The following is a 56,112-nucleotide window of genomic DNA, read 5'->3' as shown; positions in this document are numbered from 1 at the left end:
TTCAGTTTTCAAAGACCATCGGTTGTTCCTGCGGCATCTCTGCCGCGGAACTTTATCTTACCACACTTGACCCTCTCAAGTCAACTGGTAACCTCTGCTGTTTTTTCGAAGCTCTACGCGGCTCTCTCAAGCCCGGATTTACATCTTACCATGTCCACCCTCTCGAGTCAACTGGTAATCTCTGCTGTTTTTTCGAAGCTCTCCGTTGCTCTCTCAAGCCCGGATTTACATCTTACCATGTTCAACCCTCTCAGGTCAACTGGTAATCTCTGCAACTGTTAAAAAGCGCTCTGCGCGCTTTTGGAATTTCATTGTACCACAGACAAATAGAGTTTGTCAAGCCTGGCACAGCCGACGACGGTGTCAACTTTTTGCAGGACATTTCTATCAATAGACTTCTTAAAAACACCAAAAGGCGCATCCACAATATAATAGCCTTTATAACTGTTGGCTATTAATTTCTCAGTGCTCACATGCCGGCTGCTGCGACGTTTGACAAAGACTATTGCGGCTAACTTGTGAAAAACAAAAGACCCCTCCCTATCTACAATAGTAGGGACGGCCTTTTTGTGTGTTTTCATAATCAAGTAGTATATACAAGTATTATATACAAGTATTATATAATAAGAAGATTTAATCCCGTCGTTTCATCTGGGGGAACAACAGAACATCCCTGATTGATAAGGAATTTGTAAGCAGCATGATTAGCCGGTCTATCCCTATACCAAGGCCGCCGGCCGGGGGCATTCCATACTCCAAGGCGTTAATATAATCCTCATCCATGCGGTGTGCCTCATCATTACCCGATGCCCTCTGCTCAACCTGCTGCCTGAAACGCTGCTCCTGGTCAATAGGGTCATTTAGCTCCGAAAATGCATTTGCCATCTCACGGGCATAGATAAATAATTCAAACCGATCTGTATATCTGGGATCTTCTTTTTTCCTTTTTGCCAGAGGGGATATCTCAATTGGATAGTCTGTTATAAATGTAGGCTGAATTAACTTGGGTTCTACAAAAGCTTCAAAAACTTCATTAATAATGGTCCCTCTGCTTACGCCCTCTTCTATTTCCAGGCCCAGCTCCCGGGCAGCCTTAGCAGCCCTGGCATCATCCGGTGCCTGAAGAAAATCAAGACCTGTGTATTGTTTTATTGCATCAAGCATGGGAATCCTAGACCACGGTGGAGTCAAATCTATTTGCCGCCCCTCATATTCCACCATTGAGGTCCCCAAAACTTCTTTGGCTGCCGTGGCAATCAATTCTTCTGTCAGGTCCATCATATCATTATAGTCAGCATAGGCCTGATATAATTCGAGCATTGTAAACTCCGGGTTATGCTTTGTAGAAATACCCTCATTCCTAAAGTTACGGTTAATTTCATAAACACGCTCCAAACCGCCAACCAGCAGCCTCTTCAAATAAAGCTCCGGAGCAATTCTTAAGTACAGGTCCATATCAAGGGTATTGTGATGCGTAATAAAAGGTCTTGCAGCCGCCCCTCCGGGAATAGGGTGCATCATCGGAGTCTCAACTTCCAGAAACCCTTTGTTATCCAAATAATTTCTGATGGCCTTGATAATCCGGCTGCGCGTAATAAACACATCTTTGACCTCTGGATTTACGATTAAGTCAACATACCTCTGCCGGTATCTCAATTCAACATCTTTTAGGCCATGCCATTTTTCCGGCAGCGGGCGCAATGATTTTGAAAGCAGTGTTATTCGATCGGCCCATACGGATATTTCACCCTTCCGCGTTTTAAACACCTTTCCGGAGACACCGACGATATCACCAATATCAAAATGAGTAAACAGGTCATAAGTTTCCTCACCAACCTCATTTACCCGGACATATATCTGAATCTGTCCGGAAACATCCTGAATATGGGCAAATGTCGCCTTACCCATATTTCTTTTCGCCATTATCCGGCCTGCTACGACAACAGGAGTATCCTCCAGTACGTCAAAATGCTCCATGACCTCCGCAGCTTTGTGACTGGCTAAAAACTTTGCCCCAAAGGGATCTATTCCCTTTTCCCTGAGCTCGTCCAACTTTTTACGGCGAACCAGCAACATTTCATTTAAATCCAGTTCCTGAGTCATCTTTCTAACCTCCAAAAAAGCCCGGAATCCAACAATGGGTTCCGGACTTGACTTTTGTTACTTTTACTTTTGTTACTTTTTGATATTCATAATTTGATACTGAAGTTTCCCGGCCGGAACTGAAACCTCAACAATACTGCCATTTTTTTTGCCAAGTATGGCTTTCCCAACAGGTGATTCGTTGGAAATCTTGTTGTTTGCCGGATCGGCTTCAGCCGACCCAACAATAGTATAATCTATCTCGTCTCCAACTTCAAGGTCCTTGATAACCACGGTGGAACCAACTGAAACTACGTCTGTATGAATGTCCCCCTCATCAATTACCTTTGCATTACGGAGCATCTTTTCCAATGTCAGAATTCTGCCCTCGATCATGGCCTGTTCGTTTTTTGCATCTTCATACTCAGAGTTTTCACTTATATCGCCAAACCCGATGGCTTCTTTAATCCTCTCGGCAACCACTCTTCTCTTCACAGATTTATGATGTTCCAATTCTTCTTCCAGTTTTTTGAGGCCTTCAAGAGTAAGTATTACTTCTTTTTCACTCATTATCTCGCTCCCCTTTAAAATTTAGGCCGGGATCCCGGCCTTTCCCGGTAATGCAGTACACTGTCGATTTTGCGCCTAAAAGCACTAAAAGAGTGCCAAGTAACCACTTGACACTAACAGCATTACTGCAGAAAACTGATGTCTACAGCAAGCATTTCTCTTGGGAAATATTATAAAGAGATTACTCATCGTTGTCAAGGAAATCACACCAAAACTATCAGCAAAGTAAATAATCCGGTATACCTTCTATATGCAGCTATTCCCTAACCTAAACAACGGCGGCAGTTTCGCAGCAGTTATCCCGCGACTTCCGAGTAACCGGCCACCCTAAAACCATAACTTCTGGCCTTCACTTTCAAAGCATCAATTTTTCCCATAGTGGTTGAATCATCAACTGCCGTGCGGCTACGGTTTTTCTCCAGGGTCAGGATTAACGTTTCCGCCATCCATGGATATACCATTCCGGAAGGCAGTTGCTGTTCTGAGGCAAACCCGGGAACTCCGGGCACTTCCACAAGTCCCCCATCAATAATCTTGAGGTCATTTCCACACATAGCAATATCCTGCAGCGACCTTAGTATAATCAAATCCCGAATAGATATTCCTGCACCTTTAACAAAACACACAACCGCACCTTTTTTAAAGTCTTCTGACCTGATTTCGCTTCCTGACGAAGAAACATCTACAAAAACAATGTCAGCTAAATTCAAAGCCCGCTTAGCACTGGTGACTGTTTTAACAGGTAAGCCGGTATCGTAAAGAATATTATTGGTCATCTGATGAAGCTTTACTTTATTATCGCCTGTTAATATCAGATTTTTTACTTCCCGGGCCAGAATGGCTGCACAAACACTCCCGGTACGGCCAGTGGCTCCCAACACCGCAGCGGTCACCTGATCCATATCGTAACCCCTGGTAATAGCTGCCAGCTTCACCCCTTCAACTGCAGCCAAAATACTGTAGTTATGCCCGAACGTCAATTTGATTTCAGGGCGCTCTGCCATAATTATTTCTTTAGACCCCAGCGCAGCAGGAATACACCCTCCTAGCCCGATTACTTCAGCTCCCAGCTTTTGAGCTGCCCTTAAAGCTTTAAAAATTCTTTTTTGCACCAGTTTATCAGACGAACCTAGGATTTGCGTCTCTGTTAAGGGACATGTAACGCTCCAGCCCTTACAGTCAATCTCATCCAACCTAAGGGTAAGTTCCGGCGACTTAAATGGAGGGCTGCACTTGAGTATCTGTTTTAACAGAAAATCAGGGAAACACCTGGCAGCCGGGTAATTCATCTTCAACTCATTTGTATTAATAGGATGGTTAATAAAGGCAAACCTTTTCACCAAGGTATTCCCCCTAACCGGCCATCTCTTCTCTAAAATTAAGTACTCTGGGTCTGAACCCAACAGCTTCAAGCAGGCAGGAATAATCTTCAGGCACCATTATGTCAGGGTTTTTACCTGATAATGCAACCAGCACTCCTTCCATAACGTTTGTGCCAAAAGATCTTCCATTGAATTCCGGAGTTGTTGTGATCAATTGCCCGATTTCCCTATCTCTCAACAATTGTATGTCTCTTTGGGTTACAGTATTCGTAATAATACACTTGCCGGACAAATTTTCAGGCATATACCTTTTGATAAAATGAAAATCCCCGGCTATGATATCAGCCCGTTCATAGTAACTGCCATATTTGGGAGTCTGGTGCTCTTGTTTGCCACCCGTCGGATAAAGTAGTTTAAAAGGAAGTTTTACAATAATCGGTGCAACTATTTTTGCCACCATCTGCAGTGAAGTAATTGATGAAATACTAACAGGAAGCCCCAAAGCAAATATCAGGTCACCAAAAGTCATATCCGCCCCGGCTGCAGCAAGGCTTTCTGCCATGCCAAAGCGGTCAACTGCACATACCATTAACACCTTTTTGTTTGCGAATACCATTCCCAATTCGTTTTGTAAGTACGCTATTACCTTCCGCTCGAGGGTGTTTTTCAAACCACTGCCATCAACTATCGGCGACTTTCTTGCAGCAAGGGCAATCCTTTTAGCATCTCTGAATGTGTACCGTTTATCTCCGGCATAAATATACAGGTCAATTCCGCCAAGTCCGAAGGCATCAACCTGCCCATCATATTTTCGGATAAGTTCAATGGCTTTTTCAATATCACCATTTGTCCCTATCCGTTCTATAAGAAGCCTCTGCCCCATAATCTCGGTTTCTACTGCATGGTCCCGAACTGAAGACCCCAAACTGACACTCATAACCCGTTTCAAAACAAATAGCCTCCTTTTTTGCTGACACTCAGAGTTTTTTCTTCACAGCCTGCAATATTTTCAACAATTCTTCCGGGGCAACATATTTATCCTCTTTTATGGGTGACTCTCCAATTTCCAGACTCACTACTTCCTGATCGAAAATCGCCTCAATTGTCTCAATGCGCCGATTTGAACCAATTACTATAACCACATCAAACGACCGCGCTTCAGCAATCAAATCAAGGATTTTATTCAGAAGGTCTATCCCATCATCCTTTTTAACAAACTCCCATCGTTCATGTTCAGTCATGATTAAAGTAAATTCTATACCTTCCCTGTGCAACAGGTTTAAAATTTCATCTTTATTTTTAATGGGAAACCCAATAACCGCTATTCTGTTCCCTTTACGCACCTCACCAAGGGTCTCCAGTCTGGATATAAAGGTGCGGTCAATTCCCAATTGATCAGCAACTTTCTGCTGGGCAACTCCCGACCCTCGCAGCTCCAGGATTAGGTCAATTGCTTTGGATATCTTCCTGCGGCTTAAAATCTTGCCGCCAATTCTTAGTAGGTCCATACCTCTACTCCTTGTTGATACTATTTTAACCATTTTTCGGAAAATTTATGTGCACAAAACTGTGTACATGACGAAACCATTCTAACAAAATAATCCACCATATACAAGTAGGCTGAACTTATTCAAATAATAAGGCACCCCATAAGTTAATGGTAGATTCTTTTTTAGCATGAAAATCATAGGAGTGGCAGATATATTCCTCTATGACGGACCCCCGACAACTCAGCTTGTTACCGGCTCCCGCATGCGCGGATCGCCGACAAGCTGCTGTCAGACTCGTCGTTCCGGAACATATCTGCCACTCCCTTGATTGATGGTCAAAATAAAGAAACTGCCATTAACTTATGAAAAGCTGCTATCTCTATACTCCTGCAAAACCTCAATAAGCCCCTGAAGGGTCTCAGTGTCATTAACTGCCTGCCGGATTCTTGAAGAATCCTTCAGGCCCTTCAGATACCAGGCAATATGTTTTCTCATCTCACGCACAGCCGTGTACTCGCCCTTAAGCTCGACAACCATTCCCAGGTGCTTCAGGGCCATGTTTATCCTCTCCTCAAAATTGGGCTCAGGAAGGTCCTGCCCGGTCTCAAGGAAATGAACAGTACGGCGGAACAACCACGGATTGCCCATAGACCCTCTGCCAATCATGATGGCATCACACCCCGTTTGCCGCATCATCTCCGCGGCATCGCCCGGTCGGAAAACGTCGCCATTGCCCACCACTGGAATACTCACCGCCTGTTTTACCCTTTTGATAATATTCCAGTCGGCCTTTCCCGAATAAAACTGACCCCGGGTACGCCCATGTACGGTTACCGCAGAGGCCCCAACTGCCTCTGCCGCTTTTGCCAGCTCAACAGCATTCACCGATTCCTCATCCCAGCCCTTCCGCATCTTCACAGATACCGGAATATCCACAGCGTTGACAACTGCCCCGATAATCTTTTCCGCCAGAGGGAGATTATTCATTAAAGCACAGCCCTCATTGTTTCTGACAACCTTTGGGGCTGGACACCCCATATTTATATCAATAATACCTGCTCCGGCATCCTGTACAGCTTCCGCGGCAGCGACCATTCTTTCCGGGTCATTGCCAAATATCTGTACACTTGTTGGTCCCCGTTCACCCGTCAGGTCAAACATGGTTTTTGTTCTTTCACTGTCATATGCAAGTGCATTAACACTTATCATCTCAGTACAAATAAGTCCACAGCCGGCTTCTCCGGCAAGCAGCCGAAAAGCTTTATCAGAAATCCCTGACATGGGTGCAGATACTACCCGATTTGCAAGTTGCACTTTTCCCACCCTGATGTCTGTTCCCACAACTCCACATCCTAATCCCCTTTATTACGTTCATAAATAATCCTTAGCCCCTCCAGAGTCAAGTTGGAATTTATGGTATCAATCAAGCCTGATTCATTACTGATAAGTTCTGCAAGTCCTCCGGTAGCAACAACATAAGCTTTTCCGCCCATCTCTTTTTTCATGCGGCTGACAATTCCATCTGCCTGCCCTACAAAACCGTATATTATCCCGGACTGCATACTGCTTACGGTATTTTTCCCGATAACTGCTTTTGGCTTTAATAATTCAATTCTGGGCAGTTTGGCCGCTTTTGTATAAAGCGCTTCTGTAGAAATACTAATACCCGGAGCTATTGCACCACCAAGATAGGCGCCTTCGGCGGATATCGCATCAAAAGTGGTTGCAGTGCCAAAGTCAACCACAATCAAGGGCCCCCCATATAGTTCATAAGCTGCAATAGCATTAACTATCCGGTCAGCGCCCACCTCTTTAGGATTGTCATATCTTATGGGCATTGCAGTTTTGACACCAGGTCCCACTACCAAAGGCTTAATTCCAAAGTAATTTGCAGACATACTTTCAAGGGCTGACATAACCGTGGGCACTACGGAAGAAATAATCACTGCTTCCATGTCACTGCATTTAATACCTGAATACTCGAAAAACATCCTTATTTGTAACCCATATTCATCAGCGGTTTTGTCTTTGTTTGTCGAAATCCGCCAGTTTCTTACCAGTCTTTTTCCTTCAAACACACCCAACACAATATTAGTATTCCCAACATCAAGAACCATCAGCATGTGATGACACCTTCTTCCCTTTGTCAGTATTATTTGCACCCTGCCAAACATAATTATACTACAATCAAGAAAACTCCCGGAGGAGTTTTGGGAAGTAACTTTTTTATCTTTTCATCTTATGTCAAATGTTACCCCTTTAAAAATTAGTTCTTCCTGTTATTCTCCCTGAGAGCAATACCTACTTCAATTCCACCGAACTCTGTAATTAGTGGAATCTGAATCCTCTTTATGTTTATTGTTGAGATGATTACTCCACGGCCAGAGATAACTGTCGGAGGCGCCAGGGTAGACGAATATCCGGCTTTCTCCAGTTCGGAACTGGCAATACCGGTAATCACATTGCCCATCTCGGCAACAGCGCTTTCAACCATTTCGTTAAAGACAACTACCCGCTCATTTAACAAGGCAGACACAATATTCTTTGCTGTTCTTTCGGACATGCCATACATCACAATTCCCTGAACAGCTCCAATCACTCCAATCAAAACAGTTACATCCTGGCAAGTATGGGAAGAAGCCTCGATAGTCAGTTGCCCTTTCTCAACCGGAACCGAACGTCCGGTTTCTGTTTCTAACACTTTGATGGTGGCAGTAACGAAAGGGCTGACAAACTCTACCTTCAAACTCCTTCACTCCTCTCCATTAGGTGAAAGTTTCGACAAAATTACTGTTTTCCCTTCTTTGAGATTCAAAGTTATGCCAATTTTTTTCAATGCTGTAGCAATTAATTAACACCGTGAATTGTGAATCCCGCAAACTGTTAAAACCCCCACTACAACCATTCGGGGTTTCCGTTTTTAACCTGTCCCGGCGTTTCAAATTCACTATTTCCCATAAAGGTCACAAAAAATGCACTTCAGACGTTTAACAGTTGCAATCTGACTACTTTATTGAGTATAATTAGAGATATATCATTAATTAATAAACATTCCTGCAAATTAAGCCGTCTTTCCTTGTTTAGCCGAGTCTTATATGACTCAGAGGATATTTTTCCAAAAATCATTATAGCTGTTTTTACGCAAACTATTTACAGGCAGGGGGGAAAGAATATGAAATCTTATGCTGAGTTAGCGCGGCATGACGGTAATGAAACCTTATTTGAGGTTGTTGAGATGGGAATTATTTCAATGCTCTGGAATATCCCGCTTCATATTCATGCTGAGGGTTTAAGGGGTACCGGAAAAACAACAATCATGAGAGCTGCACACCAGATTATGCCTCCTATCGTCCGTGTCAAGGACTGCCTGTACAATTGTGATCCCGAAGCTCCACACTGTCCCAACCACAGGCATCTGTCAGCGGAAGAAATTGCATCACTGGGGACCGAAACCGTACCGCGGCCGTTTCTGGAGATATCTCATTCAGCCAAAATTGGCACAATCGCAGGGAGTATTGACCTGCAAAAAATAACCAACTCTTCAAACCCCGAAGCAGCGCTGCTGCCGGGAATAATTCCTCAGGCACACAGAGGAGTTATCTTTATAGATGAAATTAACCGTTTGGCTGATACCTCCCCTGAGATCACCGATATCCTGCTTGATGCCATGGGAACCAAACCAGGCCGGGTTCAAATTGAAGAAACAGGGCTGCCGCTTGTTGAACTTCCTGTTCAAGTGTCGGTATGGGCCGCCTCAAACCCTGATGAAGAGCCAGGCCCCCTCCAGGAAATCAGGCGCCAGCTGTCTGACAGGTTTGACCTGGTCATTGAAATGGGCCGCACCACCAGCCCTGATGCCATTGCAGATATCCTGATTCAAAGCGAATTAAGGAGACTGGGTAAAAAAGATCTCCTGCAAAAAGGTATCGATAATTCTTCCCGTCTTCGCAAAGAACTGGAAACCATGGCTAGAAAATTTGAGTCACTGACTATGCCGGACTTTTTACGGAACTATATTGCCCGGCTCTATGTCAAGTATAATCTGGAGAGTTTTCGGGCGATTGAAGCCATCCAGCATGCCGCTCTCCTGCACTGTGCCCTGAGGGGGCGTCAGCAGCCTCTGGTGAGCGATATCCTGAAAGTAATTCCTCTTGCCCTGAAACATCGTGTCGAAACAGAAACCCTGACCAAGATAATGAACTCCTCAGATTCCACCAAGCCCAGCACCAGTGATAATACTCCCTCACCAAGTCTTGGTTCACAGCAAAAAAAAAAGAAACCAGAGACTTTTTCTTCAGAGTATGAACCGGCAGTCAATGACGGCATAATGAGCAGCGACAGTGATCACGACAGCGCCGGCAAAGAAGGAAAATCAATTTTTCAGCCTCTCAAACAATTATTCTCCGGTAAGCAAAGCAAAGCAGATTCCGGGGAATCGGATAATGATCCGATAAAGGCATCTCCGCTAAACAAAGCTAAAAGGCTGCCAGATCTGAACCTTGATGAACTGGTGAAATCAGAGGGTGATTTTAAATAACCAAACCGGGCCGGGATAATCCCGGCCCCTGTTATATCTTTTTTCCCGAAAAGTAAGCTTTGAAAATGACCGTTGGCGAATATGGTGAGCTGTTGTAACGATTTTCCGCACTGCTGCCTATGAGTCTAAGCTGCCACCCCTGGCAACAAGGCAGCGTCCCCGAACTCGATGGCTCAGTGGGTTTTTCTAATAAGATGACCGCCTCTCGTTTTGGCGAGCCAAAACTTCCCGGCGGCCTTCGCCATCTTCGGACATGCGGGGACTTCCCTGCCTTGTTGCCGGTGATTTACAGCAAGACTCATAACGGCGCCAGTGTAAATTCCTTGAGAATAAAGAATTATTCCTGAGACGTTGAAAGGAGGTCAGTCTATGGATACTTCAGAAAGACACCAGAGAATGACTCTGGAAAATTATCTGGGTGCATATTTCCAAAAAAACCAGGGTGTCAGGCTGGGTGAAACAACGGTTATCAGCCACAAAGTTCACGGCAATGACCCCAAGTCTCCCGGTGAAATCCGTATATATACAAATACAGATGCTGGACAGTATTACCTGAAGAACCCTGAAGGTGACATAGTGCTTCACATGGATGTATTCCATGAACCGGCCTGTCTAGACCCGGTTTATGTAGCCCGGCGGGTCTGGCAGGGCATTGATAAATACTTTGTGCAACTCCGCAACGAAAACCGTTCCCTTTTTACGCAGGAGAAAACGAAAGAACTGTCGAAAATGATGGTACAGAACATTGTTATTCGAACCTCCGGCGGCTCAGGAACCGTCTCGGAACTGTCCAACCGTAAACTGGAGCAGCACGATAAGACAGGTAAACCTGAAACCCATGTGCACCTTCTTCTTTCCATTGCTCCCAAGTACTATGACAGCATTGTTTTTATCGCCGATGCCGTAGAACAGGCAATACTTAAGCACGGATTTGAAATCAGGCGTGTCGAAAGGATACTCCATTGTGAAAAAGACTCCGAACCCAGCCCAGGCTTTGGAATAGGATTTGGTCTGCCGGGTTTTAATATACCCGAAGCGCTGAAACACCGCCGCCACCAGAACCGTTTGCAGATTATCATGAACCTGGCGAGCGCTTTCGGGAGTATCGAGGATGCTGCCAGGTTCCTTGAATCCCTTACCACAACAGGTAATATATTTTTGGGCTCATTTGCCAAAAAGCATACTGACGGCGGGTTGAAACAAACCCTTCTAGACCTGTCCAATGTCAACATTGTGCAAAAGAAAAGGTTTGCCTTTGTCCTAACCGAAGAAGGTCAAGAACTGAGGAGTTTTATCAGGGGACATCAGAAGGAACTTGAAGCCCAGGTCAGAAAGTCTATCCGCCGTTACCAGATAGTCCGCCACAATTACCGTACATATCGCAATTCCGAGTTAAAATCACGCAAAAGTCACCTAACCGACCATAAAAAAGTGCTCAATTCTACAGACCATTCGTGGCTGACTGATATAGCTATCGCGGAAACCGTTGTCAGCGCATCTGCGCGGAGCTTTTTGGAAGGCCGGCCGCGAATGACGGTTACGAAAAAGGACTTCAAGATTTTTGGCAAAAAATCCTTTGCCCCTATTGACACTTGTATTTCGATTGACTGCAGTGGAAGCATGGTCGGAGAGAAAATCAAGGCAGTTTCTTACCTGGCCGAACACTTTCTGCTGACTTCCAAAGAAAAGGTCGGCGTGCTTTCTTTTCAGGAAATGAACGCTAAAGTAGTTGTACCTTTTACCAAAAGCTATCAAAAACTTCAGGACGGCCTGCGGTCAATTCAGCCCGAAGGACTGACTCCGCTTGCCAAGGGAATTGTTGAGAGTATTAAGCTGATAAAGATGAAACGGGCTCGCAATCCACTGTTGGTACTTATCACCGATGGCATTCCAAATTTCCCTCTGTGGACCATGGATGCCCAGGATGATGCCTTAAAGGCAGCCAAAATGATTGCCGAGAATAAAATAAGGTTTGTCTGCATTGGGGTTATTCCCAACGAGACTTTTATGAAACAATTGGCTGCAGCAGGCAGAGGAAATCTTTACATTGTTGACGAACTCAATAAAAACAGCCTCTTGGATGTTCTCACCAGGGAATGGGAACAATATAAATATCGAAAATAAATACAATTACCAGTTAGCCGTACTCCCCTGCAAAGGAGGGCATGAACCTTGGAAAGTTCCGAAAGGCACAAGCGACTGACCCTGGAAAACTACCTTACTGCTTATTTCATTGAAAATCAGGGTGTGCGCCTGGGAGAAACAACTGTTCTCAGCCAAAACGTTCACGGTAATGACCCCAAAACACCCGGTAAAATTATGATTTACACAGACCAGGATGCAGGCACCTTCTACCTAAAAAATCAGGAAAGTGACCTCACCCTGCACATGGATGTGTTCCATGAACCCGCCTCTCTGGACCCCATATATGTTGCCCGAAGGATATGGCAGGGTGTTGACACTTATTTCACCCAGTTAAAGGAACACGAAAACAGGCTGGCTTATTCTGATGATAAAATAAAAGATCTGTCAAGAGAGCTTGTAAAAAACATAACTCTAAGAACCTCGGGAGGAAAAGGAACTGTGTTTGCTCTGGCCAAGCGTGAAGTTAAACTGATTCCCGAAAAGGCCAGGAAGCCCGAAACACACGTTCACCTCCTTTTCTCTGTGAATCCGGCACACTATGACAGTGTACTATTTATTGCCGATGCCATAGAACAGGCAATAATGAGCCAGGGCTTTGAAATCAGACGTGTGGAAAAGATAGTGCACTGTGAAAAAGATATAGAGACCAAGCCTGGAATCGGGATAGGTTTCGGCCTTCCCGGGTTCAGATCACCGGAAGCTCAGGAGTACCGGGCTCACCAAAACCGGATGCAGATAATTATGAATCTCGCCAGCGCTTTTGGGAGTATAGAAGACGCCTCCCGCTTCCTGGAGTCACTCACAACAGCAGGGAATGTGTTCCTTGGTTCCTTTGCCAAGAAACATACCGATGGTGACCTGAAACAGACCCTGCTGGACCTTTCCAATGCGAATATCGTGAAGAAGACCCGGTTTGCCTTTGTCCTCACTGAAGAGGGCAAGGGACTGAAGGATTTTATCCAGCAGCACCAGAAAGAACTGGAGGCCCAGGTGCGCAAATCTATCCGCAGGCACCAATTCGTCAAGCATAATTACCGAACCTTCAGGAATACCGATTTGAAGTCCAAAAAAAGCCGGCTTACCGACCATAAGAAAATAGCAGATTGGCGAGGCCAAAGCGATATTGCCATCCCCGAAACGGTAGTTCGAGCTGCCGCCCGCAGCTTTCTGGAAGGTCAGCCCCGGTTATCCATCAAGAAAAAAGATATCAAGGTATTTGGCAAAAAATCCTTTGCGCCCATCGACACCTGCCTGGCGATAGACTGCAGCGGCAGTATGGTTGGTGAGAAAATCAGGGCAGTCTCCTATCTGGCCGAACATTTCCTCCTTACTTCCAAGGAAAAGGTCAGTGTTATTGCCTTCCAGGAAATGAATGCCAGAATTGTGGTTCCTTTTACGAAAAACTATCAGAAACTCCAGGACGGTCTGAGATCTATTCAGCCGGAAGGCCTGACTCCCCTGGCCAAAGGAATCATTGAGAGCATTGATCACATTAAAGCAAAAAGAGCCCGCAACCCTTTACTTATCCTGATAACTGATGGGATTCCCAACTTCCCGTTATGGACCACTGATGCCCAGAAAGATGCCCTGAAGGCTGCTGAAATAATCGCAGAAAACAAAATCAGGTTCGTCTGCATCGGTGTCATCCCAAATGAGGAGTATATGAAAAAACTCGCAGCTAACGGCAGGGGCAACCTATATATTGTTGATGAGCTTAATAAAGACAGCCTTGTAGATGTAGTCACCCAGGAATGGGAACAATATAAATTCAGCAAATAACCTTCTAACAGGCCACTCCGATTATTTTCCGGTGTTCAAAAGGAGGAAGAGCCATGGAACGCACCGAGAGACATCAGCGAATGACCCTGGAACACTACCTGACAGCATATTTCAAGCAGAATCAGGGGGTACGCCTTGGAGAAACTACTGTGATCAGTCATAAAGTGCATGGTAATGACCCCCAAACTCCCGGAGAGATCCATATTTATTCCGACCAGGATGCGGGCAGGCATTATTTAAATAATTCTTCAGATAACCTATTGCTTCATATGGATGTTTTCCATGAACCGGCTGTGCTCAACCCAGTACATATTGCCCGCCGGGTATGGCAGGGACTGGAAACTTACCTTACCAAGCTTTTTGAAGAAGAGTCCGCGGACCTGTCCAGGGATGAAATCACCGAACTGACCAAAAAGTTAACTAAAAGTATTATTTTGAGCACATCCGGAGGTTCCGGAAATATCTTTGAACTTTCCAGCCTTAAAGTAAAACTTATTCCGGAAAAGAAGCAAAAACCCCAGACCCATGTCCATATTTTAATATCAATGGAGTCAGGTCATTATGACTCTATTTTATTTATTGCTGACGGAGTAGAGCAGGCTATACTCAACCAGGGGTTTGAAATCAGGCGTGTGGAAAAGATCGTGCACCGCAAGAAAGATATTGAAATAGAGACTACACCCGGAATTGGCCTGGGCCTTCCGGGCTTCAAATCTGCAGAGGCACAAAAGTACCGGGCACACCAGAACAGGCTGCAAATTATCATGAATCTGGCAAGCGCTTTTGGAAGTATTGAAGATGCCGGAAGGTTTCTGGATACACTTTCGGCTGCCGGGAACATTTTTTTGGGTGCTTTTGCCAAGAAACACGGTGACGGCGACCTTAAACAGACCCTGTTGGACTTAACCAATGCAGGAATGGTGAAAAAAAGCGCCTTTGCTTTCGTCCTTACCGAAGAGGGCAAAGGAATTCGGGATTTTATCAGAGAGCACCAGAAGGAACTTGAAGCCCAGGTCCGCAAATCTATCCGCAGACACCAGATAGTCAGGCATAATTACCGAACTTATAGGCATTCAGAACTTAAATCACGAAAAAGTCACCTGACCGACCACAAAAAGGTATCTTCATGGGCAGGTCACAGTGATATCGCAATTCCGGAAACGGTAGTTGCCGCTTCAGCTCGCAGTTTTTTAGAAGGCCAGCCCCGGATGACAGTTAAAAAAAAGGACCTCCGGGTCTTCGGGAAAAAATCTTTTGCCCCTATTGACACTTGTATTGCCATCGACTGCAGCGGCAGTATGGTCGGCGAGAAGATTATGGCTGTCTCTTACCTGGCAGAACACTTTCTCCTGACCTCAAAAGAAAAAGTAAGTGTGGTCTCTTTTCAGGAAATGAGCGCCAGAATAGTTGTCCCCTTTACCAAGAATCACCAAAAGCTTCAGGATGGGCTTCGTACTTTACAACCGCAGGGGCTGACACCACTGGCGAAAGGTATTGTCACAAGTATTGAACTGATAACGCGAAAAAGGGCCCGCAACCCACTGCTGGTCCTGATAACAGACGGTATCCCCAACTTTCCGCTGTGGACCACTGATGCCCAAAAGGATGCCTTAAGGGCCGCAAAGCTTATCTCAGAAAATAAAATAAGACTGGTTTGCATCGGTGTTATTCCCAATGAGGATTATATGAAGGAGCTGGCTGCCACAGGTCAGGGCAATCTCTACATTGTTGACGAGCTTGACAAAAACAGCCTCGTAGATGTGGTCACCCAGGAATGGGAGCAGTATAAGTACAATTGAAATTATTTTCCCTTTATTGGATTAAAATATATAATATAAGCATATATTTAATAATGCCGTTTTTATTTGGATTCTCTACTGAAGGGACTGGATTACTTTGAGTATGGATTTGCTAAACCCGTCAACAGGCAGGTTGTTAAAAAGCTTTAAGCTGGATATCGAATATGTAAAAGGTCAGGGCCAATACCTTTATGACCGGGAGGACAATTCATATCTGGACTTTATTGCACAGTATGGCGCAGTACCGTTCGGGTACAATCACCCGGAAATAGCGTCTGCAGTGCAGGATTTTTTGGGTTCAGACCTTCCCGCAATGGTCCAGCCGTCTGTGCCTGTTAAGGCCGCAGAACTGGCAGAAAGGCTGATTAAACTTGCTCCGGGTGAAATGGCCCAGGCCACCTTCTGTCAAAGCGGCGCCGAAGCTGTGGAAACTGCTATCAAGCTGGCGCGCTCCACAACGGGGAAAAAAACAATTCTGTCTGCAGATAACAGCTTTCATGGAAAAACTATGGGAGCTCTGTCAGCTACGGGGAGACCCGTATATCAGGAACCCTTCTTTGCACCTGTACCGGGATTTGAAACCATCCCCTTTAACGACACCAAAGCCTTGGAAACAAAGCTGAAAAACCAGGGCAGTGAAATTGCAGCCTTTATTGTCGAACCTATTCAGGGTGAGGGTGGTATTATAATCCCCTCTGAAGGCTACCTCAAATGCGCAGAACATATCTGCCGCGAGTACGGTGTCCTGTTGGTTGTTGATGAGGTCCAGACCGGCTTGGGCAGATCAGGTAGCCTTTTTGCCTGTGAACTGGCTGGAGTCAGCCCTGACATTCTGCTCTTATCCAAGGCTCTTGGCGGCGGTCTGGTTCCCCTGGGTGTCTGCCTCAGTTCAAAACACGCCTGGAACGACGGATTCGGCAAACTGCACAGTTCCACATTTGCCAATAATAATTTCACCTGTTCTGTTGGCATCAAAGTTATTGACCTCCTGACAGCAAATGACCGGTCACTGGTCAAATCTGCTGCCTTGATGGGTTCATATCTTGTGGACGGTCTTAAAAAAATAGACTCCAAGTATCCCGGTGTAATCAAAGAAATTCGGGGGCAGGGCCTCATGGTCGGTGTAGAATTCAACGGCTTTGACGGTTCGGAGTCTTTTAGCATTCGATATTTAGCCCAGCAGAACGGTTTTTCAGCGCTGCTGGCAGGTTACCTGCTGCATGTTCATAAGGTACGGTGTGCCCCGTTTCTGAATAATTCTATGACTCTTAGGCTGCAGCCGGCCCTAACAGTCAGCAGAGAACAAATCGGACAAGCTCTCAGAGCTCTGGAAGACGTAGTTAATGTACTTTATTACCAGGATTACAGTGAACTGTACAGCTACCTCCTGGGCCGGAAAAGTGATGGTACGGTTACCGATTTCAGAAAATACCGGAAGCCGGTCAAAGCTTCAGCCCTGCTGCCGGGAGAAAAGCCCTCTGAAAAATTTGCTTTTCTGATTCATTACCCAGCAGTTGCGGACATGGTTAAAAACAACCCCTCCTTTATGAAGCTGGACGAAACAGAACTGGAAAAACTGCTGGATTGGGAGGCTTCTCTGGAAGCCACTCCGGATGTTATTGTACACCTTCCGGCCTTCAAATCAAAAGCCGGTAAAATTGCTGAAGGCTGGTTAATCGGCGTGCCTTACAGCGGAAAACACCTCCTGGATATGTCCAGAAAAAAAGCCGTATCGACTCTGGTTGAAGCCGTGGATTTGGCCAAGAGCCTGGGAGCAAAAATAGTAGGCCTCGGGGCATATACATCAATTGTCAGCCGGGGCGGCACCGACCTCCAGGGCAGGGGTGTCGCCATTACCTCAGGTAACAGCTTTACCGTGGCCACAGCTTTTGATGCCCTGATTAAGGGCGCTTCCATGATGGACATTAAACCGGAAAAGGCCGCCGGAGCAGTAATCGGGGCCACCGGTTCTATAGGCCGGGTCTGTGCCATTATGCTGGCACGAGAAGCAGGGCAGCTTTACCTGGTGGGTAACCCGGGTAAAGAGAAAACCAGCCTGCGCAGGCTGGAAAAGCTCGCTAATGAAATATATGGATATGTAATCACCGATTTAGTAAAAGACAATACCTCACTTGACCAACAGAAAGGAATTGCCAAATGGCTGAAAGGGTTTATCAGCTGCCTAAACAGTTCAGACCCCCGGCAGGTGGAAAACCTTAGAAACGCCGTCAAAGGGGATTTACCTTTTTCATTTTATGAATTTATAAATAATAACTTAGCCCGGTCCGGCAAATTCAGCAGCCCGCCAATTAAGACTACTGTGAATATCAGGCAGGCGCTGCTGCAATCAGACCTGGTAATTACGGCCTCAAGTTCGACATCTGACCTGATTATGCCGGAATACCTAAAACAGGGTTGTGTCATCTGTGATGTCGCCCGCCCGGCAGATGTGTCCCAGTCTGTGCTCAGCAGCCGCAAGGATGTCCTGGTCATTGAAGGCGGCCTGGTTAAATACCCCGACAAAATCTGCTTTGGGCAGAATATCGGCTATGACCCCGGAATGAATCTGGCCTGCCTGTCAGAAACAATGCTCCTGGCCTTGGAGGGTGACTATCGTGACTTCAGTATCGGTCTAAAGCTGCCGGTCGAAGACATATACTACCTTAAGAGCCTGGCGCGGACACATGGTTTCGAACTGGCCATACCGCAAAATAAAAAGGGTGCGATAACTACGGAAATAGCTGAAGCTGCCAGGAAAAACGCGCGCTGTATAGATGTACGGAGAAAAGCCTAACCCAATGTCCGTATTTTTACCTGCCTGGCAATAGGAACTGCTATTACAGATACAACAACTGCTTTAATCAGGTCTGACAAGATAAAGGGCACAAAAACATACTGGATTACTGTCCATGCAGTCATGGCTTTGCCCAGATAAAAGTTCATCAGTATATAGAAATACGGAATGCCGACCAGATATAGGACTCCTATTCCGGCAAATGATGCTATGATGTAACTCCACATGGTATTTTTGCCTATCCTTTCGCTTACTTTTCCGGTAACATAGGCAGCGCCGACAAAACCAAACAGGAATCCGGCAGTTGGTTTGACCAGGTAAGTCACCCCCCCATAGGGAGCAGTTGCGAAAACCGGTATTCCCAAAAAGCCGATAACCAGATAAACCATCATACTCAAAGCCCCCAGCCTTCCTCCCAGAAGGACTCCTGCCAGCATGGTGACAAAAGGCAGGATGCTGAACGGCACCACAACATCCCCACCAAACCTCAGAATCAGGCCCCCCGCACAGGCCAGGGCTGCAAACATAGACACAAGAGCCATCTCTTTAACAGAAATTTTCATAATTAATGCTCCTTTTGTTAACCTGTTTTTTTTATCGGTTTACAATGCAAGCAAAAAAAAACCTGTGCTTCAAAGTAAACTTATTAATGGGGCTAACGCAGAGTAACATCCCCTGAAAGAACCCTCTTCATGGAACCATCTTTTTTCATCAGCAGAAGCGCCCCTTCTGCATCAATGTCAAAGGCTATTCCTTCATCAACGCCTGCAATAGAAGTTACCCTAACCCAGCGGTTTATGGTAACAGACATTTCCTTCCACAACGATAGAATGCTGCTGAAATGACCATTAATGAACTCTTCATAAAGTACATCAAAACGGTCTAGGATTCCGGATAACAATCTCAGACGTGATACCTGCCCACAACTCTCTTTTTCAATAAAAGTAGCCGTTTCCGACAGCCCTTCAGCCAGCTTTTCACTGTCAAGATTTACATTGACACCGATTCCAACAATCACATAATTAACCCTGTCGATTTCCGCACTCATCTCGGTAAGGATTCCTGCCAGCTTGCGCCCTGAGATCAAAATATCATTAGGCCACTTTATCCCGGCTTCGATACCGTTTAATTCCCTGATTGCCTTAGCCAGCGCAACAGCTGCCACCAGAGTAATTTTTGGAGCCTCACTGGGGCTGATAGGAGGCCTCAGGATTACGGAAAACCATAACCCCTCCCCTTCGGGGGAATGCCATTTTCGGCCCATCCTGCCCTTACCACCGGTCTGCTCCTCAGCAATCACAACAGTTCCGCTCTCCGCGCCTTCCCTGGCCAGCTCTTTTGCCAGGTCGTTGGTAGAATTGACTGTTTCACGATATACTATGTAACTTCCAATCAACTTCCCTGTTAACAACCCTTCAAGCTCATGTGTGAATAAACGGTCAGGAACATGCACCAGCCTGTAACCGATTCTGGAATGCGACTCTATCCGGTAGCCATCTTCCTTCAGCTTCTTGATATGTTTCCAGATTGCAGTCCGGGATACCCCCAGGATCTGGCTTATTTCTTCCCCGGAAACATATTCCGGACATCTTTTTTTCAGCAGGGATACTATCTGACCCTTCATACCACACCTCACTATGAATTCATTATAAAATACAAAACAGTATATTGTCAACTACTTCTTCCCTTGCAGTTAACAAACATACTGTGCACTTAAATAATAAAAGTAGCGTTAATAACACGGCGGCTCACTGACTCCTGACTCCTAACTCCTTACTCCTAACTCCTTATTCCTTATTCCTTACTCCTGACTCCTTATTCCTTACTCCTAACTCCTGACTCCTGCCTCCTGACTCCGGGGTCTAATCTTTATCTCCCGGATATCCAGGCTGATGTCCAGGGATTTCACGGAATGTGTCAGAGCGCCCATAGAAATAATATCAGCTCCGGCGCGGGCATACCCTGCTGCCGTGTCCTCGGTTACTCCACCGGATACTTCTACCTGAGCCCTGTGGTTAATCAGCTTGACTGCTTCGCTGACTGCCTCAAAATCCATATTATCAAGCATAATGATATCAGCGCCTGCTTCCAGGGCCTCACAAACCCCTTTAAGGTCCTCTACTTCAACCTCAACCTTAAGGGTATGGGGCGCTTTCGCCCGAGCCATAGCCACGGCATTTGCAATCCCTCCGGCTACCTTGATGTGATTATCTTTAATTAGGATCCCATCATAAAGGCCAAACCGGTGGTTTCTGCCCCCGCCGACGGTAACGGCGTATTTCTCCAAAGCCCTAAGCCCTGGGGTGGTTTTCCGGGTATCAACTATGATGCAGTTAAACCCTTTCACCATATTCGTAATGGCAGCTGTCCGGGTAGCTATGCCCGAGAGTCTCTGAAGCAGATTTAGGGCTACCCTTTCTCCTGTTAAAATGGGTCCTGCAGGTCCGGAAATAACGGCAATAACATCTCCCGGTTCAACAATGTCACCATCTCTTTTCCTATATGTAAACTGCATTTCATGGCTGAGAAATTGAAATACCCGTTCAGCAGCCCAGGTCCCTGCAATCACACCGGTTTCCTTGGCATAAATATACCCTTCGGTAACAGCGCCTTCAGGCACAGTACTCATTGTGGTCAGGTCCCCTGTCCCAACATCTTCCTTTATCGCCCCGGCGATTATTTCATCAAGTAACTTCACGTTTATATGCACTTATTTCGCCTCCTGAATCCCGGTATATTACCATATGCTTTTTCCAGTTAACATCATCCCTGACCCCATAGTTTACCCTGCAGTGCCCGCCCCTGCTTTCACCTCTGGTAAGCGCAGCATAGGTAATTAGGGTAGCAGCAACAAGAATATTATAAGTTTCCATTTCCTCCATACACCCGGACTCAAATCTAAATATGTTATGCATCTGTTCAAGACAATTAAGAGCATTTCGCAGGACATTTTCATCTCTGATAATGCCAACATTTTCCCACATCAGACGCTGGATAACTTCCCTGACTTCCTTAATTCGAGATACATTGTCTGATTGCGGAGCAAGCAACTCGTTATAACTAAAGTGCCGGCCATGGGGCCCCCGCCATTCTTTGAATTTAGGCTTACTGCTGTCTACTATCCGGTGGCCGAATACCAGGCCATCGAGCAGTGAATTGCTGGCCAGCCGGTTAGCCCCGTGAACCCCCTGGCATGCTGCTTCCCCACAGGCATAAAGCCCGGCAACAGAAGTCTCCCCATCAAGGTTGGTCTGGATGCCGCCCATCATGTAGTGGGCAGCCGGAGCCACAGGTATCATTTCCCTGGCTATATCTATCCCATACTGGAAACACGTCCGGGCAATAGTTGGAAATCTTTTCTTAACTTTTTTGCCCGTAATAGGTGACAGATCAAGAAAAACATGGGTAGTGCCGGTAGCTGCCATTTCCCGGAATATGGATCTGGCTACAATATCCCTTGCCGCAAGCTCCGCTCCCGGGTGATATCGGGGCATAAAACGTTCCCCATGGATATTTCTCAGGAGAGCGCCTTCCCCCCTGACAGCCTCAGAAATTAAAAAACGAGGGGCTCCCGGAAGAGATAACGCGGTGGGATGGAATTGTACAAATTCCATATCCATAACCGCAGCCCCTGCTCTAAAGGCCAGGGCCGTACCATCACCGGTGGCAACCTCGGGGTTAGTGGTGTTCTGGAAAACCTGTCCGGCACCTCCTGTGGCCAGTACAGTGATTTTGGCAAAATAGGCAATGGTCTTCTGGGCCAGGTTGTCCCATACCAGAGCGCCATAGCATTTGTTCCCATCAGTAAGCAGGTCTATCACCATATGGTCTTCCAGAAAATGCACCTTGTTTTCGCTTAGTATCCTTCTGGCAAGGGTGTTTTGGATTTCCTCTCCCGTGAAATCGCCTGCATGCAGGATCCTCCGGCGGCTGTGAGCTGCTTCTCTGGTAAAAGTCAGCTCACCATCCAAACGGTCAAAATTAGCGCCCATCTCGATTAGTTCCCGGACCCGGTCCGGCCCTTCATTTACCAGCACTTCTACGGCTTCCACATCACAGAGTCCGGCCCCAGCCTCCAGGGTATCGGCCCTGTGCAGAGCCGGCGAGTCAGCGCTGTGAATAGCGGCTGCAATTCCGCCCTGAGCCCTTTCCGTATTGGTGTCACCCATCTTCTTCTTGGTGAGCAGGGTAACCTCAGCAAATTCGCTGGCTTTTAAAGCAGCATACAATCCGGCGATGCCACTGCCGATGATGAGATAATCGGTCTCTTTTTGCGGCAGAGACCGGGTATCAAAATTTACAATATGTCTGGGAATCAAAAGAAAACCCTCCCCTATTTAACAGCAATCATACGCTTTACAGCGCCAAGGGCTTTGTCACGTATTTCATCAGGCACCATAATCCGAGGCTGTAACTCCTCAAGTGACAGCTTAACCTTTTCCAGAGTAGTGGCTTTCATATTAGGACAGATCAGTTCATCTGAAGCCATATGAAATTTCTTCCCGGGAGCAGTTTTTCTTATTTTATGAAGAATCCCCGCTTCAGTGCCCAAAATAAATTCCTTATGGTCACTCTCTTTGGCAAACTTTATCATTCCGGATGTGCTGAAAACCCTGTCGGCCAAAGCAATCACCTCCGGCCTGCATTCAGGATGAACCATCACCAGGGCCTCGGGATAAGTCTGTTTAGCCTTTCGCAGTTGTTCAGCAGATAACCTGTCGTGAGTATTGCAAAAACCCTCCCAGTAAATAACCTCCCTGCCTGCCTGTTGACCGACATAGTGTCCCAGATTCTTATCAGGAACAAATAAGATGCGTTTATTGGCAGGAGCCGACCTGACAACCTTGACAGCATTGGCAGAAGTACAGCAGATATCGCTTTCTGCCTTCACATCTGCCGAAGAGTTAACATAACATACCACTACAGCATCAGGGCATTCCTTCTTCTTAGCCCTTAACTGATCAGCGGTGATCATGTCAGCCATCGGACACCCGGCATTTACTTCAGGCAGCAGTACAGTCTTTTGAGGGGAGAGTATAGCTGCGGTTTCAGCCATAAAATGTACCCCGCAGAACACTATGACCTCAGCATCAGTTTTCGCCGCCTCTTCGGAAAGCCCAAGGGAATCACCCGTAAAATCCGCAATATCCTGCACTTCCGGTCTCTGGTACAGGTGTGCCAAGATCACAGCATTGCGCTTCTTTTTAAGCTCGAGAATGTCATTCTGCAGCCCGGAAAATTCAGCTTCCTGTTTTATCAAAGTCTATCAACTCCTAATCAGAGCGTAAATGATATTTTTATTCTATATAAAACTATAAAAACCTGCAACATTTGCCTAATTAGCCGTAATTATTCCATATATTTCTTCGCTTACCGGGACTCTCCTGCAATTTCCCCAGAATTAATCTCAGAAATCCTGTTTTTATCATCTACAAAAATAACGATTGGCTGGAAACCGGCTGCTTCATGGTTATCAACCATAACATAGGAAATAATTATAATTCTGTCTCCCGGCTGTACCAGCCGTGCAGCGGCACCGTTAAGACAGACTGTGCCTGAATCCCTGGTTCCTTTAATAACATACGTTTCAAAACGCGCTCCATTGTTATTGTTCACAATTTGTACTTTCTCATTCTCAAGAATATCAGCTGCTTCCATCAGCGCTTCATCCAATGTTATACTGCCCACGTAGTTTAAGTCAGCCTCGGTTACTGCCGCCCGGTGAATTTTAGACTTTAACATTGTCCTGAACAATTGCTACACCTCCAGTACCATATTATCAATCAGCCGAGTACCACCTATAAATACTGCCAGAGCGATAATCACCTGACCATGCATATTTTCGGTTTCTGAGAACCCGGGAAAGGAAAGGACTTCGACATAGTCAATTCTTGCCCTGGGCTCCCTGTTAATAAAATCGGTTATCTCACTTATTAAGTCCGCTGTGTTTCTTGCTCCGGCCGCAACAAAATTTCGGGCCAGTTCCAGCCCCTGTGACAACACCAGGGCCGCTTTGCGTTCTTCAGGGCTAAGGTATTTATTGCGAGAACTCATGGCCAATCCATCGGTTTCCCTGACAATGGGGACAACCTTGATTTCCAGGTTCATATTGAGATCTGCAGCCATTTTATTAAGGATAGCTGCCTGCTGGGCATCCTTTTGACCGAAAAAGGCAATATCTGGCTCCACAATATTAAAGAGCTTGGTGACAACAGTAGTAACTCCCCGGAAATGTCCGGGCCGTGACCTGCCACACAACTTGTCGGTCAGGCTGCCCACTTCCACAGTCGTTCCATACCCGCTCGGGTACATCTCGGTAACCCCAGGGGTAAACATCAGGTTCACTCCGGCGCTTTCAGCAAGCCGGAGATCCCGCTCCAGGTCTCTGGGGTATTCTTCAAAGTCCTCCCCTGCACCGAACTGAAGCGGATTAACAAAAATACTGGCCACAACAAAATCAGTTTTTTCGGCTGCTTTCCTCATTAGGGTCAGATGTCCCTCATGGAGAAACCCCATTGTCGGGACAAATCCAATAGTTTTACCCTGTCTCTTTACCTTGGTGACAAACTCTTTCATTTCAGCTATCATTTCAATTACTTTAATACCCTCTGCTGTTTTCCCAGCGCCCATTACCTGCCCCCCCAAAAACAATCAGCATTTTTTCAGCAATTACAACCGACGGCCTGCTCCAGATAACTTAGTACAGTTTGCCGATTTCAGTTTCTTCCATATCATAGCTGTGTTCAGACCCGGGAAAAAGACCTTCTTTGACCTCAGATTTATAGCGCCCAACAGCCTCCAGGATGGTGCTGTGAAGATTGGCATACTTCTTGGCAAACTTTGGGGAGACAGTCGAATATAACCCCAGCAGGTCATGGATTACCACGACCTGACCATCACAACCAGCCCCGGCTCCAATCCCGATTGTCGGCACATCGATGCGTTCTGAAACCATTTTGGCAAGAGGTGCCGGAACACACTCCAAAACTATTGAGAAAACACCGGCATCCTGCAGAGCCAGGGCATTATTTAGTATCAGCCGTGCTGTAGCCTCATCCCTGCCCTGTACGCGGTAACCGCCAAGCTTATTAATGGACTGAGGAGTCAGCCCAAGATGTCCCATAACCGGAATACCGGCATCATTAATGGCTTTTATAGTTTGGGAAATCTCCCGTCCGCCTTCAAGCTTAATTGCATTAGCTCCGGCTTCCTGAAGGAAGCGCCCCGCATTTCTGACACTTTCCTCTACCGAAACCTGGTATGACATAAAAGGCATATCTGCAACTACCATAGCATTTTGAGCCCCTCTGGAAACAGCCTTGGTATGAATCAGCATGTCTTCCATGGTCACGGGTATAGTAGAGTCATAACCCAGGAGCACATTTCCCAGCGAATCACCCACCAGCAATATTTCAATACCTGCCTGGTCCAGCATTTTGGCCATGGAATAGTCATAACACGTGAGTACAGTTATCTTCTCACCACGTGCCATCATTTCCCTCAGCTTAAATGTGGTCACCTTGCTGTTATTCATCATTCAGCCCCCTCACAAAATAATTTTAGCAGCCTTTCTCTTTGGGTTTCATCAATACTTCCTTTTTCCAACGCTATCTCAACAGTGTACCGGCCAAGCGTTTTATACAAGTCCATATAGCTGTAGTTCAATTTTGACAGTGCCTTCAGATGTCCCCCGACAGTGCCGGAATCCCCCCTGGCAACAGGTCCGGTAAGGGATTTTACCGGGCCAAGTTCCGCTATATTTGATAAAGTACCCTTGATTAGTGGTAATAATGCCTCTATCGCCTTGCCTTCCGGAATGCCTATCGAGCCAAATATGCCTATGGCATAGTGCATCAGAGCGACCAAATAATTGGAGGCAATAACCGCCCCCAGGTGGTAGAGAGGCTTATCTTCCTCCTTGATGGTAAACGGCTCCCCTTCCAAGTCACTGATTAATCTGTAGGCGGTCTCCATCGCTGCAGCATCACCCTGGACAGTGAAAAATGAACCCGGTAAATTCACCAGAGCCTGCTCAATGCCAGCAAATGACTGCAGCGGATGCAGCGAACTGATGACACCGCCCTTTTCGCTTAGTGGGGCAAGCACTGCAGCGGGCTGAACACCACTCATATGAAAAAACCGGTGCTCTCCCCTAACCATCCCTGAAGCAGCCAATAAAGAAGCAACTTGGTTGAGTTCACGGTCAGGAGTTGTAATAAAAATAACCTCAGCAAAATTCAAAATCTGAACAGGATCGGTAAATGCTCTGCAGCCAAGCCTTTCAGCAAGCCTGACAGCAGAGATTCCGGTCTTTGAATACATCCCGGTAACCTGATGGCCTTTATCTTGGAGCAGAATGGCTACAGCTGAACCAACTACCCCGGTACCAATTACACCAATCCTGTACATGGTTATAAACCCCTTAACAGAATTTTTCGAAAACATTAAAATAAATAAAAAAACCCTCCAGACTAAATCGGAAAGGTTTTTGATACAAATCAATTCTACCTTCCGTCTCGGTCCTCACGGCTCCAAGCGGCTCTTGGCGTTAAAAAACAACAAAAAAAAGCTTCCGGTGAAGTACCGCAACACAGTTACCTCCCGATGCCTATAATTTTATCACAATTTCCGGTGAATGCAAGTGAATTTTTTATTATCATTTATTAGTTCAGTGACCTGTGCCGCAGTCCTTCCGTCAGGGAACTCAGCATCAGGAGCAATTTCGGCCAGAGGAACCATCACGAATGCCCGCTCCGCCATTCTGGGGTGAGGAATTATCAAGCGCTCTGTGTTTATAACCGCACGGTCATATAAAAGGATGTCCAAATCAATAGTCCGGGGCCCCCACCTAATTAACCTAACCCTGCCAAGTTCATTTTCTATCTCCTGAAGTTTACATAAAAGCTCCTCCGGAGAAAATAATGTGTCTATTTCAGCAACACAATTATGAAACCAGGCTTGTTCTTCATAACCAACCGGTTCAGTCTCATAAACTGAGGAGGTTGCTGTAATCCTGATCCCCTCTATCCCGTCAATCCTTTTCAGAGCAGTTTCCAGATTTAGAACCGGGTTACCCATATTGGATCCCAGACCGATATACGCACGAGGCATTATAATTTGATTCCCCTTATGATTTCGCAGCCCATATAATCAAAAATTCCGCTGATGGGAGCATGGGGTTTGCGCACATTCACCCTTACCTGGTCAATCCGGTAATTTGCCAGGATTTCCTGAGCGACGTTCTCAGCAAGAGCTTCGATTAAATTAAAATTCTTCTGGGTAACGATATTTTTTACTGTTGCATATATATCTGCATAATTTATCGTATGATTAACATCATCTGTCGCCCCCGCTTTTCTCAGGTCCAGGGTGAGTTCAACATCAAAAATAAATTTCTGACCCATAGCCTTTTCTTCCGGAAAAACACCATGCCTCCCGTAGAACTGCATCCCCGAGAGCAGGATTTTATCTTTTCCCAAATCTATTACCTCCTCACCATTGCATCTGTCATCCTGACAACCCGGCCCATTTCTTTAATATCGTGAACCCTTACAATATCCACACCTTGCATAATTCCAAGGGTTACTGTGGCTGCGGTGCCCTCAATCCTTTCGGTCACCGGAAGGTTGAGGGTATTGCCAATCATAGACTTTCGTGATGTCCCCAAAAGTACCGGATACCCCAGTGTCTTAAACTCCCACATCCGGTGCATTACCTCCAGGTTCTGGTCAGTATCCTTCCCAAACCCGATACCAGGGTCGATAACAATATTTTCCCGTTTCACACCTGCCCGAAGCGCCATATCCACACTACTCCGCAAAGCGTCAAGGACCTCATCCATCATACTGTTATATTCTGTCCCATTTTGGTTGTGCATCAAAACCAGAGGCACATCTTCATACCTGGCCACAACGTCTGCCATGTCAGGGTCAGCCTGAAGGCCCCAGATATCGTTTATAATATGAGCCCCCTCTTCCAGCGCCTGTCTGGCCACCTCTGCCTTATAGGTATCAACTGAAACAGGTACATTAATCTCTTCGACCAGCCTTTTCAGAACCGGCAGAACGCGGGACAATTCCGCATCCAGAGGTACGGGATCTGCGGTGGGTCTTGTTGATTCACCGCCAATATCAATTATATCCGCTCCCAACTCAACCATTTCCCGGGCATGTTTGATAGCAGTATCTAAATCAAAAAACCTGCCCCCATCAGAAAAGGAGTCAGGGGTAATGTTTAAGATACCCATAATAATAGTTCGTTCACCAAGCGGCAGAAGATGTCCCCTGCAGTTTAAAGCCTGATGGTTGTTCCCTTCCAGATTATTTAGGGTGCGGCAAAGAATATCAGCCAATTTGCTTAACCCAAAGGGCTGTGCCTTCAACTTTTTAATAACTCTGTTAAACTGTTCTACAGTGCCCATTAACAACACATCAGTTGTCTCTACAGAGAAATTTCCTACACCCCGGCTTACAGCAGCCTCTCCACCCTTTGAAAGCATCTCCTGTTTCAGGATAACCGCTGCCTTAACCGGAACACCCACTGCCTTGATAACCCTGTGAACTGCTTTGGGAGACATAATATTAACCCCTGAAGCATCCGCTCCGGTCAGAGAAAGCTCCTTTTTAGCCTCTTCAATATCACCTACTCTGATTGCCCGCACCGTGAACACTTTTTCATTCCCCCAAATCTGCTAATATTGTAGTCACTATACTTTGTCCTTAATAAACAAGTTCAATCCGGCCTGTTTCCATCTGTGTAATTTTGTAACACTCACCGGCAGCCTCACAGCGGGTACACTGCCGGGATAGCCGGTCAGCCTTGTGCAGATACCTGCCCAGTAAAGAATTCTGTTCAGGCAGCCTCCGGTGTTCTCTAATCCCTCTGGTTATTATTTCTGTTTCCGTTTCATTAAATCCCGTTTTAAGCAGCAGCTCTTCTGCCAATACTGCGCCGGCCTTTGCATGATCCTCCCCGGCTGCATATTCCTTCCAGCGACCGATATCGTGCAAGAGAGCAGCTGTATAAATAACTTCCCTTGCCAGGCGCAGGTTAAAGTCGTTTTCCTCCATAAACCTCCGAATGTCTCCGGTCTCCAATAAAAGTATATAAGCAATCCTGGCTACATCAACCATATGCTGAAAAGTGTGCCTGCAAAACTTCCTGTCCATTTCAGCAGCTATATTTTTATCCAGATAACCCCTGTATAACTCGTCCTTTAATAGTCTGTCAAGCCTGTCCACAGGACTACCTCCGTTGCAGCAGGTGGTCCCGCGAACCCCTTACTGTAGTTTGCTTAAAAGCATACCACCATTTAATTAAATCGGGGAGGTTTGCCTAACAAACCTCCCCGAGCATATCAACTTTTCTAGAACAATCCGCTTACTTCACCGGTTTCAGTATTTACATCAACTCTTCTGTAAGCCGGGTCAGATGCGGTACCAGGCATTAAGGAAATGTCCCCGGCGCATGGGCAAAGGAACTTGGCGCCGCTGTAAACTAAGATGTCACGGATCGGCAGAAGCCATCCCTTGGGTACACCCTTCACAGTCGGGTCATGAGACAGACTCAGGTGGGTCTTAACCATCATAGTTTGGAAATCAGCAAACTGCGGATCAGATTCAAACTTCTTGGCTTTAGCTTCAGCCACCGGTGACCACTGCACACCATCAGCGCCGTATACTTCTTTGGCAATCATTTCTACGCGCTGGCGGAGAGGCATTTCCAACGGATAGAGCGGTTTGTAGTTAGATGGCTCGTTGCAGGCATCCATAACAACATCAGCCAACTCAGCTGCGCCTTCGCCACCATACATCCAGTGATCAGACCTGGCAACCCGAACGCCAAACTCATTACACTTTTTCCTGATAAGATCAATTTCAGCATCAGTATCAGTGTAGAAACTGTTGATACATACAACCGGAACGATACCTGATTTCTTAACCACATTTACCATGTGGAACAGGTTCTCGCAGCCCTTGTCGACCAAGTCGAGGTTTTCCTGGGTATATTCAGCCGGCAACGGACGTCCAGGGGCAACAAGCGGGCCGCCACCGTGCATTTTGAGAGCGCGAATTGTAGCAACGATTACGGACACATTAGGAACATTGCCACTTAAGCGGCATTTTACGTTCCAGAACTTCTCGAAACCGATATCTGCAGCAAAACCAGACTCAGTTACCAGGTAGTCAAACAATTTCATCCCTAAGCGGTCTGCGATAACGGAACTCTGTCCAATAGCAATATTAGCAAAGGGTCCGGCATGAACCAGAACAGGCTGGCCTTCCACCGAGTAGCAGAGAGTTGGGTTAATACAGTTTCTCATCCAGGCACACATTGCACCGGCTACATCCAGGTCAGAGGTAGTGACAGGTTTGCCGGTCCGGTCATAAGCAACGGTAATCTTGCCAAGACGATCTCTCAGATCAGCGAGGTCACGGGAAACAGCCAGAATAGCCATTAACTCAGAACCAACAGCGATACCAAACCGTGACGGCATCGGATAACCATCCTTCTTGCCGCCGAGGCCGATGATGATATTCCGCAGAGACTGGGCACAGAAGTCAATAATCCAGCCCATTTCCATGTTTTTCGGGTCTATGTCCAGACGCCTCAGACCGCGCTTGGTGAGTTCTTCATCGGTGTAGTTGCACTCGTGCTGATAACGGGATGTAGCAGCCACCATAGCTAGGTTATGAGCGTTCATGATATCATTGATATCCCCGGTGAGACCGAGGGAAAATTCGGTCATTGGAATAAGCAGGGCATTTCCGCCACCAGCTGCAGTCCCTTTAACGTTCATTGTAGGGCCGCCGGAAGGCTGGCGCAGTGCACCGCCGACATTTTTACCTTTTACGCCAAGTCCCTGGATAAGGCCCATAGCAACAGTTGTTTTACCTTCACCAAATGGAGTTGGGGTGATAGCGGTAACTTCAATAAATTTACCGTCAGGCTTGTCTTTCAAGCGGTTCATAATTTTCAGGAAATCAAGCTTAGGAGTCTTCCCGAAAGGAATCATTTCTTCTTTTTCAAGCCCAAGTTTTTCAATCCACTCTTCCGGAGTCGGCAGGAACTTCTCAGCCTCTTGAGCGATTTGGTAATCTTTAAACTTTGTTGGGTCCATTGATCTCGGATTGTAAGGCATTTAAATAATCCTCTCCCTTCGTTTGCTTATGATTTTGATTTTAAAAGTTTGTGCAGTTCTTTATGTTCGAAACCCCTCTAATCAACCAACCCCCTTTTACTTAATTAGATATCTTGTATCTTACGGCAGCCTGCTTACACATATATAATAATTTTCGACTGCCTGCCATTCAGGGTGACTTAGCCCTGGAAAACAGCTTATGAAAACAATCACAATCCCATTCCCACTCTTATGGAAAATAAAAGAAACTTCAGTTCGGTTTATACATATTCGCGATTTTTACGAAATCTCCTGCCAATAAAGACAAAATATTTAAAAAATTAATACTCTTGCCTGACCGGGAATTATTATCCTCAATATCCACCTTATAGCATATGTATGCCTGTTTCACTACAGAACTATTGCCGTGAAGCCTTTTCTATAATTTTTTTCATAAATTTTTCGGTATTTATAATAAATCTTTCATGGATTCCTTCACCTATCCTGTCAACCTCATCAAAAGCCTCAACTTTAAATATCAGCCTTTTCCCGTCGATTTCTATTAATTCTGATTTGGCCGTTACTGTCATGCCTACCGGTGTCGCTGCACTGTGTGTTGAGCTGATTTTAATGCCTACTGTTGTACTTCCGCCGGATAAATACCGGGCGACAGAAGTCAAAGCCGCATTCTCCATCAGCGCTATCATCGCCGGTGTTGCAAAAACGGGCACACCGCCGCTCCCGTGTTCTATTGCAGTATCTCTTTCGCTTACTACAACGCTGATTTCCCCAAAAAGCCCGGGCTGTAAAGATGCCTCCATACTCGCACCCCCTCCGCTTGAATCTTTGTGGTATAGTAAAGGTAAAATTCGGTGTCTTTGGTAAAATTCCTGCTAAAAGATGATAAATAAGTTGGCCCAAACATTTAATTCCCATACTTAGAAAATTAGTACAACTATATTGTTTAAAGCAGGAATCTCGTTCTACCTGTAGAAATAATATCTCGACCTATCATGAATTTTCTAAACTGTTTCAGCAAGGAGGACTGTGATGCGTGTGAATTTTTCAATCACTGACAAGAACCGGGAAAAGGATTTCTACTTCGAGAAATATATGTGTCCCTTCTGCGTTACCTCAATGGGCACACCCGGGGAACTAACAATTGCAGTTGAAAAATCGACCTTAAGAGTTGCCTGGACTGAATGTACCAAGGGTTACGCCAACTGCTGCGCAATTGCAGAACTCCATGCCAAATTGATTATATCTGAACCACATTAAGTCGTACATAAAGGGTTTTAAATATAAAAAACAGCAGCTCTTTTCAGATCTGCTATTTTTATTCTGTCTTTATTTCTTTTTATTATTCGTAAATCCAGCTATCAAGTACCATCTGGTATTCACAAAGTTCCTTTTCGCTAAAGTAAATGCCAATCTCCCGGGCTGCGCTCTCAACAGAATCGGACCCATGAATTACATTTCGACCGACCTCAATTGCATAATCGCCCCTGATGGTTCCTGCACCCGCATTAGCCGGATTAGTCGCTCCGTTCATAGCACGGGCTGTGCTGACAACATCCTTGCCTTCAAGTACCATAGCAACCACAGGACCAGAGGTTATATATGCGGCCAGAGATTCAAAAAAGGGTTTGCCAATATGTTCCTCATAATGTTTTTCCGCCATCGCCCTATCCAACTGAAGCATTTTGAGCCCCGCAATCTTAAAACCCTTTTTTTCAAAACGGGAAATTATCTCACCAACCAGGTTTCTTTGCACACCGTCAGGCTTAATCATCACATAAGTTCTTTCCAATGTAGGTTCCCCTCCTGAACAACAGTTTTTATAATATCTATCAGCCTAATCTTTATCTGATTCGTTATTATTTCTTCTGGTCTTTTATTTTACTTGACTTCAGGAATCTCTTCCTGTGGAGGGCCGGAAGGGTCATCTCCAACCGTTTGTTCGGTCGTACTGTCAGGTGACTTCTGTTCATCCTGACCCTTGTTAAGAACTGTCCTGCCCATATCCTGCTCATGCTCCCTGGCAAGTCGTTCTTCCTTGACTTCGGCTACAGTCTTATCTTCGATAAGGGCTGTAAACTCATCAGAATCCAAGGTCTCTTTATCCATCAGGGTGTTAGCTATGAGGTGCAGTTTCTCAATACTGTCCTTGAGAAGCTGTTCCGCTTTGCTATAGCAGCCATCGATAATCTTGCGTACTTCCTTGTCTATCGCGGAAGCAACCTCTTCACTATAATCACGGTCCCGCGCAATATCACGTCCCAGGAAGACCTGCTCGGTTTTCTTGCCAAGAGTTAGCGGTCCAATCGCAGTACTCATGCCATATTCCATTATCATCTTGCGAGCAATCGCGGTAGCTCTCTCCAGGTCATTCTGCGCTCCTGTGCTGACATCCCCCAGCACCAAGCTTTCAGCTACACGCCCTCCAAGCAGAACAACTATCTCGTCGAGCAGCATGGACCTGGTGCGATAGTACCGGTCTTCTGTCGGAAGGATAAGTGTATACCCTCCGGCACGGCCCCGGGGAATAATTGATACCTTATGAACCGGATCGGTATCAGGGAGCAGTGTGCTCACAAGAGCATGTCCGGCTTCATGATAAGAAACCAGTTTCTTCTCCTTGTCACTGATTACCTTTGATTTCTTTTCAGGACCGGCCACTACCCTCTCTATAGAGTCTTCCATTTCGGCCATCCCAATCTGCTTTTTGTTTCTTCTGGCTGACAGCAGCGCGGCTTCATTGACCATGTTGGCCAGGTCAGCCCCGGTGAATCCCGGTGTCCTTCTGGCCAGAACCGAGAGATCTACATCTCCATTAAGGGGTTTTCCCTTAATATGTACCTGTAATATTTCCTGCCGGCCTGAAACATCAGGGACATCCACAACAATCTGCCTGTCAAAACGTCCCGGCCTTAACAGCGCCGGGTCGAGAATATCCGGCCTGTTGGTAGCCGCAATTATGATAATGCCCTCATTTGGACTGAAACCATCCATCTCCACCAGCAGCTGGTTCAGAGTCTGCTCACGCTCGTCATGCCCCCCGCCTAAGCCGGCGCCGCGCTGACGGCCTACCGCATCAATCTCATCAATAAATACTATACACGGTGAGTTCTTTTTAGCTTGTTCAAAAAGATCACGGACTCGGGATGCACCCACCCCGACAAACATTTCCACAAAGTCGGAACCACTGATACTAAAAAACGGCACTCCGGCTTCACCGGCAACAGCTCTTGCCAGAAGTGTCTTACCTGTACCCGGCGAACCAAACAAAAGCACTCCCTTGGGTATTTTGGCACCCAGCTCATTGAACTTTTTCGGATGCTTCAGAAATTCGACAACTTCCTCAAGTTCCTGCTTAACCTCATCCGCTCCGGCAACATCCTCGAAGGTAACCTTCTTTTTATCATCAGAATGAAGCCGAGCCCTGCTTTTCCCAAATGACATGACACGATTTCCGCCGCCCTGGGTTTGGTTAAGCATAAAGAATACAATTCCGATTAACAGCAATATAGGCAGGAAATTAATAAATAGATTGGTCCACCACGGAGCCTTTGGCGTAGGCTTGTATGATACCTTCACCTTTTCCTTCTGGTCTCTTAGCTGCTCTGCTATCTTATCCATCTCTTCGACTGAGCCTATGGAGGTAAACTGCTTGCCATCCCTGAATTCACCTGTTATATTGGTAACCTGCTCTTCAGGCTGAATACTTATTTGAGCTATTGCACCTTTTTTGATTTGCTCATACAATTCATCACTGGTAAGTTCCGTGACAGGCGTTTGTGCCGGGGAAGTGTACCTAATAATAGCAACTGCCAAGACAACAATTAACAGGTAAATGCTCAGATTCTTAAAAATACGGTTCACCACTTCACCCCTCTCCAATTAAAGGAACCAAAAGTAATTATACTCAGTAATTGTAACATAAAACATTTTTCTTTTCAATTTTGTTTTTTGATATTTCTGATTAATTTCAGCCTAAGGACTCTCCTGGTTTCAGGTGTGGCTGCCCACCTCCTGTCTGCCCGCATTCCCGCAATCCAGACAACCTGTTGGTCTGAGGTAAGCAATACCGGATACCTGTCACGTTCCACCCTGGGGATTTTAGCGTCAATAAAAAACTTTTTCAGTTTTTTCGACCCGTTAAATCCACAGGGCCTAAACCGGTCTCCGGGATTTCGGTTGCGTACAATCAAAGGCACACTCACTTTGTCCATATCAATCATTATCTCATTAGGGTCCTGTGGTCCGCAGTAGAGGACTCCTTCAATTTCTTCTGCCACAATGCAATCACCTGTTTCAGGTATTGAAGTAACTCCCGGGATCCTTAGTTCATATAAATAATCAGGAGTTGCCCTCATATCAGCGGGCTTGTATAAGTTGATACTACTATAGCCCTTCTCCAGCTTTACCGAACCCGGCAGATCAATTACCGAACCTGTTCTGCCCTGAAAAATCAGTTCTATTGCAGCAGTGAGATGTGCATAAGTAATATTATGCACACTCCCCGTAAGAGCATACCAGCCACGTCGAATAATTCTCCTTTGAAAAACACGGGGTATCTCAAGAAATTTTTTCAGATCAATACTAATCAGGCCGTCTTCACTTTCCAGGCAGCCCCCCCGCCAATAATCCTCAGTAAGACCTTCGAGGCACGCCTCTTCTTCCCTGAAAATATCGCTTGTCCTTAATAGGGTTTCAATTAGGTTATGATTATATTCCTTTTGGAGGAGAGGTATCAATTCAAGGCGAATCCGGTTTCTGGTATAAACCCGCTTAAGATTGCTGCTATCAATTCTTGTGGTCAGTTTTTTTTCTCTGCAATACTTTTCTATCTGGCTCCTCGGAACCTCAATCAGAGGCCTGGCCACCCAGCCGTCCCGAAGCGGCGGGATGCCCCTTAACCCCGCAGGCCCTGTCCCTCTCAAAAAGTGATAGAGGACGGTCTCTGTTTGGTCATTGGCGTTATGACCGGTTGCCAGTTTATTACAGCCGCATTCTTTTGCGGTTTCCCTGAAAAAGCGATACCTGATCTCCCTGGCCGCTGTCTGGGCAGACAAATTCATTGTTGAAGCATATGCCGCCGCATCTTCACTTTTGATAACAGCCGGCAGCCCCAGCCGTTCAGCGAGTTCCCGCACAAATTCCGCATCCGCAGCCGACTCCGGTCCTCTGAAACAATGGTCGAGATGGGCAACATACAGCGAAATCTGGAGTTCATCCATTAAACTATGCAAAATATGAACGAGCGCCGTGGAATCAGGCCCTCCCGACACTCCTATAAGAATACGGTCTCCGGGCTTAAACATGCTGTATTTTTCAATAGTTGCCCTAACCTGATCAAGCATGGAAAAACCTCTCTCAGTTTGGTTATCGTTCCCTTTCGACATTTACTTATTTTTTCCTGCACTAAGATATAATTTAAATCAATGGCTGTTTTACTAATAATAATAGGCAACACTCAACATGAATGAGATAATACTAACTGCCCCAACATAATTTACAAAAGCCCCCACCTCAGAACCCGCCTCTGCTCCCGGCATGTCAGCAGAAATAACTTCATGGCTTTCTGCCGATTCAAGGCATGTGCCGACTTCCTGTTTCAAACATTTAACGATTAGATTGCGCAGTGTTTTATCTCTGATTTTTTTTACTGCAATTGAGATTACTTCATTCAGACTGTGATTTCCTGTCTGTTTCTGCTTTCCCAGGACCAATGAAAGGAGAAGCATCCCCAGAGAAAACATGTCATACCCTTCATCAGCAATCCGGTCTCCTGCCTGCCAGCTGGCCCGGTCATAGCCCGGCGTGTATTGTTTCAGACAGTGTCCCTTCACACTGACACTGCCATAGTCAATGATGTGTATTTCATCATGCTCTCCATCCAGGATAATATTTCCGGGTTTTAGATCACCAAATATAAAGCCCGCTTTGTGGAGACAGCTAAGGAACCAGATTGCCTGTACCCCTATAGCCAGGGCGCGGCCGCATTTGGTCCTCCCCACTAATCTGCCAAGGCTCTTTCCTGTAAAATATTCCGTTATCAGAAAATGATATACAACTGGGCCCAGCTGAAAATCATCCAGTTCATAAACCCGGGGGACCACATTACTGTCATTCAGCCCACAATTATTGTTCAGATGAATCAAAATTCGGTGTTCATGACTAATTCCGACAATGTCGGTAGAAATCTTCATGGCCCTGAGCCGCGCCTCTTTATCCCTGACAAGGTATACCAGCCCGCTTCCCCCGCTGCCAAGAAAACGCACTGCCTGATAGCAGTTTCTTTCCCAGCGCCCTGTGATAACCTGGCCTGGTTTTAGAAAAGGCCTTAAGTTGGAAGACATAAAAAAACCCCCTTAGGGGTAAAGTTCCCAAAATATGGCTTGCTTATACTCAAGGTACTGCTTCAACTATGTGCTGAAACCAGCCTGGCAACCAGGACAGTCATATCGTCATTAACTATACCTCCAGACCTGAGGATAGCCTTGTTCAGCAGGAGGTCTGCAATATTCTGCGGGTCTGTTGTCATGATGTTCTGGAGGGCATCCATGACCCAGGTTTCACTTTCCTGGTCTCCGCCGGAGCCCAGGAGTCCGTCAGACACCATCACGAGTATATCATCATGATTCATTTGCTGCTGGATAGTATCTATTTCAATGTGGCTTAATATGCCAATCGGCAGATTACCGCACCTGATCATCCCTGTCTGACTGCCGTGTTTGATAAAACTGGGAACTGCACCGATTTTGATAAATTCAACCACCCCGCTCATGAGATTAATAGATGCCAGGTCCACTGTCGTTATTGTCTCATCAGGCGAACCCAGAATAAGAATAGAATTAGCGGTTTTTACAGCCACACTGTGGTCGAAGCCTGCCTCCATAAGTTTTTCCACCAGAGCAATAGCGGCCTTGCTCTCTATTGACGCCTTAGGCCCTACCCCCATACCGTCACTTATCACCAGCGCATATTTACCGTCCTTCAGGTCAAAATCAGCATAATTGTCCCCCGACACCATGCTGCTGTCTTTGGCAACAGCCGCAGAACCAATTTCAACTGAGAAGGCCCTCATAGGAACCAGCTTAAATTCACAAACAGGTTCATTGGTCTTTTTGCTGCAGTAATTTGAATTAAGCACTGTCAGCGGCTGTGATAAAATTCTCGACACAATTGGCCTGATATTGTTAATACATACTGCTTTTCCCCCACATGATGGGAAAGTGACACTCACCTCCAACTGATCACTTACTTCCCCCATAACATTCAGTTCCAGTATACTGTACCCTGCTTTCGCCAGCTCGGTTCGCAGAATCGCCTCTATATCTTCCCTCATTCTGATATCAATTTTAACTTCATTGGCCAGATTTTGCATCATTGTGGCGATTCCGTCAAGCTGTCTGGCCAGAATATCTCTCCCTTCAGTAAGTTTTCGCTGCCACACCTGGGCCTGTCTGTACGTCTCGTAAAGACAGTTAACAGTGACGGCAAGCTCCTTAAGCCGGGAACAGCGCTTTTGCACATCCGGCGAAATGTGTTCCTCAGTAAGCCGACCGTTAATTTCAATATGGGAAATCATATCCATGATATTCCGATACGTTTTATAAAATTCCGCATCCCAGCAAATCCTGTAAAGTGAACATCCCTTGCATACCTTTGAGGCAACACCGCTGAAAAGGGTCTGGAGGTTGTTCTCTTCATAAACCCGGACATCACATGATACCTCCTCAAAAGCAGTGGACAGCTCACGGAATATCCGCGAATAATCCCGAACCTTCCCGGCAACAATTTCCTTAACCCTTTTTTCACTTGAAGGCTTGGAGTTAAAGCTGAACAGGCTGTTTTTAACCATTGATCTGAGGGCAAACAGCCGTTTTGCAGGAATTGCCATAAAAAGGGCGGCTGCCAGAACCGTTTCCGCAAAAGTAGTCACAAGCTGCGCATAGTCAGTGAGGTAAATAGACAGGAGGACATTTCCCAGGATAAATCCTATGCAAATGCCAATTCTGCCAAATCCGCGAAACATTCCCGCCAAGAGACCCGAAAAGGAATACACAGCCACCATACCCGGAGCTACTTCAGCCGTAATACTGGGCACCATGCCTGCCAAAGTTCCCATGGCAGCCCCAAAACCGCTGCCACCCGTATAGGCTGCAAACAGTACCATCGCCCTGGAGATAACATTCTTGACTTGCAGCCCCTGAAAACTCAGTTCCGACATCCCCGTAAGAAAAGCAACCACCAGAACAGCGCCGCCAATCAGCTCTTCTTTTTTCAGGTTCCCTGCATTGCTGCCTTTTTGTAAAACAGGAAGAGTTTTTATGAGTAAAAAGGTGGCACATCCGGCCAGGACCGCTTCGAAGATTGCCACAAGATAATTATATAGTTCAGGAGCAAAATACGAATATACCCCTACCTTCACACCTACAATCAATCCGGCGACAAGGACCGGCACACCATACCACTTTTGCCGGAACTGAGCGCGGGTCCGGCTGAGAATAATAAACAACAGAACCAAACTAATCATTGTTGATGCCAGTGTATACCCGGAACACACTGTCGCCAGACCAGCCGCTGCGGCAATAAGTATTAAAAAACCCTTATCACCCAGAACAGTCATGCCTGCAGCCAGCAGGGCCGCCGGGAATGGCATCAGCCCTCCGGCAATCACAGCCCGTCCAACAAAAAAGGAAAGGACCGTTAAAAAGCAAGCTTCCATAGAAAAAAGTTGGTGCAGCAGCTGCTTTGCCGCCTGCCCGGAGAATGCGGGCAGGACAACCCTGGATTTTGACCTTCGTCCCCTTAACCGGTGGTAAGCATAAATACCTGATTTTTCACCCATTGTTTAAGCACCGCCCGTTTGGAATTTAATAAGTTTCCGGCCTGCCCAAAGAAACTCTTGTTTTATTATATTACATGTGTTGGAAAATCTTTGTCATGTTTGGTAGTCGATGTGAAATTTTATTTCGACCGGATTCGTTTATAAAATATCCCGGGCAACAAAAAAGCGTATGAGTTTCATACGCACCAAACTTTTATTCAGTTACCACGACCGCCGGCGCGCCCTATTGACCAACCCCAGTACCAGTTCTCCACTGAGACCGGACCCATCAGATGTCAGATCGGCTTTCTCAACAATCATGCCCGGTTTATATTGTCTTGGCCTTTCAATCAACTGTATATCAACAAATGTGTGAAATGGTCTTGTATAATGCACTGTATATAGCTCTGCCCCGAGTCCGGTATTCCCGGAATAATCGTCTTCCTCATCAACAAACAAGCCGTCCGCCTGTAACCGTAAATGACAGAAGAAATCATCATTTTCCACTTCCTTCAGTTCAGGCGGGGTCTGGTCCTCTTTATCACAGGCTTGAAAATATGACACTGTTATTTGATAGGAACCTTTTATCTCCATCTCACTACGACTGACTCTATATTCACTTATTTCGGGAGCTATCGATATGTTTGAAATCTTCCCTGCTTTGGGATAACCTGAGGGTAGATTTAATTTTAGCGGAATTCTGGGAAATACAATCATTTTTTTTGTTTCACCAACCGTCAAAGCATATACCTCCTAAAAATACTAATGTTCGCCATCTCATGCTAATACACTGCCCGTTTTTTCTGCCTGGGGCAGAAAGCGGGCTGCCTGTAATTATTCTCAAAGTCAGGCAGTATACTGATCTGCCACCACCTGATATTGGGAAGGGGCGGCATAAATGGCTGAATCGGCAGAAAAATATTGTTTACCGGGCTCTTGGGCGCTGACTGTGTGGTTTTCACCTCCCTGTTAAGCCCAATTACCCGGTTGTCATTCAACTCCGCGGAAAGCAGAATAACCCCTTCCAAAATCACTCTGTTTCCAGACAACTTGTTTTCAGTTCCGCTGCCTTCAGCAGCAATATTTTGCATGCCCGGTTGGTTCTCAGCAATAATTTTGATGGAATATCTCACCAGTTCCTCTGAGTTTCCTGAAGCAGCAGAAGCCGTATTAAAATCCCAACTACCGCCTTTCATCTCAGAATTGCTGACAGCAAAACTCCCTATCCTGAGTGCCTGTCCGTTACTTTCGTTAAACAGCACTACCGCCAGACGCTCCCCTAAATCCTGCCTTCCAGTATCCGGGGCTTCAGTCAGATACCAATTTAACCGGCCTTTAGCCCCGTTTACCATAATGTCAACTTTACCATGCGGGATAGTGCTTTCCTTTACCAGATTTCCGGCGGGATACAGGAATACCTTATGAAAAGAGTAATCTGTACCTTTGGATAAAACCATCAAATACCTTCCTTTCCTCACATTAAAGCTGTGTTTTATATCAGTATATTGCTTCATCCCAAGTTCCGTTACACCCTGATTTTTTAGAGGTGTTCACAATTAAATAGCTCTCCATAATATACTAATAGTGAGGGGGACCGACAATGAAACTGCTGCAAAAAACCAAATGTTTTTTCAACAGGTTTGGCCTTGGGGCAGGCTTGGATGAAGCTGCAATAAATATCTTTGGAATTAATGCCAAACTGGTGCGGAAAATATCCATTCCCGTTCCTCATGAGGTATCCATTTTTATACCGCGGCTTGAAATTAAAAAGAAAATCACCGAAGGCAGTAATTGTACTGAGACTACCCTGGTACTCAACAGCCTGACAATAGTAAGCGCACCCCGCCACGAACCACTCGAACCGGGACACTGATTTTTGGAACCGGACATCCACCGACTGACCCGGACCTCCGGCCTGAAACTGTTAAAGGGGGCCTCCCGCGAGGCACCCCTTTAATATAAATTACTCTTTTTCACAATTTGAACAGTCAGGGGGTTGCACAGCTCTCTCTGGAAAAACCACCTCAGCGGTTGTAGGGTCAATGTAAATTAACCAGTAACCATAGTCCCCTGGTTTAAACTGTTGTCCCGGTAAAGGATGCCAATAAACATACCCGGTGGCTCCCCCAAAAGGTTGGTCTCGAAGGCAAAACCTGCCAGGGATTCCGTGTACCAGATATTTTACCGCACCCTGTGCATACTGCAGACCTATAAGCTGATGCCCGCGAAAAACAGGTCCGTATGAACCGGAGTTTTGATTGTCCTGTGAAAAAAACATCATTTCTTGAAAATACCCTGGGTAGAACTTCCACCACTGATGATAAGGCAATCCCGTCCCAAATGGTGATACTTTCTCCATTTTTGGCTCTTCAGGAAGGTCTGCCTCTTCAAGTTCCAGTTCTCCCATCAAAACCCTGTCGCCGGGCAAATCATCCCTGGGTGCTGTATGCACACATACTTCCAGAATCCCACCTGACCCGAGATTAAACCCCGAATCTCTTAAACGTTCAGGGTCAAAGCTTATTGTGCTGTCTCCCACCCCCCTCGTATTGATTTCTATACCTCCTGCATATACAGGAACAGTATCGCCTTTTTCCTCCGTTCTGATCCAAACCCCATATCCTTTGTCAGCATTGGGTGTATTTAACGGGCGTAGATTTCTGACAGAACACTTCAATATTCCTGATTTCCCGGTAATCTCTATAGTCGCCTTGCCTCCCGGCCTTCTAGCCGGGGTTTTGGCATAGCTGCGATTATCTTCCCGCAGAACCGCTGTATAACGGTGGTACTCTCTGTCCGCCAGACGGCTCATGCCAAACCCCCTTTGACCTGCTCAAAAACTTTGCCGGCTGCAACTCTTCCGTCTTAAATAATTATATGCCTCTCATGCCAGAACTTTAACAAAATTTTTGGTTTTCCGGCTGGAATTAATTTGTAGTCAGTGCCGCACTCAAGGCCAGGCCGTGCATAATATCAGTTTCACTGACAGTTATCGCACCAGCGCCCAGTCCCCTGACAACAGCCAGCAGGATTCTTAATCCTGCAATTATAATGTCCGCTCTTTCAGGCTGCAGCCCTGGAACCTCTTTTCTCCGGGAAGGAGACATCACCTCAAGCTCGGACAGGATGTCAGCTATACTTCCCTCTTTAAGGCAATAACCATGAACTGCTTCAGGGTCATAAACCGACAGGCGCTGGTCAATCGCTGCCGCAGTAGTTATGGTCCCCCCCACCCCTATGAAGTGATGTACCCCTGTTCCCCGAACATTAGACAGCACTTCTTTAAGTAATTCTGCAATCTCAGCTTGAGAAGCATGAGTATCAGTCATTCTGACTGCACCAACCTGTTTACTGATACAATTTAAATTCCCGTTTTCTGTCCAGATAAATTCCGTACTTCCCCCGCCGATATCAACTACTGCCGGCTTCCCATACTTCAGACCAAAGCTGCTGACAGCCCCCTGGTAGCTTAGTTCAGCTTCCTCTCCTCCTGACAGAACCCTTACATCCCATCCTACCTGTCTGGCAACCTCTGACAAAAAATCCATCCGGTTGTCCGCATCACGCACAGCGCTTGTTGCCGCCACGACAATCTTATCAGCCCCAACTCTGATTATTGTATCGCGGAACTTCAGCAGCGCTTCAATTGTCCGTTCTATCGCCGCCCGGGATAAATGACTTTTCCTGCCAATTCCCTCTCCCAGCCTCGTAGTTACCAGGCTTGTCTCATATGTCCGCAATTCCTCCGCTGCATAACCCGTAATAAGCAGCCTTGTAGAATTTGTCCCTATATCAACAACAGCAATACGCATAAAATCTCCTCCTTATTATCAGTATTGGAACAAGAAAAGCACCGTTGACCGGTGCTCTGCATTCCAAATATCAGACCGAAGTCTTATACGATTTTTTGGAGCCTTTGCCGCCCCTTTTGTTATCAGTGCTGCGCCGAATGTCCTGCTGGCGCTCATCACTCTCCTTCATAAACTTAGTCAACCGGTCTTCAAAATTTTCCGGCTTCCTGGCAGGCTGATGATATCCCCTGCGTTCAGGATTACTCTTGCGCTCGGAAGTGCTGTGAGCAACGATTGGCTTGGCTTGTTTGATAGACAGACCTATTTTGCCCTTGTCTACAGCAATAACCTTGACCTTTACCCGGTCCTTATCCTTGAGATAATCTTTGACATCCCTGACATAAGAGTCGGCAACCTCGGAAATGTGAACTAATCCCGTCTGGCCCCCGGGCAATTCAATAAAAGCCCCAAAATTGGTGATACCTGTGACCACTCCTTCAACGATGCTCCCCACTTCAATTGACATAAAACAAAAAATCCTCCTTAAAATAAGACAAGACCTGCAATCATCTTGTGTAATCAATCAAATTATAACCGAATGGATTTTATGTGTCAAGATGCCCGCTATTGTTTAATGTACTTCAATTTGTTTGGGGTTTTTGGCAGCAGCCGGAATTGTGCTCCCTTTTTCACCTGTTCTTGCTTCAAGAATTATTTTCTCCCCCGGTTTAACCAGCCCCAGCTTCTCCCGCGCCTCTCTCTCAATATATGCTTCAGAGTTCAATTGTTCCAATTGTTTTTTTAAGGTGTCATTATTTACCTTAAGCTGGTTCATCTGTTCCTGAATATTTGTAATCTCATGCTGAACATTATACATTTTTACCATTTGTCCACCAAAGGAATAAAAAATCATCCCCAATAATATAAGAATAATTACACTGGGACCTTTAAGTTTATACTTAAATTTCTTGTGCTTTGGGCTTCTAAGTATACCCGGCATGTCCCCCGAATTATCATACTTTTTAACTTTTGCTGAAAGGACCATTACGAATCACCATCCTCATCATCAGGCCCGAATAACCCCAAACTATCCCCAGGTATAATAATAACAACCTCATACCCCTTGTTCTTGGCACGGCTGTAAAGGGTTGCCACGGTGCTTCCGGTTAACCCGAGCTTTTTGGAAATTCTATCATTTGAATAACCCATTTCCTTTAAGGTTACCACCTGGCGCTCCCGAAAGCTCAGTCTTTCCACGCCTCTGATTTCTATCTTCATAGCTGCCACCCTACAGGCTTAATCTCGGGGCTTAACCACACCTTAGCCTTATATTAACCACATATTAACCACAAACTATCCACATCTTATCCACAAACTGTGTACAAACCATGTACAAAACAATGACATTTATAGTACAAATATTGATTCTACGCCAATATCCAATAATCCTCCTTGGCTATAATAAAAAAATTAAGGCTTTCTATTAACCAATGAATTTAGCTTATTCTTAATATTTTTTTTCAATAAAACACTTTTTTCCCTGGCAGGCTTTTTAATAAATCTCTCACTCTGTCGTCCGGTAAAACTGCACAACTTGTTACAAGTTCTTCCTAGAAGCCCTACCGGAATAATTATTATATTTCCCAGCAAAATTACAGGATAACTTACGATAAACCAAAAGAAGCGCAGGCCCTTGGCAATACCTGCAAGGACTGTCTTAAAAAAACAAATAATATATAAGAGTATTTTTATTACCATCGGGCTCAGGAACTTTATGTAACATACTACTCCTGCCAGGATCCCGATGATAACATAAAAACGCAGTTCACCCCAATTCCCGATCAGCAGCATGAAAAAGACCACAATAGTTGTGATCACCCAAAATAATAAATCGCCTAGGTATGTGCCCGCCTTTCGGGGACGGATGATTCCTTTGGTAACATTATAAAAATCAAAAAGGATGCCAATTGTTAATCCCATCAATAAAGTCACAAGAAACGAAAAAAACTGGGACTCCAAAGACTGCATTAGCCCCCTCCCTTTCGGTCACAGACTATTTTAAGATGCGCTCTAAAAAGCCTCTGCTTTTATTTCTGACACCCCGTGCATTTTTTTCATCTGAGAATTCCAGGGATTTGCAGTAGCCTTCAACCATTAGCACACCGTCCTCCAAATTAAGCTGGACTACGTGCATTCCCCGGCCTTTTAATATTAACAGTCCCATTTTGGTTTCCAAAAGAATCTCTTCCTCATCAAAGCTTTCAACATTCTCCACCCCTTCAATAAGGGCAGTTTCCCTATTGGTCATAATAATTTTATATTCTCTTATCTGATCCCGGTCTATCAAAACAGTTCCCTCCTTAAAACATCCTACTATCTCATAAATATTCTGTTAAAAGACATAATATGCTTCAAAAAGATGTAGCCCCCTACACTAACTATCCTAGTTAAGTAGAGGGCTATCCTTTTTCATGCTTTACTTCCATTCTTTTTCTATCGAAATATCCTTAAAATAAAACTGTATTATTTGTTCCGGAGTTTTACCTTCTGCCGCCATTTTCTTGGCACCCCACTGGCACATCCCGACACCATGACCATAGCCTTTTCCAGACATGGCAAGGTTCCCGCCGTCTATCCACATCTTATCGAGATAAATAGAACGCATTTTCTCATTACCAAGAGCAAGTCTTAGGGCTGCACCTCCCACCTTCTGAGTCCCTATTTTCAAGGTCTCGGCTCTTCCGGAGGGCCCTCTGCCGGCAACCCCAATATTGCCGGCATTAATATCCCCAGGGTCGTTGCCGGTAACTTGCTGGACAGCAGCCCTGACTGTACCCAGAGGAAACTTGGCAGTCCAACTGACATTTTCGGGCACAGTGATTGACAGGCAGCCATCTTCGACACCGGCCTTAATATATGGCGTTTCTTCTTTCTTGTACGACAGGCCCTCTGCAGCAGAAGCCTCCACACCACCGTCACAGGCGCTGAACCAAGCATTGATATAATCGTTCTTATACTTGACGACTTCACCTCTGGTCATATTCACTGCCTGGCGCACATTATCATTTATTCTTGACTGGTCAAAAGCCTGGAATTCTTCTACACTTGTGGAAGCATCTGCTTTGTATTTGGGTACTCCGCCCTTATCTTTGATTTGCTTCAGGGTGAAGGTACGGGCCAGAATAGCCTGCGCAGCCAAGGCATTTATGGGCCATTTTGTATCCATTTCCGCAGCTACAACGCCCTGAATATATTCTTCCATTTTAATATTTTTGATTTCACCGGTTTCGTTAATATACAACCTTATAGAAGGCTCTTTGCCAAGCTTTGCGCCAGGCTCCCTTTCCCCCGGCAGCGGTTTTTTTGCGCCGGCACAGCCTGTCAACAGATTGACAGCCATACAAAAGCACAAACACAAGGCCACTCTCCTGTTAAAAAATCTTCTTCTCATTATCGATTCCCCCTTCTCAACTTACGTCCAGCCAACCTTCACTAAACGTCCAGCCAACTGTTGATAGTATCTTCCCGGGGAAATCACAATATGAATGGGAATTAGAGTTAATTAAGCACCCTTGTTTCTTCCAGAGGCCGGTACAGGTCTTTTGCCTGGTCAGCCCTTACGGTACTGGGAGTATCCAGAACCTCCACCTTAATCCGCTTACTTCCAAAATCAAGTTCAAGCACATCCCCGGCCTTAACCTCTGAACCGGGCTTTGCCGGCCTTGAGTTTAAGGTCACCCTTCCGCTGTCACAAACTTCTTTAGCCATCGTCCTGCGCTTGATAATACGTGAAACCTTTAAAAACTTGTCAAGTCTCATTTTTCCCTCCGTTATTTCCTTTTAAGTCTGCCAGAAATATCTCGCCAGAGTCAATCCTAAAAGCGCTGCTGCCAACCCAAGAGATATACTTGTCAAAAAGTACTTCACTGCAATATCTCTGTCACCCTCTTCAATTAGACTCACTATTTCGAAGGCAAACGTAGAAAATGTTGTATACGCTCCTAAGAAGCCGGCTGCAGCCAAACTTTTTAAGTCTGCTGCCCCGGGGCCTGCTTTTGCAAAAGCAACAAACAGCAGCCCCAGAATAAAGGACCCGGTAATGTTTATCCAAAAGGTTGCCACTGGAAATTTTCCGCTCCAATGCCGGCCAACCCATTTGCTCAAACCATATCTGGTCATTGCGCCAAAGAATCCGCCAATGCCAATATATAGATATTCCATCTTATTAACCTCTTCTATTGACCTCTTTTATTAACCTCTTTTATTAACCTCTTATTGTACCTTATTTGGATGTCTCCGCCTCAGTATCACTTCTCTTAGCCAGAGACCTGCCTGCGGCAGCGCCAAGCCATGCCAGAGCAATACACCCCAGTGAAGTCCCTATAATATAACCAAGTCCGCCCCATATTTGACGAGATACGATTAGACCTATAGAGTCAACCGCAAATGTAGAAAAAGTTGTATATGCACCCAAAAAACCGGAACCAACAGCCAGGCGCAATTTAGGATTAATTTTAAGGCGTTCTGCTGTAAGGGTAAGAAAAAAACTTAATATTAAACAACCTGTTAAATTGACAATTAAAATACCCAGGGGAAAAACAGTCACTATCAATGCATCAGCAGCTTTCCCAAGTGCAGCTCTGGTCACAGCACCTAAAAAGCCGGCAGCTGCAACTGCCAAATAATCCAACCCATTCACCGCCCTGCAATTTTATTACCATTTTGCGAATATGATGTACCAATCCCATTAGTCATGTCCAAGAAACATAAAAACTCCTACCAGCAGCTTACCGGTAGGAGCTATTAGCTGAAATCAGCGGTTAACGGCGAGCCCCATCGCCTGCCTGGTTTCCCCTATTCTGGTTGCGGTCGGACATCCAAAAATACGCTGGGGTTTTAATAAGCTGAAGCTCCTATAATCATATAGGAGCTTTTTACTGTCTTCCAAATTTTCAGCTTCGATTTTTGCTGTCATGTCTACTGTAAAGTTAAAACCGATAAATGTGGCGCAGCAATCGTTCCAGACTATTGAACGGTATCGCGTAACGATTTGCCTGCTTTGAAGGCAGGTACCTTGGCAGCTGCAATCTCGATTTCTTCGCCTGTTTGCGGATTGCGGCCTTTCCTGGCAGCACGGCTGCGCACTTCAAAAGTTCCGAAACCAACCAACTGAACCTTGTCACCTTTTGCGAGAGCCTCTTCAATGCTGGCAAACACAGCGTTAACTGCTTTTTCGGAATCTTTTTTGGTTAAACCTGACTTTTCTGCGACGCTGGTCACTAATTCTTGCTTGTTCACAAAAATCCCTCCTAAATGTAAATATTGGTGTTCATTTTAGAATTCCATTTAATGCATTCGCTAAAACCCGCTAAACTCCTGCTTTTACGGAATTTTTTTATGATAAACCCTGTTATTTTTTAGATTGCAGCATCAATTTGGCATTATTCCATAATCTGTCAAGTTCATCAAGGCTCATCTTACTTAAATCTTTTCCGGAATTGGATGCTGATTCTTCCATAAAGACAAACCTGTTTTTAAACTTGCGGTTCGTAAGTGCCAGGGCCTCTTCAGGGTCAATTTTCTTAAAACGGGCTAGATTTACAACAGCAAACAGTATATCTCCTATCTCTTCACGAACCTTGTCCGAATTGCCGCTGTCAATAGCCTCACACACCTCCATTAACTCCTCGCTAACCTTGTCCAAAGCACCCCTGTAGTCAGACCAGTCGAACCCGACTTTGGCTGCTCGCCGCTGAATTTTGTCGGCCTTCATTAAAGCAGGCATATGGTTTGGTATACCGTCTAACAATGAATTACGGGTTTCACCCTTTTCCTTCAGCTCATTTTTTTTAATCTCCTCCCATTTGATGGAAACCTCCTCACTGTTCCTAACATAAGTATCGCCAAATACATGCGGATGCCTTCTGATAAGTTTGTCAGCAATTACCCCGATGACATCATTCATGTCGAAAAAGCCCTGTTCCGCCGCTATCTGGGCGTGAAAAGCTATTTGTAATAATAAGTCTCCCAATTCTTCGCAGACTTTATACATATTTCCTTCTTCAATTGCATCTATCACTTCATAGGTCTCTTCTACAAGATATTTTTTCAATGAAGTGTGTGTCTGGTCCTTATCCCAGGGACAGCCAGCTTCACTTCTGAGTATTTCCAACAGTCCCACCAGGCGGTCGGCAGGATACCGGCTCACCATTGATTTTGATTCTAAATATGGAGGTACATGGACACAGGTCAGGTGATCAACCCACGGCAGCCTGTCCAGTTCAAAAAGGGGGATTTCCTCAATCCTGACCTGGTCTGCCGCTCCGGCAGCGCTAATCACGGTTACAGGGTGCTCATCCGGATAAAACTCCATCAGAGACAGCTTCACTTCAGAAGCAACCCTGGAATTATATACCTGCATGATTATATTTGAAACTAACGGGTCCGGGTTGGCCGCAGGGTTCCGCTCCTCCCCGGCCAACTGCAGCCCATCAACAAGTTTAAGGCCCCCTGACAGATCCAAACCAAGGCCTGTTAATACCGGGTCCAGAAAACTCATTGCAGGCACTATCTCATAAGATAGGTTAGCTTCCAGGGCTAGCTGGATAATTCTAAGGACTGCTTCCTCCCCTACCAGTGGGTTTCCGGGAACTGCAAAAACCACAGGACCCTCCCCGGCCAGCCTGACGACCTCTACAGCAATCTCAGAATATATTTCCGCAAAATCACCGTACCGTTCGTAAAGATGGTCAAATGTCTCAAACTCCAAACCCATACTGCGCAGTTCCTCGGCCGCAGGATGCTTCCCAGTGCGCAGGAGCAGTTTCCGGGCGTTTTTTATTTTCTCAAATGTGCCTATAGAGATTAAATCAACATCTCCCGGTCCAAGCCCAACAATTAATAACTCTTTAGCAATTACAGCCACTTTATCCACCCCCGGATTACTTTTTTATGGTTATCCCAATTTGGCCGAATATTCCCATACAGCATAATGCCGAAAAATATATTATGGCCCCGGTTAGTACGGCGGTCACAGTCGCCCAATCGCTTCCCATGATTATTGTTGATTGAGCATATGTAAAATATACCCCCACCGCCATTATTGTAGCAGCAAATACCGGCTTAAGCAATATTTTCCGGTAATCCACCGTCCAGCCCAAAAAGCTGCGGATATGAATATAATTCAGGTAAGAGGAAATTAAAAAACCGGCTACGGTCCCGGCAGCAGCGCCAATAATGCCGATTTGCGGCGAGGCCGTCAGGGTATAATTGAGGATCAGTTTAATAACTGCACCCAGGGCAAGATTTATTACGGGGACAAAAGTCTTACCCATGCCCTGAAGGATCCCGGTAGTGGTCTGGTGCAGCCCCAGAAATACTGCTGCCGGCGCCAAAACTGCCAAGGGCAGTCCGGCCTCAGGGCACCTGAATAAGAGATTGGTAATCGGCCTGGCCAAAACAATCAGTCCTGCTGCCGCCGGTATACATACCAGTAAGGTTATCTCCAGAGATGTCCCGATCTGCCTCTTGACTTCCCCAAAGCTCCTGCGTTCAAGGCCCCGGGAAACAGCCGGAACAAGAGAAGAAGCCAATGAAACTGTCAGCACTGTCGGCAGATTAATCAGGGTAATGGCAGCGCCGGTAAGCTGCCCGTATAGCTGAGATGACCGGGATACAGTATATCCCGCCAACTGCAGGCGTCCGGGAACCGTAACAGCATCAAGGGTTTGCATTAACGGAAGGACAAGCCCTCCCAGGGAAATGGGCAGGGCAAGTAAGATTAGTCTAAATACAATAAACAAAGCACTGCGAACATATCCGTTTGAGGACCCGTAAGAACCTGAAGGGGCCATTTTGAAATAAGGCCTGATGAAATACAGACCCGCCAGAAACAACAGCCCTCCCGCCGCTCCGGTTACGGCGCCAAAAGTAGCGGCGGCGCTGGCATATTCTATGCCGATTGGCAGGAAGATATAAGCGCCGGTCAGTACAGTTCCTACCCTGATAAACTGTTCCAGCACCTGTGATAAAGCAGTAGGGGACATTTCCTGAAAGCCCTGAAAATACCCCCTGAACACAGACATCAGCCCTACAAAAAAAACAGCCGGAGCAATAGCCCGGATACTATGTGCTGCCGCAGGTACATGAAACACATCTGCCGCCAGGTATCCAGCACTTTTGTAAAGCATTATCGCTTGGAAACCAGATAATAACCCGATAAATACCAGAGAAACCGTAAAGGTACGCCTGACACCGGGAAAATTCCGGCGGGCCATATTTTCAGAGATAATTTTCGAAACCGCTACAGGGATACCGGCGCTGGAAATGGCCAGTAATATCGTGTAAATAGGATAAGCCATCTGATATAGCCCCATTCCCTCTGACCCCACTACCCGAAAAAGCGGAATCCGGTACAGCGCCCCGAGGACTTTACTGATCAATCCCGCCAGCGCCAGTATAGCAGCCCCTTTTAAAAAAGAATGGGTCTTCAAAAAAGCGCCTCCCCCAAATGTGTTAATCTATAAGTATTTACGGGGGGGACAAAAAATTCCACAGGAAAACCACGCACGCACAAAGAAAAGGTAGCATTTAAGCTACCTTTTGATTACTGCTCCATTTGTTTTGCCAGGAAGCCTGCCGCTGTTTCCGCAAGCTTTAACTCCATATCGCCCATCTGGGTGCCGGACTCCTTGGACAGGAGTATCACTGCACCAATCGGATCACCTTCTGCGATTATCGGTGCAATCACCTGTGCACTAAACTTATCAGGCTCATCCTCATCACCATCTAATACGGGTTCAGAGCCAGGATCGTTTATAAGTATCGCTTTACGGTCCTCCATTACCTTTTCCACTGCGGGCCCAATAGCTTTGTTCAGAAATTCCTTTTTAGGCGCCCCAGCAACAGCAATAATGGTGTCCCTGTCAGCAATACAGGCAATATGCCCAATAGCTTCATAAAGAGAGTCCGCATATTCTTTAGCAAAATCACCCAACTCACCAATGGGTGAGTATTTTTTTAGGATAACCTCCCCTTCCCTGTCCACAAAAATCTCAAGAGGGTCCCCTTCACGAATCCTCAGGGTTCTTCTAATTTCTTTTGGAATCACTACGCGTCCTAGGTCGTCTATCCTGCGTACTATACCGGTCGCCTTCATTAGTTTGTCTTCCCTCCTTTTTCTGCACTTTTTAACAATGATCTTTCCATTGATAGTATATAACAGAGCAGAGGGAATTATTCATTTTTTTCCATCGGATTTTGGTCAGGCGCAGCAATGTTCCATTAAGCCTGGCTAACTTGTACCAATACTTTGATTTAGCTTATTTAGCCGGCTGTTGGGAACCTGTCTCAGGCGGCATTGCCGGAGCTTCCGGAACGGTCGCAGGAGCTTCTTCTGCCAGCTTGTTGACAATTTTTGCATTTCCCTTTACTCCGGCCATATACTCAGCAAACTTCTGCTGTTTCTGTACCATCGGCAGGGTTTGCTCAATCTGTTCCCTGGCTTCTTCAAAGGAAAGCTGTTTTTCTTCGGTCAGGGACTCCAGCTTAATTACATAATACCCGGTGGCCGTTTTCACAGGCTCTTTGCTGTACTGTCCTGCTTTAAGCGCCATGGCCGCTTCATCAAATTCAGGAGGCATTACGGTGCCTTTGGCATAAGGACTGCTCTCCTGCATATCCTTAACCAGTCCTCCGTCTTCCTTGGACCTGGCATCTTCGGATTTCTCCTTGGCAAGTTTTTCAAAATCCGCTCCGGAGTCTAGTTCCTTAATTATACCTGCAGCCATCTCCTTGGCTTGTTCCTCATTACGGCCCACTTTGGGTACTTCTTGTCCCATCATGGTAGTCTGGTTAGGGTTGTCATATTTGATAAGAATCGCTCTGGCGCCTATTTTTACCGGGTCTTTAAACTGGTCCTTATTATCATCGTAGTATTTCTTTATTTCATCCTCAGATACTTTAACATCAGCGGTAACTTTTTCATAGAGCTGGGTATATGCTGTTTCAAATGAAACCTTATCTTCAATATCTTCCAATGTATAATTATACTGTTTCATTGCCGCTTCAAATTCGGCCTTGCTGCCAAACTTCGATATAATATCCTCAACCTGTTTGTCAATCTCACTCTTTGAAGGATATACCCCCTCATCCTTTGCAGTCTGCTCAATAAGGGTCTGTTCAATCATCTTCTCAAGGGTCTGTTTTTCCAGGGCTGTCAGCATCATTTGACCTTCCTGACCGGAAAACGAGGCTCCTTGCTGCTCTAAATAGAGTTTTTCCTTGTTCATTCTTTTGTCCAGGTCATCCTTTGATATCTTCGCCCCATTAACTGTAGCCAGGGTTTTGGAACTGCAGCCGGTCACAGCAATTGAGAACGCGAGAACAAGCATTAAAGCAACGATTCTTTTCAGATTTCTTCCCATGAATTACCCTCCCCTAATAAAAATCATAAATTTATTATACTCCGACAAATATTAATATTCAAGTTGTTTATTCTACCTGTTCCGCTAATTTGGCCAGCATCTTCTCCAATTTCCGGAGCACCTCCGGGCCGCTTAAATTCTTTACTGAAAGGATTATCTGAAAACCTGAAGCTGCCGAATAAGATACCCTCCGCTTAAACATTTCCGTAATCGGAGCCAGTTGTTCAACCTTAATGCCTGATAGTTCGTGAAAACTGATACTCACTGAATCTCTGGTTTGAATAATGCTCTGGACCCCTTTTTTAGCAGCCAGAGATTTTATCCGGGCAATAGAAATCAGGTTTTCGACCGGTTCAGGAACATCACCAAAGCGGTCCACCAGCTCTTCCATAACATCAAAGGAGTCTTCCTGGGTGTCAATATGCATAATCTTTTTGTATACCTCAATTTTAACCGCCGGGTCAGATATATAATTATCACTGATAAATGCATTAATATTCAAATCTATAGACGGCTCGGGCAGGATTTCTGACGATGTGCCGCGCAGCTCATGAACAGCCTCCTCCAAGAGCCTGCAGTACATATCAAAGCCCACAGCCATCATGTGACCGTGCTGTTCAGGTCCCAGGACATTACCGGCGCCCCGTATCTCAAGATCCCTCATGGCAATTTTGAACCCGGCACCAAATTCAGTAAATTCGCGAATGGCCTGCAGGCGTTTTTCCGCGATTTCCGTCAGGCTCTTATCTTTATTGTAGGTGAAATAAGCATAAGCCAGGCGGTGTGACCTGCCTACGCGTCCCCTGAGCTGATGCAGCTGGGAAAGTCCCATTTTGTCCCCTTCATCCACTATCAGGGTATTGACATTCTGAATATCCAGGCCTGTTTCAATTATAGTCGTACAAACTAAAATGTCGTAATCACCGGATATAAAATCCAGCATTCTTCTTTCCAACTGGTCTTCCCTCATCTGTCCGTGAGCTACCGCAATACGTGCCTCCGGCGCCACCTCCTGAAGCATCCGGGCTGTTTTGTCAATATCCTTGACCCTGTTATGCACAAAATAGACCTGGCCTCCCCGGTCGATCTCGCGCCTGACAGCATCAGCAATTATTTCCAGGTTAAACTCCAGCACATAAGTTTGGACAGGATAACGGTCCTCCGGGGGTGACTCCAGGATACTCATATCCCTTGCACCAATCATAGCCATATGCAGAGTCCTGGGGATGGGGGTTGCCGAAAGGGTCAGGACATCAACAGTCTGCCTGATATATTTTAGTTTTTCTTTGTGGGTAACCCCAAAACGCTGTTCCTCATCAATAATTACCAGGCCAAGCTCCTTAAATTCCACATCTCCCTGAAGCAGGCGGTGAGTTCCGATAATAACGTCAACCAACCCTTTTTTTAGGTCACTTATAATTCC

The 56,112-nt window shown here is 45.9% G+C and carries 55 protein-coding genes and 1 riboswitch (1 of these 56 cut by a window edge); of the genes, 7 read left to right on the top strand and 48 right to left on the bottom strand.

From position 1 onward, the window contains the following. Positions 1–308: 308 nt before the first annotated feature. From Ga0451573_RS13770 to Ga0451573_RS13730, 9 genes are all read right to left on the bottom strand, one after another. Positions 309–473 (bottom strand): hypothetical protein, encoded by a 165-nt coding sequence (locus tag Ga0451573_RS13770; RefSeq protein ID WP_231684706.1) that lies wholly within the window; start codon positions 471–473, stop codon positions 309–311. A gap of 160 nt (positions 474–633) precedes the next feature. Continuing rightward, positions 634–2,103 carry a lysine--tRNA ligase gene (gene lysS / locus Ga0451573_RS13765; RefSeq protein ID WP_231684705.1) on the bottom strand — a complete coding sequence of 490 codons (1,470 nt, stop codon included), beginning with the start codon at positions 2,101–2,103 and terminating at the stop codon, positions 634–636. A gap of 72 nt (positions 2,104–2,175) precedes the next feature. Further along, positions 2,176–2,652, bottom strand: a complete 477-nt coding sequence (greA, locus tag Ga0451573_RS13760) for a transcription elongation factor GreA (protein WP_269438278.1) — start codon at positions 2,650–2,652, stop codon at positions 2,176–2,178. Positions 2,653–2,948: 296 nt separating this feature from the next. After that, positions 2,949–3,992, bottom strand: coding sequence for a hypothetical protein (locus tag Ga0451573_RS13755; protein ID WP_231684704.1), 1,044 nt, complete (start codon positions 3,990–3,992; stop codon positions 2,949–2,951). Between the two features lie 13 nt (positions 3,993–4,005). After that, complete coding sequence (locus Ga0451573_RS13750; RefSeq protein ID WP_231684703.1) at positions 4,006–4,923, bottom strand: DUF8754 domain-containing protein; 918 nt, start codon at positions 4,921–4,923, stop codon at positions 4,006–4,008. A gap of 28 nt (positions 4,924–4,951) precedes the next feature. Beyond that, positions 4,952–5,482 carry a transcriptional regulator gene (locus Ga0451573_RS13745; protein WP_231684702.1) on the bottom strand — a complete coding sequence of 177 codons (531 nt, stop codon included), beginning with the start codon at positions 5,480–5,482 and terminating at the stop codon, positions 4,952–4,954. A 342-nt stretch (positions 5,483–5,824) separates the two neighbouring features. Continuing rightward, on the bottom strand, positions 5,825–6,805 hold the full coding sequence (gene dusB, locus Ga0451573_RS13740) for a tRNA dihydrouridine synthase DusB (RefSeq protein ID WP_231684701.1): 981 nt from the start codon (positions 6,803–6,805) through the stop codon (positions 5,825–5,827). Between the two features lie 11 nt (positions 6,806–6,816). Further along, positions 6,817–7,587 carry a type III pantothenate kinase gene (locus Ga0451573_RS13735; RefSeq protein ID WP_231684700.1) on the bottom strand — a complete coding sequence of 257 codons (771 nt, stop codon included), beginning with the start codon at positions 7,585–7,587 and terminating at the stop codon, positions 6,817–6,819. Positions 7,588–7,730: 143 nt separating this feature from the next. Continuing rightward, complete coding sequence (locus Ga0451573_RS13730) at positions 7,731–8,210, bottom strand: chemotaxis protein CheX (protein ID WP_231684699.1); 480 nt, start codon at positions 8,208–8,210, stop codon at positions 7,731–7,733. Between the two features lie 426 nt (positions 8,211–8,636). On the opposite strand from Ga0451573_RS13730, the gene Ga0451573_RS13725 reads away from it, so the two are divergent. From Ga0451573_RS13725 to Ga0451573_RS13705, 5 genes are all read left to right on the top strand, one after another. After that, positions 8,637–10,001, top strand: a complete 1,365-nt coding sequence (locus Ga0451573_RS13725; protein WP_231684698.1) for a magnesium chelatase ATPase subunit I — start codon at positions 8,637–8,639, stop codon at positions 9,999–10,001. A 369-nt stretch (positions 10,002–10,370) separates the two neighbouring features. Then, a complete protein-coding gene (locus Ga0451573_RS13720) occupies positions 10,371–12,125 on the top strand; it encodes a vWA domain-containing protein (protein WP_231684697.1) in 1,755 nt (584 codons plus the stop codon). Positions 12,126–12,173: 48 nt separating this feature from the next. Then, positions 12,174–13,925 carry a vWA domain-containing protein gene (locus Ga0451573_RS13715; protein ID WP_231684696.1) on the top strand — a complete coding sequence of 584 codons (1,752 nt, stop codon included), beginning with the start codon at positions 12,174–12,176 and terminating at the stop codon, positions 13,923–13,925. A gap of 53 nt (positions 13,926–13,978) precedes the next feature. Then, positions 13,979–15,724: a vWA domain-containing protein gene (locus tag Ga0451573_RS13710; RefSeq protein WP_231684695.1), complete on the top strand. Its 1,746-nt coding sequence runs from the start codon at positions 13,979–13,981 to the stop codon at positions 15,722–15,724. 103 nt (positions 15,725–15,827) lie between these two features. Further along, positions 15,828–18,518, top strand: coding sequence for an aminotransferase class III-fold pyridoxal phosphate-dependent enzyme (locus Ga0451573_RS13705; RefSeq protein ID WP_231684694.1), 2,691 nt, complete (start codon positions 15,828–15,830; stop codon positions 18,516–18,518). Here the strand turns inward: Ga0451573_RS13705 and Ga0451573_RS13700 are convergent. From Ga0451573_RS13700 to Ga0451573_RS13630, 15 genes are all read right to left on the bottom strand, one after another. Beyond that, positions 18,515–19,081 (bottom strand): biotin transporter BioY, encoded by a 567-nt coding sequence (locus tag Ga0451573_RS13700; RefSeq protein WP_231684693.1) that lies wholly within the window; start codon positions 19,079–19,081, stop codon positions 18,515–18,517. The genes Ga0451573_RS13705 and Ga0451573_RS13700 overlap by 4 nt on opposite strands. A 92-nt stretch (positions 19,082–19,173) precedes the next feature. Next, entirely contained in the window at positions 19,174–20,142 is a 969-nt protein-coding gene (locus Ga0451573_RS13695; protein WP_231684692.1) for a biotin--[acetyl-CoA-carboxylase] ligase, read from the bottom strand. Between the two features lie 204 nt (positions 20,143–20,346). Further along, positions 20,347–21,228: a carboxylating nicotinate-nucleotide diphosphorylase gene (gene nadC, locus Ga0451573_RS13690; RefSeq protein WP_231684691.1), complete on the bottom strand. Its 882-nt coding sequence runs from the start codon at positions 21,226–21,228 to the stop codon at positions 20,347–20,349. After that, positions 21,203–22,837: an L-aspartate oxidase gene (gene nadB / locus Ga0451573_RS13685; RefSeq protein WP_231684690.1), complete on the bottom strand. Its 1,635-nt coding sequence runs from the start codon at positions 22,835–22,837 to the stop codon at positions 21,203–21,205. Before nadB ends, nadC begins: the two co-directional genes overlap by 26 nt. 14 nt (positions 22,838–22,851) lie before the next feature. Next, on the bottom strand, positions 22,852–23,775 hold the full coding sequence (nadA, locus tag Ga0451573_RS13680) for a quinolinate synthase NadA (RefSeq protein ID WP_231684712.1): 924 nt from the start codon (positions 23,773–23,775) through the stop codon (positions 22,852–22,854). A 113-nt stretch (positions 23,776–23,888) separates the two neighbouring features. Continuing rightward, a complete protein-coding gene (panD, locus tag Ga0451573_RS13675) occupies positions 23,889–24,272 on the bottom strand; it encodes an aspartate 1-decarboxylase (RefSeq protein WP_231684689.1) in 384 nt (127 codons plus the stop codon). 3 nt (positions 24,273–24,275) lie between these two features. Next, positions 24,276–25,121 carry a pantoate--beta-alanine ligase gene (panC, locus tag Ga0451573_RS13670; protein ID WP_231684711.1) on the bottom strand — a complete coding sequence of 282 codons (846 nt, stop codon included), beginning with the start codon at positions 25,119–25,121 and terminating at the stop codon, positions 24,276–24,278. A gap of 94 nt (positions 25,122–25,215) precedes the next feature. Continuing rightward, positions 25,216–26,052 carry a 3-methyl-2-oxobutanoate hydroxymethyltransferase gene (gene panB, locus Ga0451573_RS13665; protein WP_231684710.1) on the bottom strand — a complete coding sequence of 279 codons (837 nt, stop codon included), beginning with the start codon at positions 26,050–26,052 and terminating at the stop codon, positions 25,216–25,218. Continuing rightward, the gene (locus Ga0451573_RS13660; protein ID WP_231684688.1) at positions 26,052–26,927 is read right to left on the bottom strand and encodes a Rossmann-like and DUF2520 domain-containing protein; all 876 of its coding nucleotides are present in this window, start codon (positions 26,925–26,927) and stop codon (positions 26,052–26,054) included. The genes panB and Ga0451573_RS13660 overlap by 1 nt, the downstream gene beginning before the upstream one ends. A 210-nt stretch (positions 26,928–27,137) precedes the next feature. Then, on the bottom strand, positions 27,138–27,629 hold the full coding sequence (folK, locus tag Ga0451573_RS13655; protein WP_231684687.1) for a 2-amino-4-hydroxy-6-hydroxymethyldihydropteridine diphosphokinase: 492 nt from the start codon (positions 27,627–27,629) through the stop codon (positions 27,138–27,140). Beyond that, the gene (folB, locus tag Ga0451573_RS13650; RefSeq protein ID WP_231684686.1) at positions 27,629–27,997 is read right to left on the bottom strand and encodes a dihydroneopterin aldolase; all 369 of its coding nucleotides are present in this window, start codon (positions 27,995–27,997) and stop codon (positions 27,629–27,631) included. The genes folK and folB overlap by 1 nt, the downstream gene beginning before the upstream one ends. Positions 27,998–28,002: 5 nt before the next feature. Then, on the bottom strand, positions 28,003–29,187 hold the full coding sequence (gene folP, locus Ga0451573_RS13645) for a dihydropteroate synthase (RefSeq protein WP_231684685.1): 1,185 nt from the start codon (positions 29,185–29,187) through the stop codon (positions 28,003–28,005). Positions 29,188–29,236: 49 nt separating this feature from the next. Then, positions 29,237–29,758: an HD domain-containing protein gene (locus Ga0451573_RS13640; protein WP_231684684.1), complete on the bottom strand. Its 522-nt coding sequence runs from the start codon at positions 29,756–29,758 to the stop codon at positions 29,237–29,239. A 125-nt stretch (positions 29,759–29,883) separates the two neighbouring features. Further along, positions 29,884–31,659 carry a formate--tetrahydrofolate ligase gene (locus tag Ga0451573_RS13635; RefSeq protein WP_231684683.1) on the bottom strand — a complete coding sequence of 592 codons (1,776 nt, stop codon included), beginning with the start codon at positions 31,657–31,659 and terminating at the stop codon, positions 29,884–29,886. 398 nt (positions 31,660–32,057) lie between these two features. After that, positions 32,058–32,459, bottom strand: coding sequence for a thioesterase family protein (locus Ga0451573_RS13630; protein ID WP_231684682.1), 402 nt, complete (start codon positions 32,457–32,459; stop codon positions 32,058–32,060). A 229-nt stretch (positions 32,460–32,688) separates the two neighbouring features. Here Ga0451573_RS13630 and Ga0451573_RS13625 point away from each other — a divergent pair, with 229 nt between their 5' ends. Further along, entirely contained in the window at positions 32,689–32,916 is a 228-nt protein-coding gene (locus tag Ga0451573_RS13625; RefSeq protein WP_231684681.1) for a hypothetical protein, read from the top strand. A gap of 82 nt (positions 32,917–32,998) precedes the next feature. Here Ga0451573_RS13625 and ndk read toward each other — a convergent pair whose 3' ends face one another. From ndk to Ga0451573_RS13590, 7 genes are all read right to left on the bottom strand, one after another. Continuing rightward, positions 32,999–33,448, bottom strand: coding sequence for a nucleoside-diphosphate kinase (gene ndk / locus Ga0451573_RS13620; protein ID WP_231684680.1), 450 nt, complete (start codon positions 33,446–33,448; stop codon positions 32,999–33,001). Between the two features lie 89 nt (positions 33,449–33,537). Further along, positions 33,538–35,520: an ATP-dependent zinc metalloprotease FtsH gene (gene ftsH, locus Ga0451573_RS13615; RefSeq protein WP_231684679.1), complete on the bottom strand. Its 1,983-nt coding sequence runs from the start codon at positions 35,518–35,520 to the stop codon at positions 33,538–33,540. A gap of 74 nt (positions 35,521–35,594) precedes the next feature. Beyond that, on the bottom strand, positions 35,595–37,001 hold the full coding sequence (gene tilS, locus Ga0451573_RS13610) for a tRNA lysidine(34) synthetase TilS (RefSeq protein WP_231684678.1): 1,407 nt from the start codon (positions 36,999–37,001) through the stop codon (positions 35,595–35,597). 93 nt (positions 37,002–37,094) lie between these two features. Then, on the bottom strand, positions 37,095–38,000 hold the full coding sequence (locus Ga0451573_RS13605; protein WP_231684677.1) for a protein kinase domain-containing protein: 906 nt from the start codon (positions 37,998–38,000) through the stop codon (positions 37,095–37,097). Between the two features lie 62 nt (positions 38,001–38,062). Then, positions 38,063–40,495, bottom strand: a complete 2,433-nt coding sequence (gene spoIIE / locus Ga0451573_RS13600; RefSeq protein ID WP_231684676.1) for a stage II sporulation protein E — start codon at positions 40,493–40,495, stop codon at positions 38,063–38,065. 201 nt (positions 40,496–40,696) lie between these two features. Continuing rightward, a complete protein-coding gene (locus Ga0451573_RS13595) occupies positions 40,697–41,215 on the bottom strand; it encodes a hypothetical protein (RefSeq protein ID WP_231684675.1) in 519 nt (172 codons plus the stop codon). 41 nt (positions 41,216–41,256) lie between these two features. Then, a complete protein-coding gene (locus Ga0451573_RS13590; RefSeq protein WP_231684674.1) occupies positions 41,257–41,931 on the bottom strand; it encodes a hypothetical protein in 675 nt (224 codons plus the stop codon). 143 nt (positions 41,932–42,074) lie between these two features. On the opposite strand from Ga0451573_RS13590, the gene Ga0451573_RS13585 reads away from it, so the two are divergent. Continuing rightward, positions 42,075–42,347, top strand: coding sequence for a hypothetical protein (locus Ga0451573_RS13585; protein ID WP_231684673.1), 273 nt, complete (start codon positions 42,075–42,077; stop codon positions 42,345–42,347). 90 nt (positions 42,348–42,437) lie between these two features. Here Ga0451573_RS13585 and Ga0451573_RS13580 read toward each other — a convergent pair whose 3' ends face one another. The 17 genes from Ga0451573_RS13580 to mfd form a co-directional block, all read right to left on the bottom strand. Then, a complete protein-coding gene (locus Ga0451573_RS13580) occupies positions 42,438–43,286 on the bottom strand; it encodes a hypothetical protein (RefSeq protein ID WP_231684672.1) in 849 nt (282 codons plus the stop codon). Positions 43,287–43,401: 115 nt separating this feature from the next. Continuing rightward, positions 43,402–44,286 carry a Ppx/GppA phosphatase family protein gene (locus tag Ga0451573_RS13575; RefSeq protein ID WP_231684671.1) on the bottom strand — a complete coding sequence of 295 codons (885 nt, stop codon included), beginning with the start codon at positions 44,284–44,286 and terminating at the stop codon, positions 43,402–43,404. Between the two features lie 70 nt (positions 44,287–44,356). Then, positions 44,357–44,791 carry a S1 RNA-binding domain-containing protein gene (locus Ga0451573_RS13570; protein WP_231684670.1) on the bottom strand — a complete coding sequence of 145 codons (435 nt, stop codon included), beginning with the start codon at positions 44,789–44,791 and terminating at the stop codon, positions 44,357–44,359. A 105-nt stretch (positions 44,792–44,896) separates the two neighbouring features. Next, complete coding sequence (locus tag Ga0451573_RS13565) at positions 44,897–45,265, bottom strand: FtsB family cell division protein (protein WP_269438285.1); 369 nt, start codon at positions 45,263–45,265, stop codon at positions 44,897–44,899. Between the two features lie 44 nt (positions 45,266–45,309). Then, the gene (locus Ga0451573_RS13560) at positions 45,310–45,543 is read right to left on the bottom strand and encodes a sigma factor-like helix-turn-helix DNA-binding protein (protein ID WP_231684668.1); all 234 of its coding nucleotides are present in this window, start codon (positions 45,541–45,543) and stop codon (positions 45,310–45,312) included. A 192-nt stretch (positions 45,544–45,735) separates the two neighbouring features. Continuing rightward, a complete protein-coding gene (gene yabQ / locus Ga0451573_RS13555; RefSeq protein ID WP_231684667.1) occupies positions 45,736–46,293 on the bottom strand; it encodes a spore cortex biosynthesis protein YabQ in 558 nt (185 codons plus the stop codon). A gap of 25 nt (positions 46,294–46,318) precedes the next feature. Beyond that, the gene (yabP, locus tag Ga0451573_RS13550; protein ID WP_231684666.1) at positions 46,319–46,612 is read right to left on the bottom strand and encodes a sporulation protein YabP; all 294 of its coding nucleotides are present in this window, start codon (positions 46,610–46,612) and stop codon (positions 46,319–46,321) included. A 129-nt stretch (positions 46,613–46,741) separates the two neighbouring features. Further along, the gene (locus Ga0451573_RS13545; protein WP_231684665.1) at positions 46,742–47,716 is read right to left on the bottom strand and encodes a SpoIID/LytB domain-containing protein; all 975 of its coding nucleotides are present in this window, start codon (positions 47,714–47,716) and stop codon (positions 46,742–46,744) included. A gap of 107 nt (positions 47,717–47,823) precedes the next feature. Further along, positions 47,824–48,084: an RNA-binding S4 domain-containing protein gene (locus Ga0451573_RS13540; protein ID WP_231684664.1), complete on the bottom strand. Its 261-nt coding sequence runs from the start codon at positions 48,082–48,084 to the stop codon at positions 47,824–47,826. A 21-nt stretch (positions 48,085–48,105) separates the two neighbouring features. Then, a complete protein-coding gene (crcB, locus tag Ga0451573_RS13535) occupies positions 48,106–48,486 on the bottom strand; it encodes a fluoride efflux transporter CrcB (RefSeq protein WP_231684663.1) in 381 nt (126 codons plus the stop codon). 61 nt (positions 48,487–48,547) lie between these two features. Continuing rightward, positions 48,548–48,955 (bottom strand): fluoride efflux transporter CrcB, encoded by a 408-nt coding sequence (gene crcB / locus Ga0451573_RS13530; RefSeq protein WP_231684662.1) that lies wholly within the window; start codon positions 48,953–48,955, stop codon positions 48,548–48,550. A gap of 97 nt (positions 48,956–49,052) precedes the next feature. Further along, positions 49,053–49,115: riboswitch (Fluoride riboswitch) on the bottom strand. A gap of 175 nt (positions 49,116–49,290) precedes the next feature. Next, positions 49,291–49,563, bottom strand: coding sequence for an HU family DNA-binding protein (locus Ga0451573_RS13525; RefSeq protein WP_231684661.1), 273 nt, complete (start codon positions 49,561–49,563; stop codon positions 49,291–49,293). 112 nt (positions 49,564–49,675) lie between these two features. After that, positions 49,676–51,190, bottom strand: coding sequence for a bifunctional methyltransferase/pyrophosphohydrolase YabN (gene yabN / locus Ga0451573_RS20090; protein ID WP_231684660.1), 1,515 nt, complete (start codon positions 51,188–51,190; stop codon positions 49,676–49,678). 16 nt (positions 51,191–51,206) lie between these two features. Continuing rightward, complete coding sequence (locus tag Ga0451573_RS13515; RefSeq protein WP_231684659.1) at positions 51,207–52,757, bottom strand: putative polysaccharide biosynthesis protein; 1,551 nt, start codon at positions 52,755–52,757, stop codon at positions 51,207–51,209. Positions 52,758–52,870: 113 nt separating this feature from the next. Next, a complete protein-coding gene (gene spoVT, locus Ga0451573_RS13510) occupies positions 52,871–53,422 on the bottom strand; it encodes a stage V sporulation protein T (RefSeq protein ID WP_231684658.1) in 552 nt (183 codons plus the stop codon). 163 nt (positions 53,423–53,585) lie between these two features. Then, positions 53,586–54,689, bottom strand: a complete 1,104-nt coding sequence (locus Ga0451573_RS13505) for a peptidyl-prolyl cis-trans isomerase (RefSeq protein WP_231684657.1) — start codon at positions 54,687–54,689, stop codon at positions 53,586–53,588. 67 nt (positions 54,690–54,756) lie between these two features. Next, positions 54,757–56,112, bottom strand: partial view of a transcription-repair coupling factor gene (gene mfd / locus Ga0451573_RS13500; RefSeq protein ID WP_231684656.1) — the 3' end only. Its footprint extends 2,169 nt past the window's final position; 1,356 of the gene's 3,525 nt are visible here — the last part of the coding sequence; its start codon lies off the right edge, out of view; its stop codon occupies positions 54,757–54,759.

It is taken from the genome of Phosphitispora fastidiosa, assembly GCF_019008365.1.
Lineage (GTDB): Bacteria > Bacillota > Thermincolia > Thermincolales > UBA2595 > Phosphitispora > Phosphitispora fastidiosa.
The sequence above is the reverse complement of the archived record's forward strand: the minus strand, read 5'-3'. Positions and strand labels throughout refer to the sequence as shown.

Excerpts from the sequence above, each read along its gene's own strand:
- lysS (WP_231684705.1), bottom strand. The coding sequence starts at position 2,103 with ATGACTCAGGAACTGGATTTAAATGAAATGTTGCTGGTTCGCCGTAAA.
- greA (WP_269438278.1), bottom strand. The coding sequence starts at position 2,652 with ATGAGTGAAAAAGAAGTAATACTTACTCTTGAAGGCCTCAAAAAACTG.
- Ga0451573_RS13745 (WP_231684702.1), bottom strand. The coding sequence starts at position 5,482 with ATGGACCTACTAAGAATTGGCGGCAAGATTTTAAGCCGCAGGAAGATA.
- Ga0451573_RS13735 (WP_231684700.1), bottom strand. The coding sequence starts at position 7,587 with ATGCTGATGGTTCTTGATGTTGGGAATACTAATATTGTGTTGGGTGTG.
- Ga0451573_RS13725 (WP_231684698.1), top strand. The coding sequence starts at position 8,637 with ATGAAATCTTATGCTGAGTTAGCGCGGCATGACGGTAATGAAACCTTA.
- Ga0451573_RS13720 (WP_231684697.1), top strand. The coding sequence starts at position 10,371 with ATGGATACTTCAGAAAGACACCAGAGAATGACTCTGGAAAATTATCTG.
- Ga0451573_RS13710 (WP_231684695.1), top strand. The coding sequence starts at position 13,979 with ATGGAACGCACCGAGAGACATCAGCGAATGACCCTGGAACACTACCTG.
- Ga0451573_RS13705 (WP_231684694.1), top strand. The coding sequence starts at position 15,828 with ATGGATTTGCTAAACCCGTCAACAGGCAGGTTGTTAAAAAGCTTTAAG.
- Ga0451573_RS13700 (WP_231684693.1), bottom strand. The coding sequence starts at position 19,081 with ATGAAAATTTCTGTTAAAGAGATGGCTCTTGTGTCTATGTTTGCAGCC.
- Ga0451573_RS13695 (WP_231684692.1), bottom strand. The coding sequence starts at position 20,142 with ATGAAGGGTCAGATAGTATCCCTGCTGAAAAAAAGATGTCCGGAATAT.
- panB (WP_231684710.1), bottom strand. The coding sequence starts at position 26,052 with ATGAATAACAGCAAGGTGACCACATTTAAGCTGAGGGAAATGATGGCA.
- Ga0451573_RS13660 (WP_231684688.1), bottom strand. The coding sequence starts at position 26,927 with ATGTACAGGATTGGTGTAATTGGTACCGGGGTAGTTGGTTCAGCTGTA.
- folK (WP_231684687.1), bottom strand. The coding sequence starts at position 27,629 with ATGCCTCGTGCGTATATCGGTCTGGGATCCAATATGGGTAACCCGGTT.
- Ga0451573_RS13635 (WP_231684683.1), bottom strand. The coding sequence starts at position 31,659 with ATGCCTTACAATCCGAGATCAATGGACCCAACAAAGTTTAAAGATTAC.
- Ga0451573_RS13630 (WP_231684682.1), bottom strand. The coding sequence starts at position 32,459 with ATGGAGGCATCTTTACAGCCCGGGCTTTTTGGGGAAATCAGCGTTGTA.
- Ga0451573_RS13625 (WP_231684681.1), top strand. The coding sequence starts at position 32,689 with ATGCGTGTGAATTTTTCAATCACTGACAAGAACCGGGAAAAGGATTTC.
- tilS (WP_231684678.1), bottom strand. The coding sequence starts at position 37,001 with ATGCTTGATCAGGTTAGGGCAACTATTGAAAAATACAGCATGTTTAAG.
- Ga0451573_RS13605 (WP_231684677.1), bottom strand. The coding sequence starts at position 38,000 with ATGTCTTCCAACTTAAGGCCTTTTCTAAAACCAGGCCAGGTTATCACA.
- spoIIE (WP_231684676.1), bottom strand. The coding sequence starts at position 40,495 with ATGGGTGAAAAATCAGGTATTTATGCTTACCACCGGTTAAGGGGACGA.
- Ga0451573_RS13590 (WP_231684674.1), bottom strand. The coding sequence starts at position 41,931 with ATGGTTTTATCCAAAGGTACAGATTACTCTTTTCATAAGGTATTCCTG.
- Ga0451573_RS13585 (WP_231684673.1), top strand. The coding sequence starts at position 42,075 with ATGAAACTGCTGCAAAAAACCAAATGTTTTTTCAACAGGTTTGGCCTT.
- Ga0451573_RS13580 (WP_231684672.1), bottom strand. The coding sequence starts at position 43,286 with ATGAGCCGTCTGGCGGACAGAGAGTACCACCGTTATACAGCGGTTCTG.
- Ga0451573_RS13575 (WP_231684671.1), bottom strand. The coding sequence starts at position 44,286 with ATGCGTATTGCTGTTGTTGATATAGGGACAAATTCTACAAGGCTGCTT.
- Ga0451573_RS13570 (WP_231684670.1), bottom strand. The coding sequence starts at position 44,791 with ATGTCAATTGAAGTGGGGAGCATCGTTGAAGGAGTGGTCACAGGTATC.
- Ga0451573_RS13565 (WP_269438285.1), bottom strand. The coding sequence starts at position 45,265 with ATGCCGGGTATACTTAGAAGCCCAAAGCACAAGAAATTTAAGTATAAA.
- Ga0451573_RS13560 (WP_231684668.1), bottom strand. The coding sequence starts at position 45,543 with ATGAAGATAGAAATCAGAGGCGTGGAAAGACTGAGCTTTCGGGAGCGC.
- yabQ (WP_231684667.1), bottom strand. The coding sequence starts at position 46,293 with ATGCAGTCTTTGGAGTCCCAGTTTTTTTCGTTTCTTGTGACTTTATTG.
- Ga0451573_RS13545 (WP_231684665.1), bottom strand. The coding sequence starts at position 47,716 with ATGAGAAGAAGATTTTTTAACAGGAGAGTGGCCTTGTGTTTGTGCTTT.
- Ga0451573_RS13540 (WP_231684664.1), bottom strand. The coding sequence starts at position 48,084 with ATGAGACTTGACAAGTTTTTAAAGGTTTCACGTATTATCAAGCGCAGG.
- crcB (WP_231684663.1), bottom strand. The coding sequence starts at position 48,486 with ATGGAATATCTATATATTGGCATTGGCGGATTCTTTGGCGCAATGACC.
- spoVT (WP_231684658.1), bottom strand. The coding sequence starts at position 53,422 with ATGAAGGCGACCGGTATAGTACGCAGGATAGACGACCTAGGACGCGTA.
- Ga0451573_RS13505 (WP_231684657.1), bottom strand. The coding sequence starts at position 54,689 with ATGGGAAGAAATCTGAAAAGAATCGTTGCTTTAATGCTTGTTCTCGCG.